The 57,458-nt window shown below is 59.6% G+C and carries 50 protein-coding genes and 1 pseudogene (1 of these 51 running past the window's edge); 26 read left to right on the top strand and 25 right to left on the bottom strand.

What is annotated here, in order from left to right:
• Positions 1-487, top strand: the 3' portion of a protein-coding gene (gene plsY, locus ACPYOI_RS01030) for a glycerol-3-phosphate 1-O-acyltransferase PlsY (protein WP_481422487.1). 188 nt of this gene lie to the left of the window's left edge; the window shows 487 of its 675 coding nt (coding positions 189-675); its start codon lies beyond the left edge, outside the window; it ends in the stop codon at positions 485-487.
• Between the two features lie 256 nt (positions 488-743).
• Positions 744-1,448 carry an IS6 family transposase gene (locus ACPYOI_RS01025; RefSeq protein ID WP_481422419.1) on the top strand — a complete coding sequence of 235 codons (705 nt, stop codon included), beginning with the start codon at positions 744-746 and terminating at the stop codon, positions 1,446-1,448.
• A gap of 27 nt (positions 1,449-1,475) precedes the next feature.
• Here the strand turns inward: ACPYOI_RS01025 and ACPYOI_RS01020 are convergent, their stop codons facing one another.
• The 8 genes from ACPYOI_RS01020 to kdpF form a co-directional block, all read right to left on the bottom strand.
• A complete protein-coding gene (locus ACPYOI_RS01020) occupies positions 1,476-2,345 on the bottom strand; it encodes a hydantoinase/oxoprolinase N-terminal domain-containing protein (RefSeq protein ID WP_481422418.1) in 870 nt (289 codons plus the stop codon).
• A 1-nt stretch (position 2,346) separates the two neighbouring features.
• Complete coding sequence (locus ACPYOI_RS01015) at positions 2,347-4,050, bottom strand: hydantoinase B/oxoprolinase family protein (RefSeq protein WP_481417246.1); 1,704 nt, start codon at positions 4,048-4,050, stop codon at positions 2,347-2,349.
• A gap of 261 nt (positions 4,051-4,311) precedes the next feature.
• Entirely contained in the window at positions 4,312-5,022 is a 711-nt protein-coding gene (locus tag ACPYOI_RS01010; RefSeq protein WP_481417245.1) for a response regulator, read from the bottom strand.
• The gene (locus ACPYOI_RS01005; protein ID WP_481422486.1) at positions 4,994-7,681 is read right to left on the bottom strand and encodes a DUF4118 domain-containing protein; all 2,688 of its coding nucleotides are present in this window, start codon (positions 7,679-7,681) and stop codon (positions 4,994-4,996) included. Before ACPYOI_RS01005 ends, ACPYOI_RS01010 begins: the two co-directional genes overlap by 29 nt.
• Before the next feature lie 52 nt (positions 7,682-7,733).
• Positions 7,734-9,815: a potassium-transporting ATPase subunit KdpB gene (kdpB, locus tag ACPYOI_RS01000; protein WP_481422417.1), complete on the bottom strand. Its 2,082-nt coding sequence runs from the start codon at positions 9,813-9,815 to the stop codon at positions 7,734-7,736.
• Between the two features lie 14 nt (positions 9,816-9,829).
• Positions 9,830-10,504 (bottom strand): potassium-transporting ATPase subunit KdpC, encoded by a 675-nt coding sequence (gene kdpC, locus ACPYOI_RS00995; RefSeq protein WP_481417243.1) that lies wholly within the window; start codon positions 10,502-10,504, stop codon positions 9,830-9,832.
• Between the two features lie 12 nt (positions 10,505-10,516).
• Positions 10,517-12,220 carry a potassium-transporting ATPase subunit KdpA gene (gene kdpA / locus ACPYOI_RS00990; RefSeq protein ID WP_481417242.1) on the bottom strand — a complete coding sequence of 568 codons (1,704 nt, stop codon included), beginning with the start codon at positions 12,218-12,220 and terminating at the stop codon, positions 10,517-10,519.
• A 134-nt stretch (positions 12,221-12,354) separates the two neighbouring features.
• Positions 12,355-12,435, bottom strand: a complete 81-nt coding sequence (kdpF, locus tag ACPYOI_RS00985) for a K(+)-transporting ATPase subunit F (protein WP_168832197.1) — start codon at positions 12,433-12,435, stop codon at positions 12,355-12,357.
• Between the two features lie 377 nt (positions 12,436-12,812).
• Between kdpF and ACPYOI_RS00980 the strand changes: the two genes are divergently transcribed.
• Positions 12,813-13,532, top strand: coding sequence for a response regulator (locus ACPYOI_RS00980; protein ID WP_481417259.1), 720 nt, complete (start codon positions 12,813-12,815; stop codon positions 13,530-13,532).
• 38 nt (positions 13,533-13,570) lie between these two features.
• On the opposite strand, the gene ACPYOI_RS00975 is transcribed toward ACPYOI_RS00980, so the two are convergent.
• Positions 13,571-13,705, bottom strand: a complete 135-nt coding sequence (locus tag ACPYOI_RS00975; protein ID WP_481417241.1) for a hypothetical protein — start codon at positions 13,703-13,705, stop codon at positions 13,571-13,573.
• An 860-nt stretch (positions 13,706-14,565) separates the two neighbouring features.
• Between ACPYOI_RS00975 and ACPYOI_RS00970 the strand changes: the two genes are divergently transcribed.
• The 7 genes from ACPYOI_RS00970 to ACPYOI_RS00940 all read left to right on the top strand — a co-directional run bounded on the left by ACPYOI_RS00970 (position 14,566) and on the right by ACPYOI_RS00940 (position 21,886).
• Complete coding sequence (locus ACPYOI_RS00970; protein WP_481417240.1) at positions 14,566-15,216, top strand: hypothetical protein; 651 nt, start codon at positions 14,566-14,568, stop codon at positions 15,214-15,216.
• 366 nt (positions 15,217-15,582) lie between these two features.
• Positions 15,583-16,536 (top strand): C45 family autoproteolytic acyltransferase/hydolase, encoded by a 954-nt coding sequence (locus ACPYOI_RS00965; protein WP_481417258.1) that lies wholly within the window; start codon positions 15,583-15,585, stop codon positions 16,534-16,536.
• A gap of 197 nt (positions 16,537-16,733) precedes the next feature.
• Positions 16,734-18,260 carry an ABC transporter substrate-binding protein gene (locus tag ACPYOI_RS00960; RefSeq protein ID WP_481417239.1) on the top strand — a complete coding sequence of 509 codons (1,527 nt, stop codon included), beginning with the start codon at positions 16,734-16,736 and terminating at the stop codon, positions 18,258-18,260.
• 63 nt (positions 18,261-18,323) lie between these two features.
• Positions 18,324-19,265 carry an ABC transporter permease gene (locus ACPYOI_RS00955; RefSeq protein WP_481417238.1) on the top strand — a complete coding sequence of 314 codons (942 nt, stop codon included), beginning with the start codon at positions 18,324-18,326 and terminating at the stop codon, positions 19,263-19,265.
• A complete protein-coding gene (locus tag ACPYOI_RS00950; protein WP_481417237.1) occupies positions 19,265-20,134 on the top strand; it encodes an ABC transporter permease in 870 nt (289 codons plus the stop codon). Before ACPYOI_RS00955 ends, ACPYOI_RS00950 begins: the two co-directional genes overlap by 1 nt.
• Positions 20,135-20,137: 3 nt before the next feature.
• On the top strand, positions 20,138-21,349 hold the full coding sequence (locus tag ACPYOI_RS00945) for an amidohydrolase/deacetylase family metallohydrolase (RefSeq protein ID WP_481422416.1): 1,212 nt from the start codon (positions 20,138-20,140) through the stop codon (positions 21,347-21,349).
• Between the two features lie 24 nt (positions 21,350-21,373).
• Positions 21,374-21,886: a RidA family protein gene (locus tag ACPYOI_RS00940; protein WP_168834327.1), complete on the top strand. Its 513-nt coding sequence runs from the start codon at positions 21,374-21,376 to the stop codon at positions 21,884-21,886.
• A gap of 13 nt (positions 21,887-21,899) precedes the next feature.
• On the opposite strand, the gene ACPYOI_RS00935 is transcribed toward ACPYOI_RS00940, so the two are convergent.
• The gene (locus tag ACPYOI_RS00935) at positions 21,900-22,766 is read right to left on the bottom strand and encodes an IclR family transcriptional regulator (RefSeq protein WP_168834328.1); all 867 of its coding nucleotides are present in this window, start codon (positions 22,764-22,766) and stop codon (positions 21,900-21,902) included.
• A gap of 78 nt (positions 22,767-22,844) precedes the next feature.
• Here ACPYOI_RS00935 and ACPYOI_RS00930 point away from each other — a divergent pair, with 78 nt between their 5' ends.
• Complete coding sequence (locus ACPYOI_RS00930) at positions 22,845-24,041, top strand: aminotransferase class V-fold PLP-dependent enzyme (RefSeq protein ID WP_481417235.1); 1,197 nt, start codon at positions 22,845-22,847, stop codon at positions 24,039-24,041.
• Between the two features lie 35 nt (positions 24,042-24,076).
• Complete coding sequence (locus ACPYOI_RS00925) at positions 24,077-25,912, top strand: ABC transporter ATP-binding protein (protein WP_481422415.1); 1,836 nt, start codon at positions 24,077-24,079, stop codon at positions 25,910-25,912.
• Between the two features lie 305 nt (positions 25,913-26,217).
• Here the strand turns inward: ACPYOI_RS00925 and ACPYOI_RS00920 are convergent, their stop codons facing one another.
• The gene (locus tag ACPYOI_RS00920; protein WP_481417233.1) at positions 26,218-27,708 is read right to left on the bottom strand and encodes a sulfatase; all 1,491 of its coding nucleotides are present in this window, start codon (positions 27,706-27,708) and stop codon (positions 26,218-26,220) included.
• A gap of 273 nt (positions 27,709-27,981) precedes the next feature.
• Here ACPYOI_RS00920 and ACPYOI_RS00915 point away from each other — a divergent pair, with 273 nt between their 5' ends.
• The 7 genes and pseudogenes from ACPYOI_RS00915 (at position 27,982) to ACPYOI_RS00885 (ending at position 35,173) form a co-directional block, all read left to right on the top strand.
• A complete protein-coding gene (locus ACPYOI_RS00915; RefSeq protein WP_481417232.1) occupies positions 27,982-29,328 on the top strand; it encodes an extracellular solute-binding protein in 1,347 nt (448 codons plus the stop codon).
• 55 nt (positions 29,329-29,383) lie between these two features.
• On the top strand, positions 29,384-30,685 hold the full coding sequence (locus ACPYOI_RS00910; protein WP_481422413.1) for a carbohydrate ABC transporter permease: 1,302 nt from the start codon (positions 29,384-29,386) through the stop codon (positions 30,683-30,685).
• A gap of 2 nt (positions 30,686-30,687) precedes the next feature.
• Positions 30,688-31,530 (top strand): annotated as a pseudogene (locus ACPYOI_RS00905) (carbohydrate ABC transporter permease).
• Positions 31,530-32,585, top strand: coding sequence for an ABC transporter ATP-binding protein (locus ACPYOI_RS00900; protein ID WP_481417229.1), 1,056 nt, complete (start codon positions 31,530-31,532; stop codon positions 32,583-32,585). Before ACPYOI_RS00905 ends, ACPYOI_RS00900 begins: the two are co-directional and overlap by 1 nt.
• Entirely contained in the window at positions 32,585-33,364 is a 780-nt protein-coding gene (locus ACPYOI_RS00895; RefSeq protein ID WP_481417228.1) for a glycerophosphodiester phosphodiesterase, read from the top strand. The genes ACPYOI_RS00900 and ACPYOI_RS00895 overlap by 1 nt, the downstream gene beginning before the upstream one ends.
• On the top strand, positions 33,348-34,352 hold the full coding sequence (locus ACPYOI_RS00890) for a LacI family DNA-binding transcriptional regulator (RefSeq protein WP_481417227.1): 1,005 nt from the start codon (positions 33,348-33,350) through the stop codon (positions 34,350-34,352). The genes ACPYOI_RS00895 and ACPYOI_RS00890 overlap by 17 nt, the downstream gene beginning before the upstream one ends.
• Positions 34,352-35,173 carry an inositol monophosphatase family protein gene (locus tag ACPYOI_RS00885; RefSeq protein ID WP_481417226.1) on the top strand — a complete coding sequence of 274 codons (822 nt, stop codon included), beginning with the start codon at positions 34,352-34,354 and terminating at the stop codon, positions 35,171-35,173. The genes ACPYOI_RS00890 and ACPYOI_RS00885 overlap by 1 nt, the downstream gene beginning before the upstream one ends.
• Here ACPYOI_RS00885 and ACPYOI_RS00880 read toward each other — a convergent pair whose 3' ends face one another.
• From ACPYOI_RS00880 to ACPYOI_RS00830, 11 genes are all read right to left on the bottom strand, one after another.
• On the bottom strand, positions 35,174-36,025 hold the full coding sequence (locus ACPYOI_RS00880; protein WP_481417225.1) for a glycerophosphodiester phosphodiesterase: 852 nt from the start codon (positions 36,023-36,025) through the stop codon (positions 35,174-35,176). It lies immediately after the preceding gene.
• Positions 36,026-36,175: 150 nt separating this feature from the next.
• Complete coding sequence (locus ACPYOI_RS00875; protein WP_481417224.1) at positions 36,176-37,540, bottom strand: M24 family metallopeptidase; 1,365 nt, start codon at positions 37,538-37,540, stop codon at positions 36,176-36,178.
• A 244-nt stretch (positions 37,541-37,784) separates the two neighbouring features.
• Positions 37,785-38,678 (bottom strand): intradiol ring-cleavage dioxygenase, encoded by an 894-nt coding sequence (locus ACPYOI_RS00870; RefSeq protein ID WP_481417223.1) that lies wholly within the window; start codon positions 38,676-38,678, stop codon positions 37,785-37,787.
• Positions 38,679-38,685: 7 nt separating this feature from the next.
• Positions 38,686-40,440: an FAD-dependent oxidoreductase gene (locus ACPYOI_RS00865; RefSeq protein ID WP_481417222.1), complete on the bottom strand. Its 1,755-nt coding sequence runs from the start codon at positions 40,438-40,440 to the stop codon at positions 38,686-38,688.
• A complete protein-coding gene (locus tag ACPYOI_RS00860) occupies positions 40,433-41,521 on the bottom strand; it encodes a branched-chain amino acid ABC transporter permease (protein ID WP_481417221.1) in 1,089 nt (362 codons plus the stop codon). The genes ACPYOI_RS00865 and ACPYOI_RS00860 overlap by 8 nt, the downstream gene beginning before the upstream one ends.
• Positions 41,522-41,526: 5 nt before the next feature.
• Positions 41,527-42,390: a branched-chain amino acid ABC transporter permease gene (locus ACPYOI_RS00855; protein ID WP_481417220.1), complete on the bottom strand. Its 864-nt coding sequence runs from the start codon at positions 42,388-42,390 to the stop codon at positions 41,527-41,529.
• Positions 42,377-43,096: an ABC transporter ATP-binding protein gene (locus ACPYOI_RS00850; RefSeq protein ID WP_481417219.1), complete on the bottom strand. Its 720-nt coding sequence runs from the start codon at positions 43,094-43,096 to the stop codon at positions 42,377-42,379. Before ACPYOI_RS00850 ends, ACPYOI_RS00855 begins: the two co-directional genes overlap by 14 nt.
• Entirely contained in the window at positions 43,096-43,815 is a 720-nt protein-coding gene (locus ACPYOI_RS00845; RefSeq protein WP_481417218.1) for an ABC transporter ATP-binding protein, read from the bottom strand. Before ACPYOI_RS00845 ends, ACPYOI_RS00850 begins: the two co-directional genes overlap by 1 nt.
• 64 nt (positions 43,816-43,879) lie before the next feature.
• The gene (locus tag ACPYOI_RS00840) at positions 43,880-45,163 is read right to left on the bottom strand and encodes an ABC transporter substrate-binding protein (RefSeq protein WP_481417217.1); all 1,284 of its coding nucleotides are present in this window, start codon (positions 45,161-45,163) and stop codon (positions 43,880-43,882) included.
• A 33-nt stretch (positions 45,164-45,196) separates the two neighbouring features.
• On the bottom strand, positions 45,197-46,258 hold the full coding sequence (locus ACPYOI_RS00835) for a maleylacetate reductase (RefSeq protein ID WP_481422412.1): 1,062 nt from the start codon (positions 46,256-46,258) through the stop codon (positions 45,197-45,199).
• Positions 46,255-47,121: a dioxygenase family protein gene (locus ACPYOI_RS00830; RefSeq protein ID WP_481422411.1), complete on the bottom strand. Its 867-nt coding sequence runs from the start codon at positions 47,119-47,121 to the stop codon at positions 46,255-46,257. The genes ACPYOI_RS00835 and ACPYOI_RS00830 overlap by 4 nt, the downstream gene beginning before the upstream one ends.
• A 94-nt stretch (positions 47,122-47,215) precedes the next feature.
• Here ACPYOI_RS00830 and ACPYOI_RS00825 point away from each other — a divergent pair, with 94 nt between their 5' ends.
• Complete coding sequence (locus ACPYOI_RS00825; protein ID WP_481417621.1) at positions 47,216-48,166, top strand: LysR family transcriptional regulator; 951 nt, start codon at positions 47,216-47,218, stop codon at positions 48,164-48,166.
• Positions 48,167-48,261: 95 nt separating this feature from the next.
• On the opposite strand, the gene ACPYOI_RS00820 is transcribed toward ACPYOI_RS00825, so the two are convergent.
• Genes ACPYOI_RS00820 through ACPYOI_RS00810 form a run of 3 tightly spaced genes read right to left on the bottom strand, consistent with a single transcriptional unit; the run spans position 48,262 to position 51,362 of the window.
• The gene (locus ACPYOI_RS00820) at positions 48,262-49,323 is read right to left on the bottom strand and encodes an aldo/keto reductase (RefSeq protein ID WP_481417620.1); all 1,062 of its coding nucleotides are present in this window, start codon (positions 49,321-49,323) and stop codon (positions 48,262-48,264) included.
• Between the two features lie 48 nt (positions 49,324-49,371).
• Positions 49,372-50,031 carry an aspartate/glutamate racemase family protein gene (locus ACPYOI_RS00815; protein WP_481417619.1) on the bottom strand — a complete coding sequence of 220 codons (660 nt, stop codon included), beginning with the start codon at positions 50,029-50,031 and terminating at the stop codon, positions 49,372-49,374.
• Between the two features lie 44 nt (positions 50,032-50,075).
• Positions 50,076-51,362, bottom strand: a complete 1,287-nt coding sequence (locus ACPYOI_RS00810) for a LacI family DNA-binding transcriptional regulator (protein ID WP_481422410.1) — start codon at positions 51,360-51,362, stop codon at positions 50,076-50,078.
• Positions 51,363-51,373: 11 nt separating this feature from the next.
• On the opposite strand from ACPYOI_RS00810, the gene ACPYOI_RS00805 reads away from it, so the two are divergent.
• The 6 genes from ACPYOI_RS00805 to ACPYOI_RS00780 all read left to right on the top strand — a co-directional run.
• Entirely contained in the window at positions 51,374-52,399 is a 1,026-nt protein-coding gene (locus tag ACPYOI_RS00805) for an ABC transporter permease (protein WP_481417617.1), read from the top strand.
• Between the two features lie 37 nt (positions 52,400-52,436).
• The gene (locus ACPYOI_RS00800) at positions 52,437-53,441 is read left to right on the top strand and encodes a substrate-binding domain-containing protein (protein WP_481417624.1); all 1,005 of its coding nucleotides are present in this window, start codon (positions 52,437-52,439) and stop codon (positions 53,439-53,441) included.
• Positions 53,442-53,541: 100 nt separating this feature from the next.
• Complete coding sequence (locus ACPYOI_RS00795) at positions 53,542-55,095, top strand: sugar ABC transporter ATP-binding protein (RefSeq protein ID WP_481417616.1); 1,554 nt, start codon at positions 53,542-53,544, stop codon at positions 55,093-55,095.
• Positions 55,092-56,126, top strand: coding sequence for an ABC transporter permease (locus tag ACPYOI_RS00790; protein WP_481422409.1), 1,035 nt, complete (start codon positions 55,092-55,094; stop codon positions 56,124-56,126). Before ACPYOI_RS00795 ends, ACPYOI_RS00790 begins: the two co-directional genes overlap by 4 nt.
• A gap of 22 nt (positions 56,127-56,148) precedes the next feature.
• Positions 56,149-57,150, top strand: coding sequence for a dihydroxyacetone kinase subunit DhaK (locus ACPYOI_RS00785; protein WP_481417614.1), 1,002 nt, complete (start codon positions 56,149-56,151; stop codon positions 57,148-57,150).
• 10 nt (positions 57,151-57,160) lie between these two features.
• On the top strand, positions 57,161-57,458 hold a 298-nt coding region (locus ACPYOI_RS00780), incomplete at its 3' end, for a dihydroxyacetone kinase family protein (protein WP_481422407.1).

Raw genomic sequence — 57,458 nt, 5'->3', positions numbered from 1 at the left:
CGATGTGTTGAAAGGCACGGCCGCGATAGTCTTTGCTCGTTGGTTTTATCCTTGGTTAGTTACACAGCCTTCCTTCGCGCCGCCTACAGAACTCGATATCCCAAACTTGGTGTCTTGGTCTGTTTGCCTATCGGGCCTGGCGGTGTTGCTGGGGCATGGCCGTTCGATCTGGTTGAAGTTCACAGGTGGGAAATCTGCAGCCACAGGACTCGGCGTTTTGCTGGCGATATCGTTGCCCGTCGGATTAGGCGCAGCGGCGGTTTGGGGCGTCGTGCTGGCCATCTTCCGCATCGTGTCCCTTAGCTCGATACTCGCTGCCTTCACGGCGATCCTACTTGTCTTCGGCTTCGAGCACCCAATGCCCTATCGGTTGCTAGTGGTAGCAGGTGGCCTGTACGTGATCGTGCGCCATCGCGCTAACATTCAACGGCTCCTGGCTGGAGAGGAACCACGGCTTGGGCACAGAACGGTTCGGCATCAAAGTTGAGCCAATGAATTTTAAGCGATTGTCCGCTCCGGGCCGGAGCGCGGCCAATTGCGGCAGCGGCGTTGAGATATTGACTATCCTCTGGTCACGTAAAAACTTTAGAGTGACCAACTGGCTGGAATGGGAAAAAGTTACTTGTTTGAAGATCAAATTTTCAGCATTCCGGCCGATCGAATTGAATGCCGCGTTACTGGTAACTTCCAGCGGTGTTGTCACATAAACGAGGCGTCAGTGAATTGGGCATAGAGACGGTGGGATGAAGAGTTCTGCCGTCAGCTACAAGCGCCACCGTTTCCCGCAACAGATCATCTCGAATGCGGTCTGGCTGTATTTTAGGTTTCCACTGAGTTTACGCCTTGTCGAGGAAATGCTGCTGGAGCGCGGAATTGTCGTCTCGTATGAAACGATCCGGCGATGGGGTCGGAAATTCGGACCGGCCTACGCAAAACAACTTAGTCGCAGGCGACCTTCGCGCCAGGATGTCTGGCATCTGGATGAGGTGGTGATTTCCATCGCGGGCAGAAAGCACTGGCTTTGGCGTGCCGTTGATCAAGATGGCTACGTTCTCGACGAGATTGTTCAGAGCCGACGCGATACGAAGGCCGCCAAGCGATTGCTGCTCAGGCTGCTGAAGAAGCAGGGCATGCCACCCAAGCGGATCATCACCGACAAACTCCGCTCCTATAGTGCGGCCAAACGTGACCTCATGCCAACGGTCGAACACCGGTCCCATAAGGGTCTCAACAATCGAGCGGAAAATTCTCATTTGCCGCTGCGAAAACGGGAGAGGACGATGCAAGGTTTCCGATCCCCAGGAAGTCTGCAGCGCTTCATCTCGATCTTCTCCGCGCTTCGAAATCTTTTCGTCACCCCAAGTCACAAACGATCCGCACTGGCCACCCACATTCATCGCATCCGCGCAATAGCGCACTGGAAGGCAGTCACCGGCGCGGCTGCTTGATCGCAGACTGCTTGCGACAGAGACCGCTCACCGCTCGATAACGTGACAACTCCGATCCGGACGCCCCAGCAGGTCACTGTAGTGGCGGGCGGTCACCGCTCCCCCTGCCGGGCCGGATTCCATGAGACGGATCGGAAAGGCCGTCGCCGTATCGACCGTCGTCAGCCCGGCATCGGACAGCATCAGATATAGATCGTGCCGATAGCCGAGCCCCTTCAGATCGGCGGCCATCCTGTTCAGGTAACGCCGCATGATCGGCTGGGTGTAGGCGTTGGCGACGGTCGTCGACGTGCGCTCATATTCCCTGATGTCGGGTGCGACCTCGGATGAAATACTGACCGGAATTTCGGGCGCTACCTCCCGAATAAGCTCGCGTGTGCGGATTTCATGTTCGGCGTTTCTGTAGGAGTGAAGGAAGGACACGGCGATCGCCTCGACCCCCGCATCGACCAGGGTTTGGGTGGCAATCTTGGCCGTCTCTTCGTCGAGAGGCGTCAGCGCTTTGCCATTGTGGTCCATGCGTTCGGTCACCTCGCCCACCAGGTTTCTGGGCACGAGAGGCTTTGGAACTTCGATAAAGAGATCGTCGATGTCGAATCTCTTGCCCCGCCGCATCTCCAAAATGTCGGGGAAGCCTTCGGTGGTCAAAAGCGCCGCGCGGGCGCCCTTCTGTTCGATGATCGCGTTGATGACGAGAGTGGTGCCGTGAATGACATGCCGGAGCTCGTCGGCCGTAGCACCCGCGTTGGAGAGGATTGCTTCAATGCCCCGCAATGCGCCAACGGCGGGGTCGTCCGGCGTCGTCAATACCTTGCCCAGCCTCCGTTCGCCTGTGTCGATGTTGAGAAGAACCAGATCGGTGAAAGTGCCGCCAATATCGATGCCTAACCGATACATATCAAGCCCTCCTTGCCGTGCGCAGTTCCTGTGTCGCTGCCTTGTCGAGCTGTCCGTCGTCGCTCAAGACCAGCCCGTAAACGCGCCTTGCGGCCGCTGGCGTGACGAGGCCTGCCGCAACGTCGCTCAGGACGTTGTCGATCGGTCTGGTTTGGGGGTCGAACATGCCGCCGCCGCCCGAAAGGCCGATTTCGAGCGTTTCGCCCTTCTGCAAAACGACATTCGTCTTTCCAGGCAGGTCGCGATGTCCCATGCGGTTAAAGCCGTGGCCGCCGTCGTGCCCACCGGCATATCCGATGGCTGCGGTATGAACCTTGATGTTCTGCACGAGCATCTTCAGCGGGTGCGCGCTTTCCGATCGGATCCCGATTTGCTGTCCGAGACCGCCCCGGTAGCGCCCCGGCCCTCCCGAGTCCGGAATCAATTTCTTGTGAGTGATGGTAATCGGGAGGGAGTTTTCGAGCATTTCGATGGGCGTTTCCGCGCCGGCAGCCGGAAACGACATGCAGGAGACACCGTCTTTCGAATATCTCGCGCCAATTCCACCCATGAAGTGCGGGGTCTCCGCCAGGGCACGACCGTCGTCCGCGGTGGCAAAGCAGCGGATGACGCACTTGATCCCGGATTCGGCAATGACCCTCTCCGGCGTGATGGATGCAAGCGCCCCGAAGATCGCGGCCGGGATGAAGTTGCCGGTGCTCGACTTCATCCGGACAGGAGCCGGATGGCGGGCGTTCAAAAAGGAGCCGAGCGGCGCCTTCATGGATATCGGCTTGAACAGGCCTTCATTATAGGGAATGGACGGCGCCACGATGCAGCGGATCGCGTACAAGGTCCATGCGTGGGAGTAGGCTTCCGTGCAGTTGATGCCGACAGCGCTCTGACCATCGGTTCCATCGTAGTCAACTGTCAGGTTGCCGTTTTCGTCCCTCTCGATGGTCACCGACAGCGAAAGCGGCTCCTCCGATTCAAGCCCGTCAAGGGAAATCCGGTTTGTGTAGACGCCCGGGGGAATGTTCTCCAGGATGCTCTTGCGGATGGCGCTTTCCGAGCGCCGGATGATCTCGTCGGCAATGCCCTGCAGGTTGTCGAGCTTCTGATCCGCCAGGAATGCCGCAACGCGTCTCTCGCCGAGCTCCAGGGCGGAGATGAACGCTCGAATGTCGCCCTCCAGCTGGTCGGGTACCCTGACATTTGCCCGGATCAGGTCCCATACCTCCGGAATATCCTCACCGGCCTTGATGAGGTGAATGACAGGAAGGCAAAGGCCTTCCTCGTAGACCTCGCGGGAGTTGTTTGTCAGGCTGCCACCGATATCGGGCACATGCGCGAGGCATTCGCCGAAGCCGATGAGCGCACCACGATGGAAGAGCGGCTTAATGACCGAAATGTCGTAGAGATGGCCGCAGCAGAGCCACGGGTCATTGGTAATGAAGACGTCGCCTTCGTTGATTTTGCCGGCCGAAAAGCGCTCCAGAATCGTCGCCACCGTTCGTGGAGACGGCGCAAGCTTGCTGGAGACACCTGTGTCCTGGGCGATCATCCGGCCATGTTTGTCATAGAAGAGACAACCAAAGTCGCCGCCTTCGCTTACGATCTTCGAGAACGACGTCTTGACGATCGTGAGCGCCGCTTCTGAAAGGAAGGAGATCAAACGTTGCCATTGGATTTCGATATCTATGGCGTCGGTGAAGCTGCCCGTCATTGAAACCTTCTCTCCGTGCAAAAGAATTCGACGGAAAGAAAATCGCCATTTGCCTATGCGGTCAACGACTTAAATAGCATGCATCTATGCATTTTAAGCATACACGTCCTGATGGAAAATACGGCCCATTAGTTTTTGATGTGAGTCCCGGCAGTGCACTAGTCGGCATAAAGAAGCTTGCTTAGTTCTATATTGGGAACAGGGTACCCGTCTGCTTCACCATACCAGCGACCGTGAACAACACTGCACGGTTTAATTGCCTCAGCCGAGTTCGACCTCAAGCCCGGCGAGGCGATAACCAACCTGCAATTCGGTGATAAGATAGACGGGCTGCGATGGATCGTCCTCGAGCTTTTGCCGCAACTGAGCCATGTAAATGCGAATGTAATGAGAGCGCTCGGCGTAGCCCGGCCCCCAAACATCCATAAGCAGTTGCCGGTGTGTCAGCACTTTGCCGTGTCCTCGGATCAAGGCGGTCAGCAACCGAAATTCGTTCGGCGTCAGATGGACGGGCTCTCCCTTCCGCAGCACCTCATGCGTGGCCAGATTGACCTCGATCTTCCCGAACTTGACGGAGGGAGAAATCGCCACTCCCTGCCCCACCGAATTGGCGCGTCTCAGTTGTGCCCGTACACGGGCCAGCAATTCAGGCACGCCGAAGGGCTTTATGAGGTAGTCATCGGCCCCAGCATCCAGCGCCTCGACCTTCTCGGATTCCCGTTCTCGAGCGGAAAGTACGAGGATGGGTGCCGAAACCCAACCTCTGACCTCGCGGATCAAATCTTTTCCGTCACCGTCCGGCAAGCCGAGATCGACGATCATGAGATCCGGCTTGCGGCTTACGGCATTTATGCGGGCTTCCTCAGCCGTAGCGGTCTCGAAGACACTCATTCCCTCCTTTTCAAGCGCCATGCGGACGAAACGGCGAATATCAGCTTCGTCTTCAACGATCAGCACTCTTGACTTGATCATTCACAATCTCGCTTTCGATTTCAGGGGGCGTACCCAATGGCAACCGGATTTCAAAGGCAGCGCCGTGTGGCTTTCGCATCTCAGCCCGGATAGTTCCTCCGTGGGCCGTAACAATACTGCGGCAAAGCGCGAGGCCAAGGCCAACTCCGGCAATCGACGATTCTTTCCGACCCCTGGTGAAAGGCTCAAATAGCACTTGGGGGTCAGCCGCCGGCAAGCCGGGGCCATCGTCCTCGACGACCAGATACATGGAATCGCCTGAGGCGCCGCCACGAACTGCAATGGTGCTCGTCGCTGGCGTATATTTCGCAGCATTATCGAACAGGTTGATCAGAACGCGCTCGATGAGGGTCGCGTCGACCTCGACGAGAGGCAGGTCGGCCGCCAGGTTGGTCCGGATTGTCCGTGGCTTCAGAAGCGGAGCCGACTGCGCCAGTGCGCTGCCGACAATCTCGCTGAGAGAATGCCATTCCCTGTTGAGACGCACCCCCTCGCTCTGCATCCGCGCGAGGTCAAGCAGATTACTCACGAGCCGCTTCAGCTCATCCGCCTGAACGCGAATAGAGCGTGCGAGATCGCTTCGATCCTCCTCGGGAAGATCCTTTGTGGACTCGAGCGTTTCAGCCAGGCCGCGTATTGCGGTGAGCGGCGTCTTGAGATCGTGAGAGACCGCTGAAAGGAGCGCATTGCGCAGCTTTTCGCCTTCCATCCGGACGAGCGTGTCCTGAGCAACCTCGACAAAGTGGATGCGTTCAAGAGCAAGAGCGATGGACGAGCAGCAAGCGTCGAGGAGGCGCCGGTCATCGGGATTGTTTGACAAGGGAGCGTCGGTAGGCAGGATGGCGAGCACCCCTCGGGTGGCCATCGACGCCTTCAAAGGCAGATAGAGCGCGTCGGCCGCATTCAACGTTTGGGTGCCGAGACCTGCTTCCTGCGCGTGCTCGAAGGCCCATTGAGCCACAGACAGATCGATAAGGGCGGCATCCTGGGTGGGGACCAGGCGTTCCTTTTCGTCCGGGATCAGAAGAAGCACGGTTGCACCGAACAAAGGCGTGATGGCATCACGGCACACCGAGATGACCTGCTCGAGCTTTATGGCGCTCGACAGATCGCGGGCAACGCGAGCAAGTGCAGATGCACGACGCTCTCCTGCGCGTGCGACCCTGGCTTCGGAACGCATGCGAGCGGCGAGCTGACTGATGACGAGCGCTACGACCAGCATGAGGGCAAAGGTGAAGATATATTGGGTGTCGGTGACGGCGAAGGACAGTCTCGGCTCAACGAAGAAGAAATCGAAGCACGCGACGCATAGCAAAGCCGCCCAGGCACCGGCGAAACGCCCGAGACGCATGGCGACAAAGACGACCGTCATCAGGAACAACATGACGACGTTGGAGAGGTCAAAAACGCGGATCAATGAGGCAGCGAGTGCGGTCGTCACCCCGCACGCAAGCGTCGCAACCGCAAGCGTCCGGCCATAACCCACGGGCTCATCGGCAACATTGCGTTTGATTGCCGGCCGAACCTCGTCAACGCCCAGCAGGATCAAACCCATTTCCGGATTTGCACGTGCGATGCGCTCCTGAAGTCGCGGCCGGTAAGGCATGAAACGCCGGCGGGCGGAATTACCTATGATGAGTTTGGTGACGTTGCGCTTGCGCGCGTAATCCATGAGAGTTTCGGCAACATCTTGCCCCGGTACATTCGCAAACTCCGCCCCTGCGGCTTGGGCAGACGCGGCGATATTCAACAGTGTCTCGCGCGCTCTCGGGTCGTCGCCTTGAAACGGCTGGTCGACATGAACCACGATCCATTTGGCCTGCAGGCGTTGAGCGAGTCGCGCACCTTCGCGGACCAACCGATCCTGGGAGCGGTCTGCGCTGACGCAGACCATGAGCAATTCCTGCGTGGGCCAAACCGTTTTGATGGCGTGGGAGACGCGGTAGCTGCGCACATCGGAATTGACGCGGTCGGCGACGCGCCGAAGCGCCAGTTCGCGCAGAGCGATCAGATTGCCGCGGCGAAAAAAATTCTGTCGCGCGCGCTCGACCGATACCGGCAGGTAGACCTTGCCTGCATTCATGCGCGCCAGCAGGTCGTCCGGCGGCAGGTCAACGAGAACGACATCGGTTGCGGCGTCGAAGATGCGATCGGGAACGGTTTCCCGCACGCGAACCCCGATGATGCCGCCGACAATATCGTTGAGGCTGTCGAGGTGCTGGACGTTCACCGCCGTATAGACGTCGACACCGGCATCGAGCAGTTCCTCGACATCCTGCCAGCGTTTGGTATGGCGGCTGCCGGCGACGTTGCTGTGTGCCAACTCGTCGACAACCAGGAGCTTATATCCGGAGACGAGCGCACCATCGAGATCGAACTCGGTGGTGGACCTCCCGTTGCCGCTCATCGTCTTGCGCGGCAAAACGGGAAGTCCCTCCGTCAGTTCTTGGGTATCCTTGCGCCCGTGCGTTTCAACGATCCCGATCCCGACTGCAACACCCTCCGCGTGGAGCTGGCGCGCCGTCTGAAGCATTGCAAAGGTTTTGCCTACCCCCGCGCAGGCGCCGAAGAATATCTTCAGCTGCCCGCGTTTGGAGCGATGGCTTTCATCCTTGGCAACCTTCAGAAGGTCGTCGGGATCGGGTCGGTGATCCTTCATCGTCAATTGTCTACCCTATGCCTGCTTTCTTTCTCTAGCGGCGGTCCCTCCGTCAGAAGAAAGGCGTCAGCAGGATATCGATCAGCTTTATACCTATAAAGGGCACGATGATCCCACCCAATCCATAGATCACTAGGTTCCGGCTCAGAAGCCGCGCGGCCGGCTCGGCACGATATTTCACGCCCCGCAGAGCGAGCGGGATCAGAACTACGATGATCAGCGCGTTGAAGATCACCGCCGACAGGATCGCCGACGCCGGGCTATGGAGACCCATGATGTTAAGGGCTGCAAGCGGCGGATACGTCGCGACGAAAGCCGCCGGTATGATAGCGAAATACTTCGCCAGGTCATTGGCAACGCTGAAGGTCGTCAACGCGCCGCGTGTCATGATCATCTGCTTGCCGACCTCGACGACTCGCAACAGCTTCGTGGGGTTGCTGTCAAGGTCGACCATGTTGCCGGCCTCTTTGGCCGCCTGCGTGCCGCTGTTCATTGCAACAGCAACATCTGCCTGCGCCAACGCAGGTGCGTCGTTGGTACCGTCGCCGGTCATCGCGACAAGCCGTCCTTCCGCCTGGTATTCGCGGATCAGACGCAACTTGTCTTCAGGCGTGGCTTCGGCCAGATAGTCGTCAACGCCAGCCTCCGCCGCAATGGCCGCGGCCGTCAGCTTGTTGTCGCCCGTGATCATCACGGTCTTGATGCCCATGGCGCGCAGCTCGGCGAAGCGTTCCTTGATTCCACCCTTGATGATGTCCTTGAGTTCGACAACGCCGAGAACGGTGACACCATCGCTGACCACCAGAGGCGTGCTGCCGCGCCGGGCGACATCCTCGACAATCTTGGTGACTTCCTGTGGGAATACACCTCCGATCGCCTCGCCATGGGTGCGGATTGCGCTCGCCGCGCCCTTGCGGATCTGGCGCCCTTCGATGTTGATACCGCTCATGCGCGTCTGAGCGCTGAACGCGATTGCCTCCGCTCCTTTGAGTTCGCGGCCGCGGATGTTGAAGGCATTTTTCGCGAGCACGACGATCGAGCGGCCTTCCGGCGTCGCGTCAGCGAGCGAAGCAAGCTGGGCGGCGTCGGCAAGCGTGCGCTCATCGACACGCGGCGCGGGGTGGAACCTGGTGGCCTCGCGATTGCCGAGCGTGATCGTGCCGGTCTTGTCGAGAAGCAGGACGTCGACGTCGCCAGCTGCCTCGATGGCGCGCCCCGACGTTGCGAGCACATTGGCCTTCATCATCCGGCTCATGCCCGCGATGCCGACAGCCGACAGCAATGCGCCGATGGTTGTCGGAATCAGGCAGACCAGCAGGGCGATGAGCACGGTGATCGTCACTACGGATCCCGTGCCGTTGACGATCGTACTGAAACTCGAGAACGGCAGGAGCGTCACGCAGACCAGGAGGAAGATCAAAGTGAGTGCCACAAGCAGGATCGTCAAAGCGATCTCGTTCGGGGTTTTGCCGCGCTTGGCACCTTCCACCATGGCGATCATGCGGTCGAGGAAGGCCTCGCCCGGCTTTGCAGTCGCACGCATGATGATCCAGTCGGACAGCACGCGGGTCCCGCCGGTGACAGAGCAGAAATCACCGCCCGCCTCACGGATCACGGGGGCAGATTCACCTGTGATGGCCGATTCGTCGACCGAGGCGGCCCCCTGGACGATCTCGCCGTCCGTCGGGATGATTTCGCCGGCTTCGACGAGCAGATAGGCGCCAACCTCCAACTCATCACTTGGCATCAATGTGGACGAGCTTCCTCGAGTGGCCTCGGTGAGAACTCGCGCCACCACTGTCTGACGGGTTGCACGAAGAGCATCGGCTTGCGCTTTTCCTCTCCCCTCTGCCATCGCCTCGGCGGCATTGGCAAAGAGCACCGTAAACCAGAGCCAGGCGGCGATCGAAAAAATAAAGCCGGCAGGAGCTTCTCCTTGACCCTGCAGGGCCTGGATCCACAAAAGCGTCGCGATGATACTGCCGAGGTAAACGACAAACATCACCGGATTCTTCACTTGAACCTGCGGGGAAAGCTTCTTGAAAGCCTCACCGATGACCGATGTCCATTTCACCGGCCTGGCCTTGCTGCCAATATCGGCGCCTTGCGGCGCCACTGCGTCTATACGTGACATGAGGCACCGCCTATTCACTGTGCGTTAGGACGGACCGGTGAGGCCTCGTCCAACGCGAGATTGAGTTCAAGAACGTTGACCCTCGGGTCACCGAGAATGGCAAACTGCGGACCGCTCGTGTTCTGATCGATCAGCTCCTGCACTTTCTCCGTCGAAACGCCGCGTGCGGTGGCCACGCGGGCCGCCTGCAGCCTGGCGTTGGCAACAGAAATATGCGGATCGAGGCCTGAGCCGGATGCCGTGACGGCGTCGACCGGAACGGGAGTATCCGGTGCAAGTCCATTCTCCTCTCGGTAAGCCTGGGTGCGATCCGCAACCGCATCCAGAAGCTTCTTACTGGTAACGCCTTGGTTGCTCGCCGCGCTTGAGGCGGCGTTGTAAGGCTGATCGATCGTCTTCGATGGATCAGCCGGGTCCGCTCCCGACGTCACGCTTGGCCGACTATGAAAGTATTCTGGCTTCGAGAAATACTGGCCAATGACGCTTGAACCGACCACCTGCCCATTGGCGATGACAAGGCTTCCTTCGGCCTGTCTCGGGAAGAGAAGTTTGGCAAGGCCGGTTGTCGCCAGGGGATAGGCAATGCCGGTGACCACCATGAAGAAGGCGGCAGACACGAGCGCAGGTCGCACAACGCTGCGAGTGACAGAATGGGCAACAGGCGCTGTTGCTTTGGATATGTTTTGCATGGGAAGCAATCCTTAGAAAGTCGTGCCGGAGAGCATGAATAGATGCTCGACGACCGGACCCAGAGCCAAGGCCGGCAGGAACGTTAGACCGCCGACGACAATGATGACGAAGACTAGAAGACCGGTGAACAAAGGCGTTGCAGTCGAAAGCGTTCCTGGACCTTCCGGCACGGTCTTTTTGGCTGCCAGCACGCCTGCGACCGCCAACATGGGGAGCAGCGTGAGGAAGCGTCCGATCAACATGGCCAAGCCAATCGTCGTGTTGAAGAAGGGCGTGTTCGCGTTAAGGCCTGCAAAGGCTGAGCCGTTATTGGCGGTGCCCGACGTGTAGGCGTAGAGAACCTCGCTGAAGCCGTGCGGGCCCAAGTTAGCAAGACTGTTGAGCGTCGACGGCATGAGGCATGCGAGCGCCGTGAAGCCGAGAATGCTGAACGGGTGAGCCAGGATCGCGAGCATCACATACTTCATCTCGCGGGCCTCGACCTTCTTTCCGAGGAATTCAGGCGTGCGCCCGATCATCATGCCAACCAGGAACACAGTCAGGATCGCATAGGTCACCAGATTGATGAGACCAACACCGTCGCCGCCGAAAACGTTGTTCAGCATCATCTGCGCGATCGGCACGAAACCGCCAAGCGGTGTGAGCGACGAGTGCATCGAGTCCACCGAGCCGGTCGTGGCTGCGGTCGTGGTCGTTACGAACAGGCTGGTCTGAGCGATGCCGAAACGCAGCTCCTTGCCTTCCATGTTACCACCGGCCTGGAGAACTGTGTGGGTCTGGTCGACCCCCAGTCGAGCAAGCAACGGATTGCCGCTCTGCTCGGAGCTATAGACGATGGCAAGGAAGCCCACGAACATGACGAGAAAGGCGGCAAAGAAGGCCCATCCCTGCCGGCGGCGCAGGATCATAGCGCCGAAGGTGTAGGTGAGCGCCGAAGGGATCAGCAACATGCTGAGGATGTGCAGCGTGTTCGTGAGCGGCGTCGGGTTCTCAAACGGATGCGCCGCGTTCATGGAATAGAAGCCGCCACCGTTGGTGCCGATGTGCTTGATCGACTCCAGGCTGGCGACCGGCCCGATGACAAGTTGTTGCTTGGCGCCCTCGAGGGTGCTTGCGATTGCCTCCGCGCTGAGCGTTTCCGGCATGCCCTGCCAGACATAGACCAGCGCCATGACCACACAAAGCGGCAAAAGCAAGCGATAGGTGACGCGCGTGAAATCGACCCAGTAGTTGCCGATATCGGCGGTGCTTCTGCGGCTGAGGCCCCGGATGAAACCACCAGCTGCCGCCACCCCGGTCGCAGCACTGACGGTCATAAGGAAGGTAATCACCGCCATTTGCGAGAAATTCGACAGGCTCGACTCGCCAGCATAAGACTGCCAGTTGGTGTTGGTTATGAACGAGGCAGCGGTGTTGAATGCCTGATCCGGTGCTTGCGATGCGCGGCCCAATGGATCGCCAGGCAGAAGGTCCTGCAATCGCAGGATCAGGTAGCTTAAAAGCATCATCGCGGCGTTGCTCAGCACGAGCACCATGCCGTACCGCTTCCAGGACATCCTCTCCTCCGGCGTGACGCCGAGGACACCATATGTCATACGTTCGAGGATGTTATGTTTAGGACTTGTGAAAAGATGCGTCATCCATTTGCCGAGGACCACGACCAAGCCGGTCATGATCGAGAGAATGACGATGAATTGAATGATGTCTTGTGTCACGTGCGCGTCCTCAGATCCGATCCAGGGTCACGAGGAACCCCGCTGTGAAAAGAAAGAAGACGAGCGTCACCGCCACGAATACGAGGTCGCCCATAATTGCCACCAGGTTGGTTGTTGGATTTGTTGATCTGTCCTCAGAAGCGCTCTGGCTTCACGAGGGCGTAGAATAGGTAAACGCACAGGCCAGTGGCGCAGACGCCAGCCAACGTTGTCATCAGTGAAGATGTCACGACAGTGTTTCCCCCGGAAAGCGATTGATCCGGCGTAACGAATTGTCGGGTCTTCCTGACGGGAAGATCAGCGCGGCAGATGCAAACCGCCGAGCAAAGGGTAGGAAAACGCTTATCATGTTTGTCGACTCCTTAAGTAATCAGAGTTGCCGACATGATTTATTGCTTCGCGTATAAGGTTAGTGCTGAGATTTTACGCGCTTGTGTAAAGACGGCGTAATGATCCAGGCGTTTGATGCCGGTACTTATATAGCCTTTATAGAGATCCCGAAAATATAACGTCGTTCTGACAATTAAGTTGGTAATCGGTCGAAGGTCGCTTTTCAAAGCAGCGAGACAGAAAGGCAACCAACGTGTCTGCGATGCCGATCCATGCCCCCGAGATACTAATCATCGAAACCGAGGAAAAGCTTCGGCACACTCTCACCGCGCTGATCGGCTCGTTGGGTTATCGCACCTTTGCCGCCGCCTCCGCGGCTCAGGCTGTCAGACGCGCAGAGACGGAGCCGGATCTGATCATCCTTGATCTTGCAGCTCCCGATATCGACGGTTCTCAGACGATCCCGGAGCTTCGCAAGATATTCGCCGCGGCTCCAATTCTTGTCATCTCGCATAGAGGCGATACCGGGGTGAAGGTTGCGGCGCTGGATGCCGGCGCGGACGATTTCCTGACAAAACCCATTAATCTTGAAGAGCTCGGCGCGCGGGTCCGAGCAATGTTGCGACGCTGTATGATACGACCGGAGACTCGGCTGCCCGTTCGGATTGGAGAATTCGAGCTCGATGCCGAGAAGCGCTCCGTAACGTTAAGGGAGCGCTCCATCTCGTTCTCCCGTAAGGAATTCGACCTATTGCAGATCTTTGCTCGGCATGCGGGGAAGGTTCTGACGCACCGCTTTCTGGTTTCGCAAATGTGGAACGAACAGGTCGACAGCCAATATGTCCGTGTCTATGTCTCGCAAATTCGCAGCAAGATCGAGGCGAATCCGGCGAAACCCAGATACCTGGTTACAGAGCCTGGGACAGGATATGTATTTCACAGCACGCAGCAGGATCGTATAGCAGGCGGCATCCGAGTATAGGATCCGGCACAAATAGAGACGAAGAGCGATCCGAAAGCTCACAAAAGCAAATACAGGCCCGCGGCGAGGAAGCTCAGCCACAGCGCTTCGCTCCAATGATTAAGGCTGTCGGCGGAATAGCGCTGGCGGGTAAATGTGGCGACGACGGCCGCGAGGGCTGCGTACAGGAACAAGCATCGGGATGCCGATGTCAGGTAGTTTGCCTTGGAGAACAAGGCAATCGCAGACGCGATGTAACACTTCCAGACAAATCTCCTGACCGTCGCCCGCGATATCTCGTTCAGCTCGATTGACTTCATCGGTCGGCAGTCAGCTCGCGACCCAGAGGATGCATGCGAGGCCGGCAAAGAAGACAGCGAGGACCAGGGCGAGCCTGATCAAGATCCAGAGGTCGTCTGTGCGATTGAACGCAACCTCATTCGCTTGCCGGGTCTTCCAAGATGGATGAGACTGAGCCACCTGACGCTCGCGCGCCTGCAAGTAATATGCCCACCAGCGACCATACATCGTCTTTTTCCTTCCAGCGAAAATGCATCTGTCCGCGCTGACGAAGACTCGTCCGCGACGGAAAAACTATCGATTGTGGCATATGTTTTCGATTGGGACGGGCAGGCGCTGATATAATCTTCGTATAAAAGCGGCAATGGACCTGACGTGTCTGGTCCGAAGCGGAATGGGCGCGGACAACGCGCTCATTCCGGCGGCTTTCTTTTATGCAGCCTTTGTAAAATACGGCTACGCTGCACGTGGATCACAACCACCGATACCGGCCGTGACAGTGCGCACGGTGTCCGCGTCAAGATCGAGGATCATGGAGGCCTTAATCATCCCGACTGAAGCCCGATCAAGGCGCTTGTCAGTGACATTTCGATCATGGGTTATCAAGTTCCCGTCTCGGCGCTTCGGAGCACATCTCGCCCATCAATCAAGTATAGCTAAATCTACTCCGACTGATTCCTGCGAATAATTGCACATTGACTACAACCTAGAATCACCGCTCTTTTTTCGCGTCAAGGTTTTATCGGGGGCGGCAATGAACAAAGTTCTTATTTTGTGTGTTTCCGTTGCGTTATTGAGTTCGTGCCAGAAAGGCGTTTTTCAGCAGCGTAATCCGCTACTGAGTCAGACCGCTGCAGAACAAGCACTCCAGCCCGGAGCATATTCGACGGCACTTGTGCCTTCAAAGACGGTTCTTGCTGGAAGGATCTATCACCAAGACCGATCTGGGCGGTTCTACGAAATCTGCCAGAAGGATTTTGAAAAGCAGAATGCTTTGAAAGCTCTTGTGCAGGAGCAGACACCTTCTGAACCTGACGACGTAGTCGAGGATCAGGTCTATCTCTCAAACGTCTCGGTCGGCGTCGGTCCAAGCAATCTTCGAATTCCATACACTCGCACTAAAGTGACAGGATACACGACGTCCACAGTCGAGACGGATGGCGATCCCAGCGACTTTATTATTTCGAACCTCGCGGAGAATTGCAGAAACAAGATATTGCCGAGGAACAAGCCTTACTTCGTAACTTCATCTGTAGCGGTTGCTACCAAAGCTGAAGTGTATTCGCGCAGCTTCGTCGACTCTATCTCGTGGGGGTCAGCCCGGTACGACGGCGATGGCAACGAAAAGCTTGAAGCAACCCGGAAAAAGGTTGTCTTCGGAGTGCTGGCTTCCAGGGTCGAATGACCGCGACGGTGGCAGCAGCCCGCCTCCGAGTTAAAGGGCGGGCTGTTCGTTAGCTTTGCCGGGCTAGTCAGGCGAACAATCAGCACTTCACTGAGACGTGCGATTTCATGATTTGATTTGGCTCGGGAACATATCGCTTCGACACGCGTTACCTTTGCGCAACGCACGTCCAATGTCGTTGCAAATGACTGCATTGTCTTCAATCGCAGTCAAACAGGCCCGGAGCTGTCCAGCACAGCGCCGGGCTTTGTTCGTTCAGGGGCGAGTGTCTGACCCAGAAAAGTTCGCCGGCAGAGGGTGGGTCGCGAGTAGACGTCAAGGCTTTCCTTGCCATTCGCGCTGTTCAATTCTTATACTCCTTTTGCTATGGACAAGACGTTCGTCACAGCGCGGGAGGACCGGCCGGGGAAAGCCTGGCTATCCCGTTTTATCGCTGGGCGAACTGAGGCCGAGAGCTGGTATTTCGGCCAAGCCGTGTCACCGACCCCAACCGCCAAAGACTGTCGCGCTGCCTTGCTGCAGCATATGCCGGAGTTGATTCCCCACTATGAGCACGCCTGCGCCCTCGTAGGAGATGATGAGGTGGCGCACAGGATGCTGAGCCACTACCGTCCCGCGCCGGAACGTTATGGCTGCAGCCAGGCTGTCTGGCTCGGAGAAGAAGGCCCGGCGCTGATCCGCAACTTCGACTATCCGCCCGACATCGTCTCGGACCGCTTTGAGATGACCGCATGGTCGGGCTTAAGGGTGATCTCGAAGGCCCAGCGACCCTGGGGAGGTTGCGTCGACGGGATGAACGAAGAAGGACTGGTCGCCAGCGTGACCCTCGGCGGAAGCCGCACTCAGGGCGTCGGTTTCTCGATAATCCTCATGATCCGCTACGTCCTCGAGACCTGCCACCACGTGAACCAGGCCGTGGAAGCGCTGTGCCGAATTCCAGTGGCGCTTCCCCAGAACGTGACCGTCCTGGACCGTTCGGGCCGCTACGCCACCCTGTTCCTCGGCCCCCGCCAGCGACCAATCATTTCGCGTCTGAAGGCCTGCACGAACCATCAGCGAACCGCAAGGCCCTCATCGTCTTCATTGGCGCGTCAGCTCCGGGTTTTACAGGCTCTTGAGGAGCCTTCGATGTCTCTTTCGAGGCTGACTGGCCTATTCCTTATGCCGCCGCTCTATTCCGGGCGGAGTCCTTACCCAACGCTCTACACGGCCGTCTACCGGCCTGCAGAAGGACGCGTGGACTACATCTGGCCGGGGAAACGCTGGTCCCAAGATTTCGACGACTTCCGAGTAGGCGAATACACTCATTGCTACGGCTGACCTATGATCGACGCGCTTCGTCGTTGCTCAAGTGAGTGACGACGAAATCCCTCTCGTTCGCGCTTTGTGCGGATACGCGGATACGGAGAGATCGGATCGTTTGCTCTTTCTTGATTGACAGGTCCTCCTCGTTGGCTATTCTATTATAAAATTCACTATAACATAATTGTGGAACTACTGAACGGGAGATCAGCAGCATGAAAACTGTCCTTGCATGCCTTCTTGGCACCGCGCTCGTCGCATTGCCTTCCGCGCTCATGGCCCAGGAGAAGGGTGGCGTCATCAATGTCGCGACCATCGGCGAGCCGCCGACGCTCGATCCGATGTCGTCGACGGCCGATCTCGTCGGCATCGTGACGCAGCACATCTTCGAGACGCTCTATACGTTCGACAAGAATTGGAAGGTCACGCCGCTTCTTGCCGAAAGCCTTCCTGAGATCAGCGCAGACGGAAAAACCTACACCATCAAACTCAGGACCGGCATCAAGTTCCACGACAATACCGACATGACCTCGGAAGACGTTGTGGCGTCGCTGAACCGCTGGACGAAGGTCGCCTCGCGCGGCAAGCAGGCGGCCGGGTTTATCGACACGATCACCGCCGTCGATCCGGCCACCGTCAAGATCACGCTGAAGCAGCCCTATGCGCCGCTGACCTCGCTGCTGGCCTTCAACAATTCGGCGGCCATCATCATTCCGTCAGAAAAGCAGGACGCGCCGATGAAGGATTTCGTCGGAACCGGTCCCTATATGCTGAAGGAGCGCAAGGCGGACCAGTATATCCAGCTCACACGCTTCGACGGCTACAAGTCGCGTGACGGCGAGAGCGACGGCTATGGCGGCGCACGCCACCAGTATCTCGACGAAATCCGTTTCGTGCCGGTTCCGGATCCGAACACCCGAGTCGAGGCCGCCGTCTCCGGTCAGTATGACTATGTCGACTCGCTTCCCGTCGAGTCCTTCGACAAGCTGAAAGGCTCGAGCGCAACCCAGCCGATCATGCTGAAACCCTTCGGCTATCCAGTCTTCGTCTTCAATACCAAGGAAGGCATCGCCAAGAACGTCGAGGTCCGCAAGGCGATCCGCCAGGCGCTCAGCATGGAAGACATGATGGCGGCTGCCTTCGGCAGCACGGATTTCTACACGCTTGACGGCGACATCTATCCCGACGCCTATTCCTGGCACACCGATGCCGGTGTCGAGGGCGCCTACAACCTCGCCGACCCGGAGGGTGCTGCAGAGGCATTGAAGAAGGCGGGTTACAATGGCGAACCGCTTCGTATCCTGACGAGCCGGCAGTACGAATTCCACTACAAGATGGCGCAGGTCGCCGCGGAATATCTGAAGCTTGCCGGCTTCACCGTCGACATGCAGGTGGTCGATTGGGCGACGCTGACGCAGCGCCGCACCGATCCGAAGCTTTGGGACATCTATATCACCCACAGCCCCTTCCTTCCCGAGCCGGCGCTGATTGGAGCGCTTTCGACCAGCTCGCCAGGTTGGTGGGATACGCCGGTCCGCAAGGCGGCGGTCGATGCCTTCACGTCGGAGGTCGATCCGGCCAAGCGGGTGGCACTGTGGGCTGACGTTCAGAAGGCCATCTACAGCGATGTCGCCTTCATGAAAATCGGTGATTTCAACGCGCTTGCTGCGGAATCCACCAAACTCGAGGGCGTTGATCCGGCTCCGTGGCCGTATTTCTGGAACGCTTCGATCAAGATGTAACGGTGACGCCCGAGACTGGCTGCATGGCGGCCGGTCTCGGGCTGTCCTGAGGATCGGATATCCATGATACGCTACATCCTACAACGCCTGTTCGGCATGATCGTCGTCATGTTCCTCGTGGTCACTATTGTCTTCGTGATCGTGCGTGTCACGCCCGGCGATCCTGCGGCCGTGATGCTCGGGCCGGATGCGACGCCTCAGGACATTGCCGATCTTCGCGCCAACCTCGGCCTCGACCAGTCGCTGCTCGTCCAATATGTCTACTATATCGGCCAACTGCTGAAGGGCGACCTCGGCCAGTCGATCTTCCTCAACATGCCGGTCACGTCCGCGTTGCTCGATCGCGCCGAGCCGACCTTCTTCCTGACCGTCTTTTCGCTTCTGATTGCCAGCATCATCGCGCTACCGATCGGCATCTATGCCGCCTATCGCCGCGGCTCCCTCGTTGACCAGGCGGCGACGACGGTCGCAATGCTGGCTGCCAGCATCCCGAGCTTCTGGCTCGGCCTTATCCTGATACAGTTCTTTGCCGTCCGCTTCAGCCTCTTCCCGGTGTCGGGCTATGGCGGTCCCGGTTCGACATTCCTCGATCGCATGTATCACCTCACATTGCCCGCCTTTGCGCTCGGAATCGTCTCTTCGGCGCTCATCCTGCGCTTCACGCGGGCCTCGATGCTCGACGTGCTCGGAGATGATTATATCCGCACCGCTCGCGCCAAGGGCCTGATCGAGCGCCGCGTCGTCCTGAAGCACGCCTTGAAGAATGCGCTGATCCCGATCCTGACGGTGATAGGCCTCACCGCAGCCGTGCTGATTTCCGGTGCGGTCGTCACGGAGACCGTCTTCGGCCTGCCGGGTGTCGGCAATCTGGTCGTTTCCGCAGTGCTTCGCCGCGACTATCCGGTCATCCAGGGCGCACTGCTGGTCATCGCCGCGCTCTATGTGCTGATCAATTTCGCCATCGACATGCTCTATCTGCTGATCGATCCGAGGGTGCGCTACTGATGACCGATATTGCTTCGAAACCCATACAGAGCGAGCGCAGCAAGTTCTTCAGGCGCCTGCTGAAGCGCAGGACTGTCGCTTTCGGCGTGCTGATCCTGGCGATCTTCGTGGTGCTTGCCGTGCTTGCACCTTGGATTGCGCCTTATTCGCCGTCGAAGCTTTCGATCGTGAACCGGCTGAAGCCGCCGAGCGGAACCTTCTTCTTCGGTACGGACGAATTCGGCCGCGATATCTTCTCACGGACCATCTATGCCGGGCGCTTGTCGCTGCTGGTCGGCGTGGCCGTGGTAACGCTCTCGGCGGTCATCGGTGTGACGCTCGGCCTGCTCGCCGGCTTCTTCAAGAAGCTCGATGCACCGATTGCCCGCCTGATCGATGCCATGATGGCCTTTCCGGACATTCTGCTGGCGATCGCGCTGGTCGCAGCGCTCGGCCCGTCGCTCGCGACAGTCATCATCGCACTCTCGGTCGTCTACGCGCCGCGGCTGGCGCGTATCGTGCGCGCCTCGACGCTGGTCATCCGTGAACTGCCCTACGTGGAAGCCGCAAAGGCACTCGGCATTTCCACACCCCACATCATGACGCGGCATGTACTGCGCAACCTGCTCTCGCCAATTCTGGTGCAGGGCACCTTCTTGTTTGCGAGCGCGATGCTCGCCGAGGCGGGACTTTCCTTCCTCGGTCTCGGCGTCAGCCCCGAAATTCCGACCTGGGGAACGATGATCGCCGCCGGCCGGCAATATATCGGCCAGGCCGACTGGATGACGCTCTTTCCCGGCTTTGCCATCATTCTCTCCGTGCTCTCGCTGCAGATGGTCGGCGACGGGCTACGGGATATTCTCGATCCAAGACTCAGAAAGGATTTGTAGGTCATGTCTTCCGCTGACAAGGCGATGAAGCCCCTCCTCATCACCAATGTGAAGCCTATGGCTTTCGGTGCCGACGCGCCGAACGCCGCGGTCGATATTCTCGTCGACGCTAACGGCCGGATCGCCGAGATCGGTCCGTCGCTGGCCGCTGCGGGCGACGTGCAATGCATCGAGGGCAAGGGCGCCTGGATTTCACCCGGTTGGGTCGACCTGCATGTCCATATCTGGCACGGCGGGACCGACATCTCGATCCGCCCGTCGGAATGTGGCGCCGAGCGCGGCGTCACGACGCTAGTCGATGCGGGGTCCGCCGGCGAGGCCAATTTTCACGGCTTCCGCGAATATATCATCGAGCCGTCGCGCGAGCGCATCAAGGCTTTCCTCAATCTCGGCTCCATCGGCCTCGTTGCCTGCAACCGCGTAACGGAACTGAGGGATATCCGTGATATCGATCTCGACCGCATTCTCGAGGTCTATGGGCAAAACAGCGAGCATATTGTCGGCATCAAGGTGCGCGCCAGCCATGTCATCACCGGCTCATGGGGCGCTACGCCCGTCAAGCTCGGCAAGAAGATCGCCAAGATTCTCAAGATCCCGATGATGGTGCATGTCGGCGAGCCGCCTGCCCTTTACGACGAAGTCCTTGAGATCCTCGGCCCCGGCGATGTGGTCACCCACTGCTTCAACGGCAAGGCCGGTAGCAGCATCATGGAGGACGAGGACCTTTTCAATCTCGCCGAGCGCTGTGCTGGCGAAGGCATCCGCCTCGATATCGGTCATGGCGGTGCGTCGTTCTCGTTCAAGGTGGCGGAGGCTGCAATCAAGCGCGGCCTGTTACCCTTCTCCATCTCGACGGATCTGCACGGCCATTCGATGAATTTCCCGGTCTGGGATCTCGCGACAACCATGTCGAAGCTGCTTTCGGTCGGGATGCCTTTCGACAAGGTCGTGGAGGCGGTTACCCATGCGCCCGCCTCCGTCATCAAGCTGTCCATGGAAAATCGACTTTCCGTTGGCGCTGACGCCGATTTCACCATCTTCGATCTGATCGATTCCGAGCTGGAAGCCACCGATTCGAATGGCGATGTCTCGGTCCTCACGAAGCTGTTCGAGCCTCGTTATGCCGTCATCGGTGCCGAAGCGGTCGCCGCCAGCCGCTACATTCCGAGAGCCCGCAAGCTCGTTCGCCACAGCCATGGTTACTCTTATCGCTAACAGCCGAGCCAATCAGAAAATCGCATGACAGGAGTTTGCGTGAACCAGTCCCCAGCAACCGCCGGCAAAAGTCAGAGCGCGCCCTATCAGCGCCTCTCCTCGCTCGGCATCGAGCTTCCGCCGTCGCCGCCACCGATCGCCAATTTCGTGACGCATGTGCGGGAAGGCAACATACTCTACCTTTCCGGCCAGGGTCCACGGGAGGCCGATGGCTTCCTGCATGCGGGCAAGGTCGGTGCCGACGTCGGCGTCGGCGATGCCTACAAGCATGCCCGGCTCACGGGCATCAACCTGATCGCCGTCATGCATGATGCGCTCGGCGATCTGTCACGGGTGAAGCGGGTCGTCAAGCTACTCGGCATGGTGAATGCCGTGCCGCATTTCGAGGATCATCCGAGCGTCATCAACGGCTGTTCGGACCTGCTGATCGAGGTTTTCGGCGACGCCGGCCAGCACGCGCGTTCCGCTGTCGGTTTCGGCTCGTTGCCGGGCAATATTACCGTCGAGATCGAGGCGATCGTCGCCTTGCACGACTGAGAGGAAGCAGATTTCAATGGCTGCGCCAGCCCATCAGCTTTTCGATCTTCTGCGCCGAGGCGATGACCTGGGAGGTATAGTGGCTCTCGTCAGAAAAGGCCTTCTGCTCGGGCAGGACGATCGAAATCGTCGCGACGCACTTGCCGTCGCGGTCGCAGATCGGCGAGGCGATGCATGCAACCGCATAGTCCGATTCTCCCGCCTGGATCGAAAGCCGCGTTTCGAACGCACTTGCGGCCGCAGCAGACAGGGTATCCGGATCGACGTCGGCACGCCCCGTCGGCGAGGAACGCGCACAACGCCTGAAAAGCTCGATGCGTTCGGCTTCCGGGAGATGGCCAACCAGCAGCCTGCCGGAGGCCGTCCAGTTCAGCGGAACGCGGGTGCCGACACGCGAGGCGACCTGAAAATGGCTCGGACCATCCGCCATGGCGAGAACGAGCATGTGGTCGCCGTCGCGGCCGCAGACCTGCACCGTCTCGCCCGCCTGACGGCAGAGATCGTGCATCTCATGGGTGGCGACGCTCATGAAGTCCAGCGAACGCGCATAGGCGAGACCGTAATGGTAGAGTCTCGCGCCGAGCCAGATCGAGCCGTCCGCATTGCGCGCCAGCATGTTCTTTTCGATCAGGTCGTCGATGATGACGTAAACCGTGGACAGCGGCGCCTTGACGGCCTTGGCGATAGCGTAGGCGCCGGCCGGAGAACCGGTTTCGTAAAGATAATCAATCACCTGCAGCGCGCGGTCGATGCCGCTGACGCGCGACCGTCGCGTGGATTTCACCCCATTGTCGACATCCGCTTCGGGCTCATCGGGGTAATCGACGGATGATGACTTCGTATCCAAGCTTCGACTCCCATTCGAAATTCGAGAGCTCATTACATTATTATGGCATAGCTGTCGATGCGGCATTTTCACAACCACAGGTCTCGACAGTAAAAAATTCTGGAGATGAACATGACAGATGACGTCCGCCCATCCCTCGGCCTTCGACAGGTCATCAATGTATCGGGCACGATGACCAGCCTCGGCGCCTCGATCGTGGTTCCCGAGGCAATTGCCGCCATGTCGGCGATCCTGCCGCAATTTGTCGAGATCAACGACTTGCAGCGCAAGGCGAGCACCGTGATCGCGCGTCTGACGGGCGCTGAAGCGGGCTTCGTTACCGCCTCTTGCTCCTCCGGCATCAGCCTTGCGGTGGCGGCGACGATCACCGGCAATAATCTGCTGGCGATCGAGAAGCTGCCGGATGCTACGCCGGAAAAGAACGAGGTTCTGGTTCAGATGGGGCATGTCGTCAGCTATGGCGCTCCGGTCGACCAGGCGATCCGGCTTGCGGGCGGCAAAGCCGTTCTCATCGGTCAGGCGACGTCGACGCATCGCTTTCACATGGAATATGCGATCACCGAGAAGACCGCCGCCGCTGTTTATGTCGTTTCGCACCATGTCGTCGACTATGCGATGCTGAGCCTCAAGGAATTCTGCGAGATCGCCCACGCCAAGGGCGTTCCGGTCATCGTCGATGCCGCCTCTGAGTATGATCTGCGCATCTTCCTCGAGCAGGGTGCCGACATCGTCCTCTATTCCGGCCACAAGTTTCTCGGCGGCCCGACCTCAGGCATCGTCGCCGGCAAGAAGGAACTGGTACGCAATGCCTTCCTGCAGAATATGGGGATTGGCCGCGGCATGAAGGTCGGCAAGGAGAGCGTCTACGGCGTCATGGCGGCGCTGGAAGCCTGGGAAAAACGTGACCACGCCGGCATCCGCGCCCGGGAAATTGGCTATCTGAAGCTCTGGCAGGAGACGCTCAATGGCCGTTCCGGCGTCAAGGCCGTGATCGAGCCGGATCCGACCAACAATCCGCTCGACCGCATGCGCGTGATCCTCTCGCTACAAGAGGCCCATATCACCGCCTGGGATCTGGCAGATGCGCTTGCCCGCGGCAATCCGCCGGTCATCGTGCGGGATCACGAAGTGGAGCACAACCACTTCTATCTCGACCCGTGCAACCTGCATCCCGGTCAAGAGACGGTTGTCGCCAGCCGTCTCGTTGAGGAGCTGGACAAGGCCCGCGCCTCGAACGAGATCATCGCCACGCCGCTGGAAGAGCGCAGCAAGCGCCGCTTCGCCGGTCTTTTGCGCTGGCCGGATTAATTCCGATCGCTCCCGTACGAAGAGAGGAAACGAACATGAGCAGCTTCCAAGCCCAAACGATCCGGACAGAACAGCCCGTCCTTGCCGTTGAGAGATTGACGACTTCGTTCCTGGTGGACGGCGAATGGAAGCCGGTCGTTCGCGACGTCTCTTTCACGGTGGCGCCGGGCGAGACGGTGGCGATCGTCGGGGAATCCGGCTCCGGCAAGAGCGTTACTTCGCTCTCGATCATGCGGCTTCTGCAGGCCGATTCCAGCCGCATCGAGGGCCGCATCATGCTCGGAGGCCGCGATATTCTTGCGCTGCCCGAAAGCGAGATGCGCCAGGTGCGCGGCAATGACGTCGCGATGATCTTCCAGGAGCCGATGACGAGCCTTAATCCGCTCTTTACGATCGGAGACCAGATTTCCGAGGCCCTGCTTTGCCACACGAATATGAGCAAGGCCGAGGCGAAGAAGGAGACCATTCGGCTGCTCGACAAGGTGCGCATCCCTTCGGCCGCGTCGCGCTTCGATGAATATCCGCACCGTTTTTCCGGCGGTATGCGCCAGCGCGTGATGATCGCCATGGCACTTGCGAGCAAGCCGAAGCTGCTGATCGCCGACGAACCGACGACCGCACTTGACGTGACGATCCAGGGGCAGATCCTCGACCTCATCAAGATGCTCCAGGAAGAAGAAGGAACATCCGTCCTCTTCATCACCCACGACATGGGAGTGGTCGCCGAGATCGCCGACCGCACCGTCGTCATGTATCGCGGCGAGCAGGTGGAGACGGGTATCACGAGCGATATTTTCTATCGGGCCAGCCATCCGTATACGCGCGCCTTGCTGTCAGCGGTGCCTGTTCTCGGCTCGATGAAGGACTACAAGCGGCCGCTGCGATTTCCCGTCGTCAATACCAAGACGGGCGAATCCGATGTGCCAACCGAGGTAACCGACACGGTCGCCTCTGCGCAGCGTCCGGTGCTTGAGGTCAAGAATCTTGTCCGGCGTTTCGATATCCATTCCGGTCTGTTCGGCAAGCTGAGCGGCCGCGTCCATGCGGTCGAGAACGTTTCCTTCGACCTCCATGCCGGTGAAACGCTTTCGCTCGTCGGCGAATCCGGCTGCGGAAAGTCGACAACCGGTCGCGCCATTATGCGGCTGATCGAGCCTCAGAGCGGATCGGTGCTGGTCGAGGGCAAGGAGATGCTGGCCCTCGACAGGAAGAGTCTACGCGAGATGCGGAAATCCGTGCAGATGATCTTCCAGGATCCCTTCGCCAGCCTCAACCCGCGCATGACGGTCGGCGCCGCGATCGCCGAACCCTATCTGGAGCACGGCATGGGAACCGCGAAGCAGGCCCGCGATACCGTCGCCGATCTGCTGGTGAAAGTGGGACTTTCCCCAGATATGGCGTCGCGTTATCCGCACGAATTCTCCGGCGGTCAGCGTCAGCGTATCTGCATCGCACGGGCGCTGGCGCTCGAGCCCAAAGTGATCGTCGCGGACGAAAGCGTCTCCGCGCTCGACGTGTCGATCAAGGCGCAGGTCATCAACCTGATGCTCGATCTGCAGCAGAGCCTCAACCTCGCCTTCCTGTTCATCTCGCACGACATGGCGGTTGTCGAGCGCGTCAGCCATCGCGTCGCGGTCATGTATCTCGGCGAGATCGTCGAGATCGGACCGCGTGCTGCCGTCTTCGACAACCCCCAGCATGCCTATACGAAAAAGCTGATGTCGGCGGTGCCGATTCCGGATCCGGACCGTCGACGTGAACACCGCGGCCCAGTGAACGAGGAACTGAAGAGCCCCATCCGGCCGATCGACCACAAGCTCCAGCCCCTGCAATATCTGGAGGTCTCCCCCGGTCATATGGTGGCGCTTTAAATGCCGCAGCGTCCGGTGGTTCGGCTTTATCTTTCGGTTTCCGCCGAGCCCGCGCCTGGTCGAGGAGATGCTGCTGGTACATGGCCTTATGTTTCGTATGAGACGATCCGTCGCTGGGCCGGAAATTTGGTCCGGCTTTCGCAAAGCAGCTGCGTCGCAAGAAGGCTTCGTAGCCGCGGCCGTCTCGAACTCGATCTTCACTGCGACCGGTGGACGAATTCACAGCTTTTCCATCACGATCGACAAGATTCTGGACAGCGGCACCTCATGCAAAGCGCAATAGAGACGGACAAACTCCGGTCCGTCTAGCTAATGCCCAGTCGCTCGAATGCCTCAAGCGGCGCTTCATTTGCCCGCATCAGTGATGCCATGATTGCCGTCATCCTGGATTCTAATGCCTCGTCTTTCAGTGGACGAGCTTGACCAGGATCGTTGAGCAGATCGTAAAGTCGGGTCTCCTTTTCGAGGAGGGCGCCCGGACCGTAGTTCGAATACATCGGCGAGCGCTCGGTGACCGGTACCTTCAAGAGCGGTACGTTCTTCGTCCAGCCAAACGGCTTGGCCAGCGTGGATGACGCGAGTTCCTCCGGCGTGAACCGTTGCGTGATGTGGGTCGGCATCAGCGTGTATTGGAAGATTTCCTGCGTCTCGATGTCTTTCGGGAAGCGATGGTAGGTGTATCGTCCGTCGGTGACGTTCACTGCGCCGCCGAAATAGCCGAATATGACGGCCTCCCTTGCCTGGTCGCGAAGAAGCGACCTTCCCTCCGTCTCCGGAGGCGGCTCAACCCCATACAGATCGAGGAATGTCGGACCGACGTCGATCGACTGGGTCAGACGGGCCACGCGCCGGCCGCCGGGATTACGCGGGTCATGGATGAAGAGCGGGATATGTACGATCTCTTCGTACATATTCATGCGGTTCTTCGCCCAGAAGTCATGTTCGCCGAGCAGGAATCCGTGATCGGTAGTGACGACGAGCGCAGTGTCCTTCCATAGATCGTGCTCATCGAAGTAATCGAGCAACTGTCCGAGAAGGAAGTCGCAGAGAGATACGATCGCATAGTAGTTGGCGCGAAGCTCGTCAGCCTCTTCGGGAAGTTCCTCGACGCGACCATAGCGTGGCCAGTCGCGGATCGGACCGTTCCAGCCCGTCTTGAATGGCTCCTTGAATCTCTCGGGCGCGAAGAAGGGCTCATGCGGATCGAAAGTTTCTATCTGCAAGAGCCAGTTGTCCGCGTCGCGGTTGATATCGAGGAATTCGAACCCACGCGCGAAGCATTGAACGGACGGAAAATCCTCTTCCTTTTTGATGAACTCGCGGTTGATCATATACGGATTGTACTTGCTGATCGGCCCGCTTGCGGTCTGATTATGGTGGTACTTCTCGCGCAGACGCTCCCAATGAGGCTGGACCATCGCCTTCCACGGATCGCTTTCTTGACCCCGGATGAAGTCGAACGTGTTGTAGCGATTGTGGTAGGTCGCGCCGCCGTCCTCCCAATAGTGATAGTGATCCGTGATCAGGTGCGAATGGACGTCCGCCGTCTTCAGTAATTCCGGAAATGCGTTGTCGAATGGTTCGAGCGGCCCCCAGCTTCGATGAAGGAACGTCAGGCGCCCGGTCAGGAGATCGCGTCGCGCGGGCATGCATGGCAGCGAGCCGACGTAGTGCTTGTCGTAGACCGCCGTCCGCGCGGCCAGCCTGTCGAAATTTGGCGTCGGAATGCGTGTTCCACCATAGCCGCCCAGCATATGCCGATTAAGGGAATCAAAAAGTACGAAAACGGTCTTCATGATGAAATCTCCGATGATGGCGGCTGAAGCCGCGCAATTTTCCACATCTGACAAGATCGTTGAAGCCGATCCGTAGCGGCGAAAAACCCCGCTTGCAATGTTTTATTACCGCGTCATAATCATTTTTGCACACGTGCTCATTTTGTCATTCGACCGTTACAGAGGACCCCTAAGAGCGAATTCGTTCGTGCTTTTCATGGGGCCTCCAGGCGGTCGTCAGCAATGGTGATGGCCCGCAAAGAGGTTCACACCGATCATCTGGGAGATGAAGAGATGACTATTCTGCCGACATTGAAGTGCATGACCGTCGCAGTCGCCATCCTGGCCTCGACCACCGCGCTGTCCTTTGCCAAGGACGTGACCATCACGGTCTGGGCCGGCGGCACGGGCCCGAACGACGTCTATCGCCTGGACGCGATCGACATTGCAGCCGAGCAGCTCCAGCGGGAAGCCGCGATCAAGGGCGAAGACCTCAAGATCAAGGTGGAGAAAAAGGCCTATAGCGGCTGGGAGGACTTTAAGCAGGCGATGACGCTTGCCGCGGAAGCCAAGACCGCGCCGAATATCGTCGTCACCGGCCACGAGGACATTGGCCCTTGGGCGCAGTCCGGCCTGATCGTGCCAATCGAGGACTACGTCGATCTCGATTCCTGGCCGCTTAATGACATCTATGAAAATCTGATGACCATCGCCTCCTTCAATGGCACAGTCTACGGCATTCCGCAGGATGCCGAATCCCGCCCGATGTTCTTCTGGAAGCCCTACATGAAGGCAATCGGCTATAGCGATGCCGATCTCGACGCACTGCCGCAGAAGGTCAAGGACGGCAGCTATACAATGAAAAACGTGCTGGAAGACGCCAAGAAGATGCAGGACAAGGGCCTCGTCCAGCCAGGTTACGGTTTCTATCCGCGCAATACCAACGGCCCCGATTTCTGGCAGTTCTATACCAGTTTCGGCGGTACGATGGAAGAGAGTGGCAAGCTCGTCTTCGATAAGGCGGCGATGCAGCGCACCTACCAGTTCTTCGCCGATGCCGTGAAGGATGGCGTCACCAAGAAAAACCATATCGGCATGCCCGGTGATCAGTGGTGGAAGGAAGTCGCCTCCGGCAAAGCCGGCATCTGGCACGGCGGCACCTGGCACTACGCGCGCTATGTCAATCAGGAAGGCCTGAAGGACTTCTTCGGTAATGTCGTCTTCACGCTGATTCCGGCCGGCGAAGGCGGCAAGGCCAACACGCTGACGCATCCGCTCGTCTATCTTCTGACCTCGGGCCACGACAAGGACGACACCGAGATCGCCGCCCAGCTGGTCAAGATCGCCTCCGAGCCGCGCATCAACGTGCTGCATGCGGTCAAATCCGCCCATCTCGGCATTTCGAAGGCCGAAACCGAAATCGAGCTCTACTCCTCCGATCGGTGGACGCGTGAAGCGACCGAGCGCCTGTTGCCCTATGCCAATGCGATGCCAAACAATGCCGATTTCGGCACGTACTGGAACATCATGTGGAAGGGCCTCGAAGCGTCCTGGACGGGCGCCAAGACCCCCGATGCCGCTGCCAACGATGTCGAGAGCGAGCTGAAGAGCACGCTCGGCGACAAGATCGTCATCCGCTAGGCGCAAGCAACGCTCCGGGCGGCGTCGTCCGCCCGGACTCTTTGCGGAGGATGCCATGAGAACGTCCAGAACGCTTGGCCTCGTAATGATCGCGCCTGCAGCGCTCATGATTCTGTTGTTTTTTCTGATGCCGGTGGTGCTGACCGCCGTCTTTTCCTTCACCAGCATGACGACAGCCACGGGCATTTCCGGCGGCGCCTATCAAGTCGCGCCGAACTCTCTCATCGCGCTCAAGGACGAAATGCCGGACGTCGTGCAGCAGCTTACCGAGCCGCGCTACGTGATCGACGAAGAAGGGATCAAGGGCCTCGACGGCCTTGGGCTCGAGCCAGGCATCGCCAAGGAACTGCACGAAAAACACCTCGGCGAAGTCTTCCCCTCACGTCGCGAAGCCGAGCGCATGATCAAGGATCTTGAGGACCGGCCGTCGACGCGGGAGGTCAAGCAAATCTCGGAGCAGTTTAACCGTTCCGTTGCCAATCTGCGATTCTCGAACAAGGAAGAACTCTTCGCCTCGCTCGACAAGTTCGGCATCAAAATGACATCGGAGCAAAAGGAAAGCCTCGCCAAAGCGACCTATACCGGCTGGAGCTGGACGACGGAGAACTTCTCGCGCATCGCCTCCTCGCCGGACATGGCACAGGTCCTCTTCAACACATTGCTCTACGTCGCCCTTGTGCTCGTGCTCTTCAACACGAGCTACGCCATGCTGCTGGCGATCTGGACACACTATATGCCGGATGCGCCGGCGGCGATTTTCCGGTCTGTCTGGCTTCTGCCGCGGATCACGCCCGTCGTCATCTATGTGCTGATGTGGAAATGGCTCGCCTGGGATACCGGCTTCATCTCCACCCTCATGAGCAAATTCGGGTACCCGCCGAAGAACTACCTGCTCGACAACGCTTACAATGCCTGGTTCTTCGTTGTGCTGATCAACGGCTTCATCGGCGCCTCGATGGGCATGCTGGTCTTTTCCTCTGCGCTGAAAGCAATCCCGAAGAGCCAATTCTTCGCAAGCGAGGTGGATGGCGCCAGCCGCTGGCAGCAGATCCGCTATATCATACTGCCGCAGATGCGCTGGCCGATCCTCTTTGTCACCTGCTATCAAACGCTGTCGCTGCTCGCCTCCTTCAACGAAATCCTGCTTTCGACCCGGGGCGGGCCAGGCAAGGCCACTGAAGTCTGGTCCCTTGCCGCCTATCACACGGCACTCAATAACTATGCAGGTAATCTGGAATATGGCCTCGGCGCCGCCATGGCGCTGGTACTCGTGACAATCGGCATAATCCTGTCGCTCGCCTATCTGCGCGTCTTCAACTACACGGCGCTGGTTGCGCGACCGCTCATCGAGGATTGATCATGGCGCAGAAATCGCAGCCCTCGGCAAACTACCGCACCTGGCCGGTCATTCTGGCGCTCACCATCGTCAGCCTGCCGTTGGTGCTGATGTATGCCTATCTTTTCATCGACACCATCACCGACAAGCAGCCCGCGTCGCTGATCCCGGATTCGCTCACCCTTCGCCACTGGTCATTCCTCTGGCAAACACCGCCCGGAAAACCGAACATCTGGCTGGTGACGCTGAACACGCTTATCTTCACGGCGAGCACAACGACCGTGGTACTCATCGTCTCGTCGATGGCGGGCTACGTGCTGTCACGTTTGAACGTACCTGCCCGCGGCTTCTTTCTCGCCGGGGTCATGGTGCTCCATGCCTTTCCGTCGGTCACGCTGATCATCGCGATCTTCATCGTGCTGCAGATGGTCGGCCTCTATAACTCGCTGATCGGCGTCATCCTTGTGAAGGCTGCCATCGACCTGCCGCTTGGCATATGGCTGATGAAGGGCTTCTACGACAGCGTGCCCTGGGAAATAGAAATGGCGGGCGTCGTCGACGGCGCCTCGCGCTTCCGCGTCTGGCGCAGCCTCGTACTGCCGCAGGTGCGGCCGGCGATCATGGCGCTGGCGCTCTTCTCCTTCCTTTCGGGCTGGGGAGAATTCATCCTGCCGTAGGTATTGGCGCCGGGCGGTCAAGTACAGGTGCTCTCGGTCTATCTTGCGGGACTGATCGCCGATGACAACAACTTCAACTTCGGCACCTTCAAGGCCGTGGGCGTGTTCTATGTGATCCCGGTGCTGCTGCTTTACGCGTTCTTCCACAAGTATCTCATGAATATCTACGGCGGAGGGAGTAAAGGCTGATGCGTATCCTCCTCGACAGTTTCTCGAAGAGCTTCGGCGCCACCAAGGTGATCGAAAACATGACCCTTGAAGTGGCGCATGGGGAGATGCTGGCCCTGCTCGGCCCCTCGGGCTGCGGCAAGTCGACGACGCTCTTTGCTATCTGCGGCATCCATCGCCCGACCGGCGGCCGCATCCTCTTCGGCGACCGCGACGTGACCAACCTTCCGAGTCAGGCCCGCAATGTTGGTGTCGTCTTCCAGTCCTACGCGCTCTACCCGCACATGACCGTTGCCGAAAACATCGGCTTTCCGCTGAAGGTCAAGGGTATGCCCTCAGCCGATATCCGTAAGGAGGTCGACGGCATCGCTACGCTCGTGCAGATCGGCAACTTGATGGGCCGGCGCCCCTCGGAGCTATCTGGCGGGCAGCAGCAGCGTGTCGCCCTTGCCCGCGCGCTGATCCGCAGGCCCGACGTCCTGCTTCTCGACGAGCCGCTCGCCAATCTCGATGCAAAGCTCCGGCTGGAGATGCGCTCGGAAATCCGCCGCATCCAGCGCGAGACGGGCATCACAGCAATCCTGGTCACCCACGATCAGGTAGAGGCCATGAGCATGTGCGACCGCATCGCCATCATGAAAGAAGGCGAGATCATACAGATCGCAACACCGGCAGAGATGTACAACGACCCGCACACCGCCTTTGTTGCCGGCTTCCTCGGTAATCCGCCGATCACCTTCCTCCACGGCGTGGCGGCACAGGGTGCCTTTTCCATTCCAGGCAGCGAGATCAAGGTTCCACTTCCCGTTTCGGTCGCCGCCGACGAAGGAACCAAGCTGATGCTGGGGGTGCGGCCGGAGCACTATAATCCGGCGGGCGACGTGCCGGTCACTGGCATCGTGAATTTCGCCGAAACGCAGGGCCGTGAAAATCTCTATGACGTAAAGCTTGCCGGCGGACCGTTGCTGCGCTCCATCCAGCCGGTTCGCCACGATATCAGGATCGGCGACGAGGTCACCTGGGCAATCGACAGCCGCAACGTGCTCGTTTTCGACGAAACCGGACGGAAGCTCTGATGCAACGCGATTTTTCGACCTTCTTCGAGCGCTACGGCTGGCCTGTCAGCAAGGGCAGGCTGCCTTTCTGCATCGGCCATCGCGGTGCAAGCGGCCATGAGCGGGAGAACACGCTCGAAGCCTTCCAGCGCGCCGCCGACCTGGGCGCGGAAATGTGGGAGCTCGATACGCAACTCACCAAGGACGGCGTGGTTGTGGTCTCCCACGACGATCATCTGGAGCGCGTTTTCGGCATCGACCGCCATATTTCCGAGATGACGGCCGCCGAGCTTGCCGCCCTCGAAGGCGTCAACGTTCCAACTTTCGAAGCAGTCGCAGCACTTGGGCGGCAGACCAACACGGGCCTTTACATCGAGCTCAAGGCGCCGGGCACGGGACTTCTCTGCTGGAAGCATCTCGCCGAAAAGAACCAGCGCTTCGCCTGCCTCGGTTCCTTCGATACAGCGCAGGTCCGCGAGCTGCGCGAGGCGGGCTGCGATTATCCGCTTTCCGTCCTGATCCGCGTCGGTCACGATCCGCATGCGCTCGGCGACGAGGCGGGCGCCGATATCCTGCATCTCTGCTGGGAGAGAGCCGGCGAACGGCCTCAGGATCTGGTCACTCCGGCTTTGATGGCACGCGCGTTCGGCGAAGGCCGCGAAATCGTGCTGTGGCACGAGGAAAGACGGGCGATCCTCGATGAGATAATGAGACTGCCGGTGCTCGGCATCTGCACGGATTTGCCGGACATGATGCGCACCGCGCCTGGTGGGGATGGAAAATTTGGCGGACAAGGATAAAGGACCGCGCCGGGTAACGTCCTTCGACGTGGCGCGCGTGGCAGGTGTCTCGCGCGCGGCCGTATCGCGCGCCTTCACGCCGGATGCGAGCGTTTCGTCAAAGACACGCGAAAAGGTCTACCAAGCGGCCAAGGAGCTGGGCTACCGCGTCAACTATCTCGCGCGCAGCCTGACGAACAAGCGCTCCGATCTCGTCGGCGTCGTCGCGGCAGGGCTCGACAATCCGTTCCGCACGCTTCAGATCGAGCATCTCACGCGGACGCTCATTTCCCGCAATTTCCGTCCGATCCTGCTGCCGACCTCGAAGGAGGCGGATACGTCGACCGTCATCGGCCAGCTTCTGCATTATGCCGTCTCCGGCGTGATCGTCACATCGGACGCGCCGCCGACGGAGATTTGCGAGCAGTGCGCCGCCGACGGCGTGCCGATCGTGCTGATCAACAAGGGCGACGACATCCCCTTCGTCGATCGCATCGTTTCCGATGACCGCACCGCCGGGCACCTGGCCGCCGATCACCTGATCGATAAAGGCGCCAAGCGCCTCGCCGCGATTGCCGCGTCCTCTGTCTCGTACACGGCACGCCGCCGCAGCGAGGCCTTCCTTGCCCGCTGCCGCCAGCGTGGCCTTGAGGCACAGCTATTATCCGCCCCCGTAAACGACTATCGAAGCGGCTTCGAGACGGCGTCTGGGCTTGTCTCCTCCGGCATCGACGGCGTCTTCTGCGCCAATGATTACATGGCCTGCGGCGTGATCGACCGGCTGATGGCGGGCTGCAGCCGTCAAGACGCGCCCGCCATACGCGTCATCGGCCACGATGATATTCCCCAGGCAAGCTGGGCCGCCTACGAACTCACGACCATCCGCCAACCCTGCGACCTGCAGGCCGAAAGGGCCATCGACCTGCTAACTAGCCGAATCGCCAAGCCCGACATGACGGCGCGCATAGAATTCACGCCCGTTTCGCTGATCACGAGAAGGACTGCCTGATGAGTTCCGCATTCGATTCCTCCGCCCTTGAGGCCCGTGCCGCGGCTGCGATCGAGATCGCCCGCCGTGTTGGCCGCGAGGCGGCTCGCTTCCGCAGGGAAATGGGTTCCGAATTGAAGGTCGAGAACAAGGGCCTGCAGGATTTCGTAACCATAGCCGACCGCAATGCCGAGGAGGCCATTCGCGACGGGCTGCTTATGCTGTTCCCGCAAGACACCTTCATGGGTGAGGAAACCGGCGGCGGAGCCGGCAGGGCTGGAACCTGGGTGGTCGACCCGATCGACGGGACGACGAACTACATCCGCGGCTTCAGCCACTGGGGTGTGTCGATCGCCTTCTGCGCCGAGGACCGTCTGGAGATCGGCGTGGTCTACGACGCCGCGAAGGATGCGGTTTTCTCGGCGATCCGCGGCCGAGGTGCCTTTTGCGAGGGGGCTCCCATTCATGCCGCAGCGACGAACGATCCTGCCAATGCCATTTGCATCCTCGGCCATTCGCGCAAGACGAGCTTCGACGAACACCTTGCGGTCTCTCGGCGGCTGCATGAATGTGGCATGGACTATCGTCGCATGGGTGCCGCAGCGATCGACCTTCTACGTGTGGCCGAGGGAGCGGCCGATCTCTATTACGAGCGGCACCTTAACGCCTGGGATATGCTCGCAGGCGCGCTGATCGCGCGCGAAGCGGGCGCGACGATCGCCATACCCGCGCTCTCGGCGCTCCTGTCTGAAGGCGGCCCGGTTGTTGCCTATTCACCGGGGCTTGCCCGACAATTCGAATTTCTTCTGGAAATCGAGGGTCTGGCGCCGGTAACGGACTGATCAGACCGTCGCGCGCCGTTTCCAGGCGCGCTCTGTGGCAGGGGCTTCGTCTGTAGTCACCTCATCCGGTTTCAGCGCCATCAGCGCCGAAAAGTTCATCCATTCCTGGTCGTCAAATCCCGCGTCCGGATTCTTCAATGTAAAGGTCCAGGCATCAACACGCCGTCCCTCGGCCCGGCAAAGGCCGATCATGTCGAAACCGTCGGAGTGGGCGCGCAGGATCAGAGGCCAGTGAAGGTAGACGATGTCCGGCTCCGTCGGCCCGCGCAGGTCGGTCAAGAGTTCCCGCTCAACGGCGGCCAGACCTTCCCGTTCGTAGATATCGGCCAACTTGTCGGTAGGATCGATACCCCGCTTCAGATGCGGCAGGCGCTCTTTTACCGCCACGATCAGGTCAAGGCAGGCACCGCTGACCACCACCGAAGCGGCGATGTTGCTGAAATGCGCCGTCAGATGCGTAACCCCCTGCTCACCGATCGTCGCGTAATCGTCCTTCATGTCGAACTGCAGCGACGCACGCGGATGGGCCATTTGCATCATGGCAGAAAGATCTTCGCTGAGGATCAACGGCCGCCCGCCTTCCTGCATGCGGACGGAAAGCAGTTCTTCCATCATCTTATCGGCAATTGGCCCGCGTCCCGTCGTCTCGCCCTCCAACACGGCGTCGTGCAGTACGACGAAGCCTCGATCTGCGCGCACACGAAGATCGAGCTCCATCGACGCGCCCTCCTTGAAGCCCGCCCGCATGGCCTCGCGCGAGAAAAGCGGGTCCCGCATGCTACGCCGCAGGCGGTGCCATTTCAGGCGCGTGCAATGGCCTCCATGGTGAATTTCCAGACCCAATTCGCTCATGTCGCTAGCCCCTTCGTTGCCCCCTGTGTTGGCGTGGACCGGAACAATTTGCAAGGGGGCGTAGCACAAAGGCGCGCGGCTAATGACGATATCTGCGAGCTTGCTCAACCCGATGAGGGCCAGCAGTTCCCCTGTCGGCGTTTCGGTTCTCTAATCTCGCACCAGCACCGCGTCGCTTTTCAACCAAAATGGTGCCAGATAGAGCGGGGTCGATGAGAAGGGCAGGATTTCATCCCGAAGCTCGACCCCAAGGCTGTTCTTCATAAACTCGCGGCGGAGCGCGATACGTCGCGCGGCTTCCGGATGTTTTGCAGCGAGCTCATCGCGCAGGCTGCGGTCTGCGAAGACGACCGTGTCTTCACAATTCAAAGCCCAGCCAGTCGGAACAGGTGTGGGGATGACATCAACCTGAAAGAGCATGCCCGAACGAATTTTATCGGTGGAGCCCGGGCGAACCGGCGTATTGGTCCATTCTTCGTAGCCGCCCAGATGGCCCGGATTGAGGGCAGACTTCAGGTTCGCTTCGGCCAGCTTGCCGACCACGGCGTCATGGAGCGTTCCGCCCGATACGCCGATCGACGCCGTCTCATACCAGGAAATCAGTCCCTGAAAGTAACCCTTGGCGATGGAAAGAAATTCGTCGTTTCCGTCATCCAGCAAACCGGCACGGGAAGATAGCGCTCCCCAATGCCCAATGGCTGTGGTGACGCCGTCTCCCTTGTTCAGCTTTCGGCCGGTCGCACTCCGAAGACCGATTACGGGCTCTCGACGGCTCGCCGAGGCGAACATGGTATGAACGTTCAGCGCGTCACCGGCGTAACCCATGCGTGATACTGCATCAAACTCGGTATCACCGACCTTTGCCCCTGATACAATTCGCCATGTCGCAAGCGAGCAGCGAGTTGCCGCCCACTCGAACTGTACGATCTGGTCGACGTCAAGCGACGCCGCAAGGCCATTTTCCGGGTGCATGATCACTCTGGTCTGATCGGTAACCCGGCCAGCGGGACCCACGACCCGCTGAAGCGCCTGAACGTAGACAGCCGGAACAAAGAAGCCCGTATCAGCCTGCTGATCTTCATATTCTTCAAGGTATTTCCATCCAATGAGGCCGACGTGGTCGCCAGACTTGATGCCCGCGTCAGCGAGCCGGTCCGCAAAACGCGGGTACCGGCTTCTATCCTGTCCCATGAGGCTGAGCGTCTGGCTGAGCAGAACGTCCAGACCCGGCAAACGTGCGAGTGGCGCGTAGCTTTCTGATTCATTGCCCGTGATCAATACGCGCTTGCCCGCCGGACCCAAGAGAAGAAATGCTTCCTCGAAGCGTGGCTCGAAACCGGTGAGAAAGGCGATATTACCGAAGTGTTCACGATCAGCATAAACGGCCAGCCAGTCGCATTTGGCATTTGCATATGCTGCGTTGGCGCGAGCTTCGTAGGTTGGCGAAGGTACCAACGGCTTGTCACCAACCGCGCCGAAATCCGGGAGCGCGACTGTCTTGAGAGAGATCGTCATTTCCGTTCCTTTGTCGTTACGCGCGTGAGATCAATCGCTGTAGATGCTTAAAGTTTCACTGCACCTGCCGGGCGACCAAGGAACAGAGATCGTCGATCGCCTCCCGTCAGAGTAAGGCAGCGTAGTTAAGACGGTACGAAGGTACGGTTCCTTACCCAAGGTTCCAATATCAATCAGATCTACGGAAAGTTGGGGCCGTCCGGAACTCCGCAAATCAAGAGATCGAACTGGCCCCGCAACTGCTCTAGCCCCGTTTTTCACCGAGACGGGCAAGCACGAAATCGTACTGGACGTGCCAGAAGTCGCCATCGAATTCATAGGCCCTGGCGCGATCGGGGTCATCGATACGCCGGAACTCGGCAAGCAAGCTCTTCTTCACGCCGAACACCGCATCGGAGTTGATGTAGGGATCATCGGGGTCGAAGATATGGGTGATCAGTGTTTCGAAGCCATCGGCCTTGATAATGTAGTGGAGATGCGCCGGCCGATTGGGATGGCGGCCCAGCGTTTTCAGCAGTTTCCCGACCGGACCGTCGTCCGGGATCGGATAGTATTTGGGTTTCACCGCCCGGAACCAGTAGCGCCCGTCCGGGCCGGTACGGAACACGCCCCGCAGGTTGAAGTCCGGCTGAATCCCCTTTTGCTGGACGTCGTAGAAGCCCTCGTCGTTGGCCTGCCAGACATCCAGCAGCGCATTGGCGATCGGCTGCCCGTCGGTATCCACGATCCGACCTTCGATCACCATATCCTCGCCCTTCTGGTCGAGGCAGATGTTCGCCCCCATCGGCAGTTCCGGCGCGTCGGCAACGTGAAACGGACCAAGCACCGTGCTCTCCGATGCACCGGAGGGTTTGCGGTTGTTGATCGCGTCGACCAACATCGAGACGCCAAGAACATCGGACAGCAATATAAACTCCTGCCGCCACTCGTTGCACATCTGCCCCGTGCGCGTGAGAAAGAGAATGGCCTGCACCCACTCATCCTGCGTCGGCTCGATTTCCTTGACCGCCTCATGGAGTTTTCGGGTGATGACTTCCATCACCTGTTTCAGGCGCTCGTCTTTAGCGTTCTCATTTCTGCCGGTTACGACGGCGACAGAATCTTCTTCCGTGAAGAAGCCCTTTTCATGTGCTTCCATGATGCTCTCACTTATCAAGAACGGATTTCAGGACGCGGCGCAGTTCGGCCTCCGGATCGGAGACTACTGAATCTGCACGCCAGGCAACGTGGTGATCGGGTCGCACCAGAATGGCGCCGGAATCCCGGACTTCGCGCGCGCTGGCCCAATCGCCAACTAGATCCTGCCATTGCTGGCGCGGTCCGATCATGTGCGTGGCGATCCGGATATTGAGCTCCTTTGCGAGCGCCTTGGCGGCCGCGACCCAGCTGTCTCCGCCGATGCCGGTCAGAATGGTGAAGACGCCGTGACCGGTTAGATCAAGGGTCGAGGCTTTGTCGCCGCTATGATTGAACAGCCAAGCGTGCGGCAGGCGCGCGCCGGGCCACGTCGTCGGCTGATAATGAAGTTCCTGATCTTTTGTGAAGGCCGGCTCTGGCTGGCCGTCGGTGATGATCGCATGCGACTTGTAGCGCTGGTTCATCTCGACGCCATGGGCATCGAACTCGTAGACTTTGTAGGCAATCGCTTCCCGGATCGCTTTGCGCTGCTTTTCCGCCTCTGGCGTGTCCTTGCAGCGGGAATCCATATTCTCCTGCATCTTGACGGGATCGACAGAGTCCAACAATCCGAGCGCCTTGAATATCGGGCCGAATTCTTCGATCGACTTGTTGGCCCGGGTCACGATCTGCTTGGCAATCGGCGCACGCTCGGCATTGTAGGTATCCAGCAGACCCAATCCGGCCTGCCCCTTCAGCACCATGGACAGCTTCCATGCGAGATTGAAGGCATCCTGGATCGATGTGTTGGAGCCCAGTCCGTTCGACGGAGGATGGCGATGCGTTGCGTCGCCCATGCAGAAGACGCGTCCGTTCGACATCGTCGTCGCATACATGTTGTTGACGGTCCAGGTCGAGACCGACTTGATCTTCGGCTGAAGCTCCTGATCGCCGACGAGTTCGCGAACGACCTTGATGGCGAAATCCTCGGTCACTTCTGGCGCCGGCTGGTTGATGTCGTAGCCCCAGACGATCAGCCATTCGTTCCACGGCCGCACCATGCGCACCAGACCCATCCCGATGCCGCCGACATCGGCGCCCGGCTGCAGCACCCAGTAGAGCACCGAGGGGCGGTGCGCGACATGGCGCGACAGATCAGCCTCGAACAGGATATTCATCGAGCCGCCGACGCCCATCCGGCCGTCGAAGGAGAGCTTTGCGTGCTCGGCGACCTTCGAGTTGCTGCCGTCGGCGCCAATCAGGAACTTGGACCGGACGGTAAGTTGCTTGCCGGTCAGCCGATCCAGACATGTTGTCGTGACGCCCTCGGCGTCCTGTTCATGGCTGATATACTCCGTCGACATGCGCGGCTGTGTCCCGCGCGAGCAGGCTGTCTTGAAAAGCAGCGGCTCCATGAAGGTCTGCGGCAGGTCGTTCATCAAGCTCGGTGAGGAGAGCTGATGTTCGGCGCGAGACAGCGGATGCTTGCCCCAGCTCTTCATGCGGCCGATTTCCTCGCCTGTCAGCGAGGTACAGAAGACATTCTCGCCCATCAGATCCTGCTCGGCAGCGAACATGTAAGCTTCGTCCTCGACATCGCGGCCAAGATCGCGCAGCACCTCCATCGTGCGCTGATTGGTGATGTGGGCGCGCGGGGTGTTGGCTAGCCATCGGTAGCGGTTGATCACCAGGTTCTCGACGCCGTAAGTGGATAGCAACGCTGCAGTTGCCGAGCCCGCCGGGCCGGTTCCGATGATGAGTACATCCGTTGTGATATCAGCCATTTGGCTCTCCTATTTTTTTGTGTTCGATGGGTCCGCCCTTGAGGATTCGGCGAACCGGAAAAAGCTGGATGCCAGCGCGGTCGGAAAACAGGCCCCAGAGCCCGCGCGGCGCAAAAAGCATTGTGACAATGGCGACCAGACCCAGGATCAAAAGATACCAGGAGCCATAGCCGGCAAGCAGGTTCTGCAGAAGGAAGAAGACGATGACGCCGACGATCGGTCCCTCGACCGTGCCGATGCCGCCGATAACGACGATGAAGATCACATAGGCCGTCCAGTCGAGCACTGAGAAGGCTGCATCCGGCGAGATGCGTTGCTTCTGGACATAGATCAGAGCGCCACAGCAGCCTGTCAGAAATGCCGCCGTCAGATAAACCAGGGTCTTCATGCGCCGCGCATCGACGCCGACGGCGCGTGCAGCCTGCTCATTGTCCCGGACGGCCGCAAGACCAAGCCCGTGCCGTGACCGCAGCAACCCGTAGATGGCCCCGATCGTGGCCAGGGCGAGCAGCAGCGCAAGCCAATAGGTCAGCGCATCGCCTGCCTCCGCCGATTTCATCCGGAAGAGCGATTTCAAAGATTCGACGCCGATCATCTCGCGCGTCGCGTCCCGCGGCAACGATGTGCCGGTGCCCCCGCCGAGCGCCTTCCATTGAGCAAAGAGTAGGCGCCCGACTTCGGCGATGACCCATGTGCCGATGGCGAAATAGGGACCGTAGAGGCGGAAGGTGAAGAAGGCGGTAGGCACTGCGACGATCGCCGCGAAGAAGCCGGCGATGATGACTGCCGCAATCGGGTCCAGCCCGAGCAGGCTGACAAGGGCAAACATCGCGTATGCCCCACAACCGACGAAGAGCTGCTGGCCGACCGAAATCAGGCCGGCATATCCGGCAAGCAGGTTCCAGCATTGCGCCAGCACCAGCATGGTGAGGATGAAGAACAGGTCCTGGACAGCGCCGCGCGATACCAGAAGCGGAGCCAGGAACGCGAGGATCACCACGATCGCAGCCACGACGGCGAAGGCCGCGGATGCGCCCGTGCGGGTCTCGACTTTGAGGGTTGGTGCGAGCAACTGTTCCATGGAGTTCAATCCACTGCGCGCGGGAAAAGGCCGCGCGGCTTGAACAGGAGGACGAGAAGGAATGCGAGATGTCCGGCTAGGATCTGCCATTCCGGATTGATGGCCGCACCGACCGTCTGCGCGACACCGAGGATGATTCCGCCGACCAGCGTTCCCCAGAGCGAACCCAACCCGCCGATGATGACGGCCTCGAAGGCGTAAATCAGCCGGGCCGGTCCGGAGGTGGGATCGAAATTGGCACGCGTTCCGAGATAGAGAGCCGCAATAGTCACCACCACCATGGCAAGCCCCGTCGCCATGGCGAAAATGCGTTGCGGCCGGATGCCCATCAGGCCGGCCGTGGTGACATCGTCCGACGTGGCCCGAAAAGCCCGACCGATCGACGTGCGATAGATCAACTGGTTCAGCGCGACGATGACGAGGATTGCCGAGGCAAAGGCGAGCATCGGCATGACACCTGCATTGATCGGCCCCAGCGGAACGGAGGCTGTCTCGAGCGCCCCTGCCGAGATTCGCCGGCTGTCAGCCGTAAAGCCTTCCAGCAACCCGTTCTGGATGACAATCGAAAGACCGAAAGTGACGAGCAGCGGCGGCAGGATATCCTTTCCGAGCGTGCGGTTGAGTAGATAGTATTGAAGAATCCAACCGGTGGCGAACATGAGGGGAGCCGCAACAAGCGCGGCCACGAAAGGATGAAGCCCCAACAGGGACACAAGCGACAGGATCAGAAAGGCCGCGAAGACGATCAAGTCGCCATGGGCTAGATTGACCAGCCGCATGATGCCGAAGACCAGGCTGAGCCCCGCCGCAAAGAGTGCGTACAGACCGCCGAGTAAGATGCCTTGCGTTATCGTATCAAGCCAGTTCATGGCCATCTGCTCCGAAGTAAGCCTTGTGAATGGCATCGCGGTCGAGGTCGCACGGCTTTCCAGAGAGCGTGATGCGGCCCTCCATCATGCAATAGACCCCGTTGGAGACCTTGAGCGCCTGAGCGATGTCCTGTTCGACGATGATGATCGCAGCTCCCGTTGCCCGGATCCGCGGGAAGGCGGCGTAGATGTCGCGCACCACCACCGGCGCCAGCCCGAGGCTGATCTCATCGCAAAGGAGCACGTCCGGGTTCGACATCAATGCCCTGCCAATCGCCACCATCTGCTGCTGACCGCCGGACAGGGCCGTGGCAGGATTGCGCCGACGCTCCTTAAGGATCGGAAACAGCGCATAGATGCTCTCCAGCGTCCAGGGGCCTTTGGTCTTGCGGCCATAGGCACCAATCAGCAGGTTCTCCTCCACGGTCAATGATGGAAACAGCCGCCGGCCTTCGGGCACCATCGCGATTCCTCGAGCCAGGACATCCGGGGCGTGCAGCGCGCCGACCGCCTCCCCCCGATAGCGGATGGAATCCGGTTCGTTCTTGAGGACGCCCGATAGCGACCGCATCAGCGTGGTCTTGCCGGCCCCGTTCGCGCCGATGATCGCCAGCGTCTCGCCCGCTTCGAGGCTGATATCGACGCCGAACAGCGCCTGGAAATCGCCGTAGGAGGCCGTCAGATCATGGGTTTCGAGAAGTGCCATCACACATCGATCCCCAGGTAGATCTCGCGGACTTCTTTCGAGTTCATGATCTCGTCGGGTTTTCCGATGCCGATCACCCGACCGAAATGCAGGACGAGCAGACGCCCGACCACTGCATTGAGCGCATGCAGGACGTGCTCGATCCAGATCACCGCAATGCCTTTGTTGTGCAGGCCTCGGATCGTCGCGACCAGCGCCCGGCACTCGCCTTCCGTCAGCCCACCGGCTATCTCGTCGAGGAGAAGGAGTTTCGGATCGGTTGCCATCGCACGGGCCAGCTCCAACCGCTTGCGCTGCAGCAGCGTCAGACTGCCGGCCGTTGCATTGGCCTTGTCGATAAGGCCTGTATCGATCAGGATTTCCGCACAGCGATCGGCGAGCTCCCCTTCCCGCTTCCGCGCGCCGAACGATCCGGCCACCAGCAGGTTCTCGAATACAGTCAGTTGGTCAAAGGGCTGCGGAATCTGGAACGTGCGGCCCATTCCGGCAAAGCACCGCGCCATCGGCGGGGTTCTGGTCACATCGGATCCTCTGAAACGGATCGCCCCGCCGTCTGCTGCAATGTTGCCGGTGATCAGATTGAACAGCGTCGACTTGCCGGCGCCGTTCGGGCCGATGATTCCGAGCGCCTCTCCGTCTTCAACGGCGAAGGAAATCTGTTCGGCGACGGTCAACGCGCCGAACTTCTTCGAAACGCCTTCCAGCTCCAGTATTGGCATCCAAATCCTCCCAGCAGGAAGCCGCCTCAACGACTTCCTCCTTGATCTACGAACGCTGACGCGCTCAGGCGATCGGCTCCATTTTTCCGCCAGTCGGAATGTTGGGAGCCGTGGCATTTTCGACGATGACGAGATCATAGCCCTTGCCGCCCTGCTTCAGCCGCCACTGACCTCCGACAAGGGGCGTCTTGGCCACATTCTTCTGGGCGAAGGGCGGCAGTTTCTCGTTGCCCCAAGCGATCGGGCCAACGAGCGTGTCGAGCTTTGTTTCGCCGATGACCTTGGCGACATCCTCGCCGTCGCTGGGATCGTCGGCACGTTTCATGACATCGACCGCAAGCTCGAAGAGGGCGTGCGCAAATCCGATTGGCTGCGTCCAGGGCCTGCCCGTTGCTTTGGTGAAAGCATCGGCAACCTGAGCGGCAGTTTCACCCGTCAGCGACGACTTGAAGGGGTGGCTTGGCGTCCACCAGACCTCGGTCGAAAGATTGTGGCCGGCATCGCCGAGCGATTCCACCGTTTGAGGGAAGAGCAGCGCCTTGCCGACCGACGCAACCTTCGGCTTGAAACCCTGCTGCTTCGCCTGGTTCCAGAAGGTCGTCAGATCCGGTGGGATGACGACGCCGGTGACGATCTCGGCGTTCGCCTGCTTGAAGGCGTTGATCTGCGCCGAGAAATCATCTGAAAGGTTCTGGAAGCGGCCGGGATCGGTCAGCGTATAGCCGAGCTTCTCAAGTACCGGCGGGAAGCCCACGACCTTGTCGCCCCATGCGTTGCCGTCTCCGTCGTTCGGGAACAGTCCGCCGACCTTCTTGTTGGTCTCGACCTGGCCCCACATGCCGGTAAAGACGGCGATAATGTCCTCGAGCCCCCAGAAGAAGTGGTAGGCGAAGTTGAACGGCTTCCAGGAACTAGGGTCGCCGGGATTTGCCTGCTGGCCGATGAACCAGGGCTGCCACGGCGCTACCGTGGAAATGCAGGGCATCTCTTCGGCTTCGCAGGTCGTCGACACCGGGTTGGTGGTTTCGGGCGTCGAGGAAACCAGGACCAGGTTCACCTCATCGGTAACGATCAGTTCCTTGGTCACCTCGGCGGCGCGATTGGGATTGGACTGGCTGTCCTTGACGACGACCTCATAGTCGAGGCCCATCTTCTTGGTCGTCGCCAGAAAGTTCTCGATCACGAACTTGTCCGCTTCGCCGAAGGCCGCGAGCGGTCCGGTTTGCGGACTGACGTAGCCGAGCTTGATTGAGCTTTTCTGTGCGAGCGCCGGCAATGCCAGCCCGGATGTCGCGGCAAGCACGCCGGTGGCCGCAGTCTGTTTCAGGAATTCGCGTCGTGTTGTCATTTCATTCTCCTCCCATTCCCCCTTGTATGATGATTAATTCTCCGGGCGTCGGCCCTCCCAGGCCCGCTGCAGCAACGCACGGATCGATGACCGGTCGATCGGCCGCGGATTCCAGTAGGGATTCTCAACGGCAATCCGGCCCGCCTTATCGAGATCGGCTTCGGTGAGGCCGAGATCGCGGAGCGCCAGCGGCGCGCCGATCGATTTCGCGAAATCCCAAAGCCCGCCGCCGACCGAGCCGCCGAAAATCTCCGCCACAGGCTGAAGGAGATCTGGCGCCGCCACGGCATTAAAGGCGGCAGTGTGCGGCAGCATGATCGCATGCGTCTCGGCATGCGGCGTATCGAAGGTACCGCCAAGCGTGTGGCAGATCTTGTGATGCAGCGCCATGCCGACCGTCTCAAGGACCGCGCCGCAGAGCCAGGCGCCGTAGAGCCCTTCGGCCCGCGCCTCGATATCGCTTGAGGCCGCCAAGATTTCCGGAAGTGCGGACCGGAAGGCGCGCAAGCCCTCGATGGCCATAAGGGTCGAGATCGGGTTGCGATCCTGCGCGTAGAGCGCTTCGACAGCATGAGCCATAGCATTCAGGCCCGAGGTCATCGACAGGCTGACCGGAAGACCGGTCGTCAGCGTGGCGTCATAGATCACCACCTCGGGCAAAATCTTCGGATCTTTCACCGTCGTCTTGCGGCCGCTCTCGGTTTGCCCAAGGATCGGCGTGACCTCCGACCCTGCGTAAGTCGTCGGAATGACGATCTGCGGCAGGTCCGTGCGATAAGCGATGGCCTTGCCGAGCCCCGTTGTCGAGCCGCCGCCAAGCGACACGACACAATCGGCTTGGTTTTCGGCAACCACTTTCATCGCCATCTCGGTGACATCGACAGGCGTGTGCATGACCGCACCGCTGAACACGCCGACGGCAAGCGAACCCAGCCGCTCCACCAGTGCCTCGGCATCCGCCTTCTGCTGGGGAGTCGAAAGCACCAGAGCACGCTTGCAGCCCAGCTTCTTGATCCATTCGCCGGCGGTGGCGCTCTTGCCTTCGCCGAAGACGATATGGGCAGGACTGCCGCTATAAACGAAATTGCGGTTCATGCCCCTGTCCTCTGTTTTGCCCGGACCATGACGAAGGTCAGGTCTACCCGCCATGAGCCTTGGCCCTGCCGCTCAAATGTGCGCACCAGTTCCGGCTTGACGCTGAAGATCGCATCCTCGGCGAGATGGGGGTCACTGCCGTCGTAAATATGCGTGGTGATTGTCTCGAAGCCCGGCGCCTTGATCATGAATTGAAGATGGGCGGGCCTGCTCAGGGGATAGCCTGCCTGCCTGAGAAGCTTTCCGACCGGGCCGTCATCGGGCACACCATAGCCGCTGGGCTTGATCGTCCAGTAATGAAACCGTCCATCGTCGTCCGTTTTAAAACGGCCGCGTAAATTGAATTCCGGCTGCAGGTCCGGCTGCTGGTTTTCGTAAAACCCCTGCGCGTTGGCCTGCCAGGTAATGATCTCGGCACCGGCAACGGGATCGCCATCCAGGTCCTGGACGCGTCCAATGACCTCCAGCTTTTCGCCGACGCCGTCAAGCGAGATGTTCCCGCCGGAAGCCACTTGCGGCACGTCGGCACGAAAGAAAGGGCCGCGGACGGTATTGGGCGTCGCCGTCTTAGGACGGCGCGAATTGATTTCCTCGACAAGCGCCGAAGCCCCGAGCAGGTCCGAAAGCAGCACCCATTCCTGCCTCCGCTCATCACTGGCGTGCCCAACATCGGTGAGGAATTCGATGACCTTGCGCCAGTCGGCCTGCGTAGGCCGCAACTCGCGGATGATCGCATGAAGATGCGCGACCGCCACCGCCAAGACTTGTGGCAGGATGTCGTCGTTCGATTGCAGAAGTCGCTGTGCGAAAATCTCAGACGAGGTAGTCTTGCTGAAATTCAGCGCCATCGGACCCGGCGTCATGCGTCTCCTCCCAAGGCATGGGTAATGGAGAAGAAGTTAGCGCAACATCGCGACGATGAGATGATTTTATTCTTGTTTAATATATCATATCGTTATGAAGATAGACGAACGCCACCTTATCCAACTCGCCGCGGTGGTTAAAACCGGCGGCGTCACCGAGGCAGCGGCGCTGCTAGGCCTCTCGCAGCCGGCCGTCTCGCGTACACTTTCCATGCTGGAAGCCAGGATCGGCGAGCCCCTCTTCATCAAGGGACGCCGTCCACTGCAGCCGACGCCGCTCGGACGGGCGCTCGCCGATCATGGACAGACGATGCTTTCGGCGTCACGCAAGGCATCGGATGTCATTGCGAGCTTTCGCGTCGGCAACAGTGGCGTCGTGCGGGTCGGCGGTACGCCCTTCTTCATGGATGCGCTGATCGCCGGCATGATCGCGGAGTTTCAAAATCTTCATCCGGACGTGCGCATCGACCAGTCCTATGGTTACTTCCCCGATCTGCGCGCAGCACTCAAGGCTGACCAAATCGACATCGCCATTTGCCCGATCGATATTCTGGACGAGGGATCGGGGCTGGAGTTCCAGCAGATCCTGCCCGGACGCAATGTCGTCGCCTGTCGCGTGACGCACCCATTGCTCCTGAAACGCCGGCTGCAGCCGGCGCATTTGCTCGAGTATCCTTGGGTAGCGCCACCACCAGGTAGTCCGCTTCTCGCGGACTTGCGCAGCATGCTGCTTTCTTTCGGCGCAACTGAAATCAAGATTCGTTATTCCGGCGGCTCACTCATGAGCGTCGTCAACTACATGAAGGCAGCGGATGCCCTGACCGTCCTGCCGCACAGCGTCGTCTTTGCACAGCGCAACGACAGATCCATCACCGCATTGCCTGTCTCCATCCCGCATCCCGAACGCGCACTCGGCCTATTGAAGCGCTCCGATGCTCCGCGGACACCCGCTCTCGATAACTTCGCACGCCATATTCGCATGGGCTTCGACAATCTGAAGCACCTTATCAAGCGGCATGAGCAGTCAGTCGTCTGGGGCGGTTAGCGTGTCAATGACGAGCCGACGCGGTTGAATGCGGGGAGATCGCTGCTCAATCGGTTGACTTCGAAAGCCTCGCTCTGCGTCGCTTCCATCATCGCCTAGACAGCGCCGAGGTCCTGATAGCTCGAATGAAGCGCCCAGTCGCCTTCGCTGAATCTGTCCTTGGCGAAGTTATGCTGGTGCCAATACGGATAAACATAGGCCGGCCTGCTGACCACGTTGAGCCTTTCGAGTTCCTCCGCAGAAAGCTTCAGATCGACCGCGGCGATATTGTCCTTGAACTGCTGTTCGGACAGCCCGCCCACCACGAGGGAAGAGACGCCTGGGCGCGTCAGCGTCCACGCAAGCGAAACCTGCGCAACGCTGACACCACGTGCCTTGGCGATATCGCCCAGCACATCGACGATTTGCCAGAGGCGCTCCTGGTCACGGATTGGCGGTTCCGTCCAGCCGGCCGCCTGGCGCGACTGTTCCGGAGCCCGGTCACGGTCGAAAGCCCCCGATAGCAGGCCTGCGGCGAGCGGGCTCCAGACCATGACACCCAATCCCTGATCGACCGATATCGGCAGCAGTTCGTATTCGGCTTCCCGCGCTTCCAAAGTGTAATGGATCTGCTGCGTCACGAAACGCGGAAGGTTCCTGGCATCCGCGACGGCCAGTGTTTTCATGATGTGCCAGCCGGAATAATTCGAGCATCCGATGTAACGGATCTTGCCTTGTCTCATCAGGATGTCGAGCGCCGAGAGCATTTCCTCCAGCGGCGTCAAACCGTCCCATTCGTGCATGAAGTAGATGTCGATATGATCCGTGCGGAGCCTCCTGAGGCTTCGCTCACATTCACGGATCAGATGATAGCGTGACACGCCTTCGTCATTTGGCCCGTCTCCGATACGCATGCGCGCCTTTGAAGAGATCAAGACCTGATCGTGCTTGCCTTCCAGCGCCTCTCCGAGAATCTCCTCCGAGCGCCCGAGCGAATACATATTGGCCGTGTCGAAGACATTGACGCCGCCGTCGATGCAGCAATCGATCAGCCGCCGCGCATCCTTGGCATCCTGGTTCGCAACCATCGCGAAAGGGCCGACGCCTCCGAAAGAAAATGTACCCATCGTAATGGCGGAAATCTTCAGGCCGGAACGGCCAAGGGTCCTGTATTCCATTGCGTAACTCCTGGATGAAAATGCTGAGTGAAATTTCCGGATCTGGTCTCAAAGCGCGGCGAGCAGGCCGGCGACATGGGCCATGCCCAGTTGCGGACTTGTCAAAACGGGAACATCCGGCGCCTCGTTGGCGGATGAAAGCGCCTGTGCCATCGAAGCCTGCGCCAGGACGACGAGTTCGACGGATACGGCAAGATCGCGATAGCCGTCGATGACAAGGCGATCGTGCCCTGCCCGATCACCCATCGCGAGCCGCTCAAATGCGCCTTCACACAGGCGGGACCTGATTTCGCAGTCTTTTCCTGCGGTCGCGGCCGTCTCTTCCAGGAGCGCCCTTGTCGGCTCCAGCGTCGTTGGCAACGTCGCAAGGACGCCGATCCGTTTTGCCTGACGGACAGCCTCGATCGCCATGCCTCGATCGATACGAAAGAGCGGAACTGACGATAGCGGTCGGATCAGGTCGACTGCACCGCCGAGCGAGGAACAGGTGACAACGATGGCATCCGCGCCGCCCTCCGTTGCCAGGAATATATACTGGCTGAGCCTTCGCATGGTCTTTACCGAAAGCGCGCCGTCCCGGATCGTGTTTTTCAGAAGGCTTTCATCGGCGATGTTGAAACTCGACCAGTCGGGCAGGACGGCTGCAGCAAGCGGGCGAAAAGTGGCTGCGAGATCGGGTACGGTATGGATGAAGGCAAGGGATGGCATTTAAAGCTCCTCCATTCGGATGCCAGCCAAAGACTTTGCGCCGGCTAGTTCGCCGACTGTTTTTTGCGCGTGCCCGACCTCTGGCTCCCCTGCCGGCGCTCCGCCTGCGGTTCAGAGCGGGAATCACTTGACCGGACAACGAGTTCGGCGCCGACAAGGACCTTGACCGGCGGCTGTGGATCGGCCGCATTGATCAGATCGTCAAGCACAGTTACTGCGAGATACCCGATCTTGCGCTTGGAGACCTCGATGGTGGTCAGCGGCGGCTCGATCGTCGCACTTTGAGGCAGGTTGTCGAAACCGATGATCGAAACCTCGTCGGGAACGCGAATACCGAACTCTTTCAATGCCTTGATAAAGCCGTAAGCAATGATGTCGTTCGTGCAAAAATAGCATTCAGCCAGGTCGATCCCGGTTTCCAGCAGCGCGCGCGTGTCGGTGTAGGCGCCCTCATGAGTCGACTCGATCGAGATGACGTCGCTTTCCCTGACCTTAAGTCCAAGCCGCGCCATGTTCTTGAAGAAGGCATCCCGGCGAAGCCGGAAATTGGTCGTGTCGACATGGCTGGCGACGAAGCCGATCCGGTTGAACCCGTTTGCCTGAAAACGCGACAAGACCTTGTAGACCGCGTCTTCGTTGTTCATGTCGACGAAATTGGCATCCACGATGTCGTAGAACGTATCGATGAAGACGGTGGGAAACCCCAGGCCCTGTATGAGGCGGATGTCGGCTTCGGAAAGTTCCGTCCCGAGTGCGATCACGCCGTTGATCGGCGCCCCGGCCAGGGATTCGGCCACGGTGCTGATAGGCTGCCCCTCGAAGCTGACGACCTCCAGCGTGTAGTTCCGCCGGGTCGCTTCCGCCGACATCCCGTCTATGTAATCCGAGATGAAGACGCTGTGATCGCGGTTTACCGTGTGACCGTGCTTGGAGATTTTCAAAAATCGAAGCGTGTCGGTCGGCTCGCTTCCGCCTTTGGCACTGCGCGGCACATAGTTGAGGCTGGCCACGGCTTCCAAGACGCGCGCGCGCGTAACTCCTGAGATATCGCCCTTGCCATTCAGCACCAGAGATACCGTGGCGGGAGAAACGCCCGCTACGGTCGCGATGTCGCGGATCGTCAGGGTCTTTTTCACGTTCATGCTGCTCTTAAAAAATACGAAAAATGCAATATCGGGCGGCTCTTGTTTAGTAAACAGATGTCGCTGCTTGCGCCCAGCGTTACGGTAAAATCGCGTGCCTTGCAATCCAAATCCGCCAAAAACCCCCTTGCTAAGCGGTTTTTCCTTTGCTAACTCTTTTAGTAAAGCATAGCTAAGTTTACTAAACATGGGAGGAGACCATGCGCAGAACTGGCGGACAGCTGGTCATGCTCGTTGCCATCAATTGCCTGTTGCTCGTTCTGGGCGCGGCAATATCCGATGGGTCGTTCCTTTCGCTTTTTAATCTGCAGTCGATGGCAAGCCAGGTGCCTGAAATCGGACTGCTTGCCATTGGTGTGATGTTGGCGATGTGCGCCGGCAATGGCGGCATCGATCTCTCGGGTATCGCGCTTGCCAATATGTCGGGCGTGCTGTCGGCCGTCATCGTCGGGTCATTCCTGTCAAGCAGCGAAAGCCAGCTGATGTTCAGCCTCGCCTTCATGCTCGTCGCACTCGCAGCCGGTTTTGCCGGCGGAGTGATCAATGGCCTGCTGATTTCGCGTTTGAACATCACGCCGATCCTGTGCACGCTCGGCACCCAGATGGCTTTCACCGGGCTCGCGGTCGTCATCTCCGGCGGAAAGGCCGTGACCGTCGGAAGTCCCGACCTTTTGTCGCGCATCGGCAACGACATGTTTGCCGGCGTGCCGATCAGCTTTCTCATCTTTGCAGGCGTTGCCGCCCTGATCGCCGCAGCCCTGAAATTCACGCCCTACGGCCTGTGGCTGATGCTGATGGGCACCAATCCCAAAGCCGCCGTTTATGCCGGCTTCCCCCGCAACGCGGTGCTTGTCGCGACCTATGCCATGAGCGGCACGCTATCCGGGCTGGCGGGCATCATCATTGCTGCGCGCAATGTCAACGTGAAGTTCGACTACGGCAGCTCATATCTGCTGATCGCGATCCTGATTGCGGTCATGGCGGGCGTGAAGCCGGAGGGCGGCTATGGCCGTGTGATCTGCGTCGTGCTCAGCGCCATTGCCCTGCAGCTGATGTCCAGCCTCCTGAACTTCGGCGGACTTTCCAACTTCGTGCGCGATTTCGCCTGGGGCCTGCTGCTTCTGGCATTTCTTGCCATCGGTCGCCATGACCTGGTCGGCTTCCTGTTCCGCGGCAATCGCCAGCGGGTTGGTTCGGGTGCCAATCCCTCGAGCACCAGAACGTAAAATCTGAGGGAGTTCTAGCGTGGAGGAAATCATGAACATGAAATCGAAGCGGCGCTTGGCCGGATCCGTGTTCGCAGCGGCTCTTCTGGCCGGATCTGCGGGCACTCTGGTGGCGCAGGAAAAGCCGGTTATCGCAACCGTCGTCAAGATCAGCGGCATTCCGTGGTTCGACCGCATGAACACCGGCGTCGACGCGTTCGCCAAAGCCAACCCGGATGTCGTCGCGAGCCAAAGCGGCCCGGCAACCGCCGATTCCGCCCAGCAGTTGCAGATCATCCAGGACCTGATCGCCAAAGGCGTGAACGCGCTTGCCGTCGTGCCGATGGACCCGGCCGTTCTGGAGGGAACCCTCAAGCGCGCGATGGATCGCGGTGTCGTGGTCGTCACCCATGAGGCCGACAACCAGATGAACACCAACGCTGACGTCGAGGCCTTCGACAATGCCGATTATGGCAAGGCGCTTAACGCGCGTCTCGCCGAGTGCATGGGCAAGAAGGGCAAATGGACCACCTTCGTCGGTTCGCTCGGCAGCCGCACCCATATGCAATGGGTCGGCGCGGGTGAGGAAAACGCCAAGCAATATCCGGACATGGAGCTTGTCGATCCGAACAATGAGTCCTTCGACGATGCGAACGGCACTTACGAGAAGGCCAAGGAGATCCTGCGCAAGCACCCCGACATCAAGGGCTTCCAGACTTCCGCCGGCAACGACGTTCTCGGCGTCGGCCGGGCAATCGACGAGGCCGGCCTGACGGGCAAGGTGTGCCTTGTCGGCACGGGCCTGCCCAATCCCTCCGCCGATCTCCTCGAATCCGGCGCGATCACGGCGATCGGCTTCTGGGACCCGCAGAAGGCCGGCATGGCGATGAATGCCGTCGCCAAGCTGCTGCTGGCCAAGAAGGAAGTGACGGACGGCATGGACCTCGGCGTCGAGGGCTACAGCAAGGTGACGGTGAAGAAGGGGCCTGGGGCAGGCCTGCTCGTCATCGGCAATGGCATGGTTCTGGCCGATAAGGCCACCTATAAAGACCACCTCTTCTAATGGCACTCCCAAGCCAGCCGGGGATCTCGTTCACGAGGTCCCCGGTCGTCATGCATTGCCGCATCAATTGCGGCAGGAATTTCTGACAGAGGATTTCCACGTGTCGGCAAACCCGAACAGCGAACCGCGCTCGAGCCGCTTCCTGGAGCTGCGCAACATCCAGAAATGGTTCGGCGGCGTGCATGCCCTCCGCGGCATCAACCTCACGCTGGAACTCGGCCAGGCCTATCATCTTCTCGGTGAGAACGGCTGCGGCAAGAGCACGGTCATCAAGATCATGTCCGGCGCAATCGAGCCCAGCAGTGGCGAGATCGTGCTCGACGGCCAGACCTTCTCCTCGCTGACGCCGATTCAGTCGTTGAGTGCGGGCATCGAGACCGTCTATCAGGACCTGTCCCTGCTCCCCAACTTGACAGTGGCGGAGAATGTAGCCCTCAACGAGCAGCTCGTCCGAGCAAACGGCAGGCTTGCCAGGCTCTTCGACCGGACACGCTTGCGGCAGACGGCAGAGAAGGCGCTTGCAACTGTCGGGCTGCCGACCGATCGCGCATTTCTGAATACCATCGTCGCCGAGCTGCCGTTGGCAGCGCGCCAGCTGGTTGCCATCTCACGCGCAATAGCGACCCAGGCCAAACTGGTCATTATGGATGAACCGACGACCTCCCTGACAAGGCGAGAGGTCGACAATCTGATCCGCGTGGTCGACCGGCTGCGCTCCGAGAACGTGGCGGTGCTTTTCGTCACGCACAAGCTCGACGAATGCTACCGTATCGGCGGCCATGCCGTCGTCTTTCGCGATGGGCAATGCGTCGCTCAAGGTCCGATCGAGACCTATACCAAGACCCAGCTTTCCGAACTGATGACCGGGCGGCTCATCGACGCCGAGCGCTACCGCGCCGGTAAGCCTGGTGCTTCCGAGCTCTTCAAGACAAACGCGCTCCGCTCCACAGGCTTTGAAGACATCGATTTTACCCTCCGCAAGGGCGAGATCCTGGGCATTACCGGACTTGCCGATTCCGGCCGAAATGAGCTGGCTCTGGCGATCACCGGTGTCGCACCGGCGACGTCCGGTTCGCTGACGCTCGAGGGCAAAAGGGTTTCCATTCGTCGCCCAAGTGACGCCATTGCCCACGGCATCGGCTACGTTCCGGAAGATCGGCTGGCGGAAGGACTGTTTCTCGACAAGTCAATTTTCGAGAACGAAATCGCTCTGATCGTCACCAAGCTCAGCAACGGGTTGGGTGTCGTCGACAAGAGCGAGGGCCGCTCCATCGCAGCGCGGCTTTCGGAGGAAATGCGGCTCAATACCGAGGATCTCGATCTGCCGGTCGGAGCGCTTTCCGGTGGCAACCAGCAGCGCGTTCTGATCGGCAGGTGGCTCACCATCGCCCCGAAGCTGCTCGTGCTGCATGGACCGACCGTTGGTGTCGACGTCGGATCGAAGGACACGATTTATCGTGCCATCCAGTCTCTGGCGGAGGCCGGCATGGGTCTTATCATCGTCAGCGACGACCTGCCCGAACTCCTGCAGAACTGCGACCGTATCCTGGTGATGAACAGCGGACGCATCGTGGCGGAGTTCGGCGGCGAAGAGGCAAAAGAAGATCAGCTCTACAAAGCCATGCTGACTTCCAAGACGGAGGATGCCCAATGACAGCGTCACAGGTCGAGGAGCTTAAGGAAGGTTCCGCCACCAGCCGTTCCTTCAGCCTTGGAGAGCTCATCCGTAAGCGTCCGGAATCGATTACCTTCTTTCTGCTGGTGGCAATCTGCGTCATCGTTGCCGTGATCAACCCCGACTTCCTGCAGCCATCGACCTTGGTCGATATCGGTCGTGCCAGCGTGGTCATGGGGCTGTTTGCGCTCGGTGTATTCATCATTCTGGCCGCCGGTGGCATCGATGTTTCGTTTACCGCCATCGCCGCTTCCACCATGTATTCCATGACCGTGCTGGTCCTGAACCATTTCCCGGGCATGCCGATCGTTGCGATCCTGTTGATCGCGACGGCGGGCGGAGCAGTGCTCGGCATCGTCAACGGCCTGCTCGTCCATCATCTCAACGTGCCGTCTTTGATCGTCACCATCGGCACGCAATATCTGTTCCGAGGCTTTCTCCTGTCCTTCATCGGCACGGTCTGGATCATGTCGCTGCCACCGCAGATGGGCGCCTTCGGCCGCATGCCGCTCTTTCAGTTAGAGGCGGCCAACGGGGCGCTGATCACGCTGCCGGTCTACTTTCTGATCCTGCCTGTGGCGGCCGTCATTACCTGGTGGATCTTGAACCGAACCCTGATGGGCCGCGCAATCTTTGCGATGGGCGGCAATGCCAATATCGCAAGCCGTCTGGGCTACAACCTCAAAACCGTTCACATCTTCCTGTTCGGTTATGCCGGCGCGCTAGCCGGGCTCGCAGGCATCATCCATGTCTGCGCCAACCGCCAGGCAAATCCTTTCGATCTGGTCGGCACCGAAATCAACGTCATCGCCGCCGTCGTGCTTGGCGGGGCGCGCATTACCGGTGGCACCGGCACAGTGCTAGGCACCGTCCTTGGCGTTCTACTGGTCGTGGTCATCAACAGTGTACTCGTCATGGTCGGCATCCCAAGTACCTGGCAGCGGCTGGTGGTCGGAAGCTTCATCCTTCTGGCCGCGGCGTTCTTCGTGACCCGCCAGCGCAAACGATAAAATCCCAATCAAAGAGGAATCCATGAAGAAGTTTCTGAACGATCCGGTCAATTTCGTCGATGAAATGCTCGAGGGTATCTACAAGGCTCATCCCGACGTCACCTACGTCGCGGATGACAAGCGCTGCCTCGTGACCGCCAAGCCGAAGGCCGGCAAGGTCGGCATCGCCACGGGCGGCGGCTCCGGCCATCTGCCGCTGTTCCTCGGTTATGTCGGCGACGGCATGCTGGACGGAGCAGCCGTTGGTGGCGTCTTTCAGTCGCCGAGTGCCGAGCAGATGCTGCAGGTTACCAAGTCCATCGACCAAGGCGCCGGCGTTCTATACATCTACGGCAACTACACCGGCGACATCATAAACTTCGACATGGCCGCCGAACTCGCCGATCTCGACGGCATCCAGGTCAAACAGGTGGTGGGCAACGATGACGTCGCCTCCTCCGTGGTCGGCGAGGAGCACAAGCGCCGCGGCGTCGCCGGCATTTTCTTCGTCTACAAGGCCGCCGGCGCCGCTGCCGCAAAAGGCCTTTCGCTGGAGGAAGTAACCCGCATCGCCGATAAGGTGAGACTGCGCACCCGCACGATGGGGGTCGCCCTTTCCAGCTGCGTCGTGCCGGAGATCGGACATGCGACGTTTTCGATCGGCGATGACGAGATGGAAATCGGAATGGGCATTCACGGCGAGCCCGGCATCAGCCGCAAGAAGCTCGCTACCGCCGACGACGTGATCGATGAGATGATGGAACGCATTTTCGCCGAGCAGGACTACCAGCGCGGCGACGAGGTCGCGGTTCTGGTGAATGGCCTCGGCGGCACGCCGATGGAAGAGCTCTACATTCTGTACCGGCGCGTCTCCCAGCTTCTTGAGGAGCGCGGCGTGAAGGCCAAGCATGTCTGGGTCGGCGAGTTCGCAACCTCGATGGAAATGGCCGGCGCATCGATCTCCGTCCTGCATCTCGACGCCGAGCTGGATCCATTGATCGGCGCACCGGCCAACACTCCGTTCTTTAAGCACCATTCAGCCTGAGGACATGATAATGGACGCGATCAAAGCATCCGATCTGATCACGCTTTTCGAAGCGTGGAAGACGCTCTTTGCCGAACAGCGCGACTTTCTGATTTCCCTGGACGGCAAGGTCGGCGACAGCGATCTCGGCATCACGATGAGCAAGTCCTTTGCCGCAGCGGCCGAGACCGTCGCAGCCGAAGGCGAAGCAGCGGGCATCGCCAAGCTTCTTCGCAGCGCCGGAGCCATCATGGCAAGGACTGCACCATCGACCATGGGCACGCTCACCGCCACGGGTTTTCTGCGCGCCGGCAAAGCGTTGGAAGGGG

It is taken from the genome of Rhizobium sp. SVR5-2C (assembly GCF_056755115.1).
The sequence above is the reverse complement of the archived record's forward strand: the minus strand, read 5'-3'. Positions and strand labels throughout refer to the sequence as shown.

What these genes read in the sequence shown, in the direction of transcription:
- ACPYOI_RS01025 (WP_481422419.1), top strand. Translation starts at nt 744, where the DNA reads ATGAAGAGTTCTGCCGTCAGCTACAAGCGCCACCGTTTCCCGCAACAG.
- ACPYOI_RS01020 (WP_481422418.1), bottom strand. Translation starts at nt 2,345, where the DNA reads ATGTATCGGTTAGGCATCGATATTGGCGGCACTTTCACCGATCTGGTT.
- ACPYOI_RS01015 (WP_481417246.1), bottom strand. Translation starts at nt 4,050, where the DNA reads ATGACGGGCAGCTTCACCGACGCCATAGATATCGAAATCCAATGGCAA.
- ACPYOI_RS01010 (WP_481417245.1), bottom strand. Translation starts at nt 5,022, where the DNA reads ATGATCAAGTCAAGAGTGCTGATCGTTGAAGACGAAGCTGATATTCGC.
- ACPYOI_RS01005 (WP_481422486.1), bottom strand. Translation starts at nt 7,681, where the DNA reads ATGAAGGATCACCGACCCGATCCCGACGACCTTCTGAAGGTTGCCAAG.
- kdpB (WP_481422417.1), bottom strand. Translation starts at nt 9,815, where the DNA reads ATGTCACGTATAGACGCAGTGGCGCCGCAAGGCGCCGATATTGGCAGC.
- kdpC (WP_481417243.1), bottom strand. Translation starts at nt 10,504, where the DNA reads ATGCAAAACATATCCAAAGCAACAGCGCCTGTTGCCCATTCTGTCACT.
- kdpF (WP_168832197.1), bottom strand. Translation starts at nt 12,435, where the DNA reads ATGACAACGTTGGCTGGCGTCTGCGCCACTGGCCTGTGCGTTTACCTA.
- ACPYOI_RS00980 (WP_481417259.1), top strand. Translation starts at nt 12,813, where the DNA reads ATGCCGATCCATGCCCCCGAGATACTAATCATCGAAACCGAGGAAAAG.
- ACPYOI_RS00970 (WP_481417240.1), top strand. Translation starts at nt 14,566, where the DNA reads ATGAACAAAGTTCTTATTTTGTGTGTTTCCGTTGCGTTATTGAGTTCG.
- ACPYOI_RS00965 (WP_481417258.1), top strand. Translation starts at nt 15,583, where the DNA reads ATGGACAAGACGTTCGTCACAGCGCGGGAGGACCGGCCGGGGAAAGCC.
- ACPYOI_RS00960 (WP_481417239.1), top strand. Translation starts at nt 16,734, where the DNA reads ATGAAAACTGTCCTTGCATGCCTTCTTGGCACCGCGCTCGTCGCATTG.
- ACPYOI_RS00955 (WP_481417238.1), top strand. Translation starts at nt 18,324, where the DNA reads ATGATACGCTACATCCTACAACGCCTGTTCGGCATGATCGTCGTCATG.
- ACPYOI_RS00950 (WP_481417237.1), top strand. Translation starts at nt 19,265, where the DNA reads ATGACCGATATTGCTTCGAAACCCATACAGAGCGAGCGCAGCAAGTTC.
- ACPYOI_RS00945 (WP_481422416.1), top strand. Translation starts at nt 20,138, where the DNA reads ATGTCTTCCGCTGACAAGGCGATGAAGCCCCTCCTCATCACCAATGTG.
- ACPYOI_RS00940 (WP_168834327.1), top strand. Translation starts at nt 21,374, where the DNA reads ATGACAGGAGTTTGCGTGAACCAGTCCCCAGCAACCGCCGGCAAAAGT.
- ACPYOI_RS00935 (WP_168834328.1), bottom strand. Translation starts at nt 22,766, where the DNA reads ATGAGCTCTCGAATTTCGAATGGGAGTCGAAGCTTGGATACGAAGTCA.
- ACPYOI_RS00930 (WP_481417235.1), top strand. Translation starts at nt 22,845, where the DNA reads ATGACAGATGACGTCCGCCCATCCCTCGGCCTTCGACAGGTCATCAAT.
- ACPYOI_RS00925 (WP_481422415.1), top strand. Translation starts at nt 24,077, where the DNA reads ATGAGCAGCTTCCAAGCCCAAACGATCCGGACAGAACAGCCCGTCCTT.
- ACPYOI_RS00920 (WP_481417233.1), bottom strand. Translation starts at nt 27,708, where the DNA reads ATGAAGACCGTTTTCGTACTTTTTGATTCCCTTAATCGGCATATGCTG.
- ACPYOI_RS00915 (WP_481417232.1), top strand. Translation starts at nt 27,982, where the DNA reads ATGACTATTCTGCCGACATTGAAGTGCATGACCGTCGCAGTCGCCATC.
- ACPYOI_RS00910 (WP_481422413.1), top strand. Translation starts at nt 29,384, where the DNA reads ATGAGAACGTCCAGAACGCTTGGCCTCGTAATGATCGCGCCTGCAGCG.
- ACPYOI_RS00900 (WP_481417229.1), top strand. Translation starts at nt 31,530, where the DNA reads ATGCGTATCCTCCTCGACAGTTTCTCGAAGAGCTTCGGCGCCACCAAG.
- ACPYOI_RS00895 (WP_481417228.1), top strand. Translation starts at nt 32,585, where the DNA reads ATGCAACGCGATTTTTCGACCTTCTTCGAGCGCTACGGCTGGCCTGTC.
- ACPYOI_RS00885 (WP_481417226.1), top strand. Translation starts at nt 34,352, where the DNA reads ATGAGTTCCGCATTCGATTCCTCCGCCCTTGAGGCCCGTGCCGCGGCT.
- ACPYOI_RS00880 (WP_481417225.1), bottom strand. Translation starts at nt 36,025, where the DNA reads ATGAGCGAATTGGGTCTGGAAATTCACCATGGAGGCCATTGCACGCGC.
- ACPYOI_RS00875 (WP_481417224.1), bottom strand. Translation starts at nt 37,540, where the DNA reads ATGACGATCTCTCTCAAGACAGTCGCGCTCCCGGATTTCGGCGCGGTT.
- ACPYOI_RS00870 (WP_481417223.1), bottom strand. Translation starts at nt 38,678, where the DNA reads ATGGAAGCACATGAAAAGGGCTTCTTCACGGAAGAAGATTCTGTCGCC.
- ACPYOI_RS00865 (WP_481417222.1), bottom strand. Translation starts at nt 40,440, where the DNA reads ATGGCTGATATCACAACGGATGTACTCATCATCGGAACCGGCCCGGCG.
- ACPYOI_RS00860 (WP_481417221.1), bottom strand. Translation starts at nt 41,521, where the DNA reads ATGGAACAGTTGCTCGCACCAACCCTCAAAGTCGAGACCCGCACGGGC.
- ACPYOI_RS00855 (WP_481417220.1), bottom strand. Translation starts at nt 42,390, where the DNA reads ATGAACTGGCTTGATACGATAACGCAAGGCATCTTACTCGGCGGTCTG.
- ACPYOI_RS00850 (WP_481417219.1), bottom strand. Translation starts at nt 43,096, where the DNA reads ATGGCACTTCTCGAAACCCATGATCTGACGGCCTCCTACGGCGATTTC.
- ACPYOI_RS00845 (WP_481417218.1), bottom strand. Translation starts at nt 43,815, where the DNA reads ATGCCAATACTGGAGCTGGAAGGCGTTTCGAAGAAGTTCGGCGCGTTG.
- ACPYOI_RS00840 (WP_481417217.1), bottom strand. Translation starts at nt 45,163, where the DNA reads ATGACAACACGACGCGAATTCCTGAAACAGACTGCGGCCACCGGCGTG.
- ACPYOI_RS00835 (WP_481422412.1), bottom strand. Translation starts at nt 46,258, where the DNA reads ATGAACCGCAATTTCGTTTATAGCGGCAGTCCTGCCCATATCGTCTTC.
- ACPYOI_RS00830 (WP_481422411.1), bottom strand. Translation starts at nt 47,121, where the DNA reads ATGACGCCGGGTCCGATGGCGCTGAATTTCAGCAAGACTACCTCGTCT.
- ACPYOI_RS00825 (WP_481417621.1), top strand. Translation starts at nt 47,216, where the DNA reads ATGAAGATAGACGAACGCCACCTTATCCAACTCGCCGCGGTGGTTAAA.
- ACPYOI_RS00820 (WP_481417620.1), bottom strand. Translation starts at nt 49,323, where the DNA reads ATGGAATACAGGACCCTTGGCCGTTCCGGCCTGAAGATTTCCGCCATT.
- ACPYOI_RS00815 (WP_481417619.1), bottom strand. Translation starts at nt 50,031, where the DNA reads ATGCCATCCCTTGCCTTCATCCATACCGTACCCGATCTCGCAGCCACT.
- ACPYOI_RS00810 (WP_481422410.1), bottom strand. Translation starts at nt 51,362, where the DNA reads ATGTTTAGTAAACTTAGCTATGCTTTACTAAAAGAGTTAGCAAAGGAA.
- ACPYOI_RS00805 (WP_481417617.1), top strand. Translation starts at nt 51,374, where the DNA reads ATGCGCAGAACTGGCGGACAGCTGGTCATGCTCGTTGCCATCAATTGC.
- ACPYOI_RS00800 (WP_481417624.1), top strand. Translation starts at nt 52,437, where the DNA reads ATGAAATCGAAGCGGCGCTTGGCCGGATCCGTGTTCGCAGCGGCTCTT.
- ACPYOI_RS00790 (WP_481422409.1), top strand. Translation starts at nt 55,092, where the DNA reads ATGACAGCGTCACAGGTCGAGGAGCTTAAGGAAGGTTCCGCCACCAGC.
- ACPYOI_RS00785 (WP_481417614.1), top strand. Translation starts at nt 56,149, where the DNA reads ATGAAGAAGTTTCTGAACGATCCGGTCAATTTCGTCGATGAAATGCTC.